Genomic DNA, 43899 nt, shown 5'->3' on the forward strand with positions numbered 1-43899 from the left:
GGCCAGGGCTTTGACCAGGGGAAACGCGGAAGTCTGACGGGATGTGCGGGCGTCCCGGCCGAGGCGCCGGCCGCGATAGAAAGCGATCTCCACCACTTTCCGGAACCGTTTCTGTTCGTAGCGTTGACACCCCGCACGCGCCCTCCTATTGTCGCGCCACCATTCCGACCACGTGACGATATTTCGAACGGCTGAAAGGCAAGTGCCCTGCGCGCCACCGAAATCAGTACATACGTGGCAGGCGCGCCCCGGCGCGGCCTGGCGTATGTACAGGTGCGCCCCGGTGCCGCGCGCACGAGAGCCGACGAGACCTGCTTACAGGGCCGTACCGTCGCACCGATCGACGATCCACCGGACACCGAGGCGCCCGAGCGCCGGCCCGAGCGACGCGCCGGGCGATCCGATCGTCAGTCAGTTCAGCGTGACCCTCCGCCTGTTCACCGCCCATGAACAGGCGCGCCGAGCCCCCGACGGCCTCGCGGCCGCCCGCCGATCCAGGAGATCGCCGAGCGGATCCGCGCCGCGGGGCGTACCGCTCCACCGGAACTCCGGTCGGTACACGGCGCCCCAGACCCACCCGCACGGCGCCCCCCTGAGGGGTCGGGACCCCGGCCCCGCACCGAGACCGTGCGGAAGCGGACACGGCGCGCCCCACCCCCGGATCGCCCGCCCCCGCCCGCCGGCTGCCCGGCCCGCCCACCGGTTCCCCACAGCCGAACGACATCCCCATCGCACCCCCATCGCACCCCCCATCGAAACCCCCCATCCTCTCAACGACGAGAAGAACGAGGAACGATCACCATGCGCAACCGAAGAGCCGCCCTCGCCGCCACCGCCGGAGCCGTCTCTGTCGCCCTCACCCTGTCCGGCTGCGGTCAGAGCATCGGCGACAGCTCCGAGGGAAGCTCAGGGGAGGGCACCATCGGCATCGCCATGCCGACCCAGGCCTCCGAGCGCTGGCTCACCGACGGCAAGAGCGTCGTCGACGACCTGAAGGCCGACGGCTACCAGACCAAGCTGGTGTACGGCAAGGACGACCCGAAGACGCAGGTCTCACAGATCGAGGCCCTGATCAAGCAGGGCGTCGACGCGCTGATCATCGCCGCCATCGACAACAAGTCGCTGAACGGCGTGCTGCAGCAGGCCGCCGACGCGGACATCCCGGTGATCTCCTACGACCGGCTCATCCTCGGCACCGAGAACGTCGACTACTACGTCTCCTTCGACAACGAGCAGGTCGGCCGGTTCCAGGCCCGCTACATCATCGACAAGCTCGGCCTCGAGGACGGCGCGGGCCCGTTCAACATCGAGTTGTTCGCCGGTTCCCCCGACGACAACAACACCAAGTTCTTCTTCGACGGCGCGATGCACCTCCTCCAGCCGTACCTGGACACCAAGCAGTTGGTGGTCCGGTCCGGCCAGACCGGACTGAAGGACGTGACCACCCTGCGCTGGGACGGCCCCACCGCGCAGAAGCGCCTGGACGGCATCCTCTCCGAGTCGTACGGGAGCAAGAAGGTCGACGCGGTCCTGTCGCCGTACGACGGCATCTCCATCGGCGTCCTGAACGCGCTGAAGGCGGACGGCTACGGCTCCGGCAACAAGCCCCTGCCGATCGTCACCGGGCAGGACGCCGAACTCGCCTCGGTGAAGTCGATCATCGCGGGTGAGCAGGCGCAGACCGTCTACAAGGACCTGCGTCAACTCGCCGGGGTCGCCGCGGAGATGGCCGACGACATACTCAACGGCAAGACGCCCAAGGTGAACAACAGAAGGGCCTACGACAACGGAGTCAAGGCCGTGCCCGCCTACTTGCTGCAGCCGACGACCGTCGACAAGAGCAACTACGAGTACGTCCTGGTCGCGGGCGGCTACTACACCGACGCCGAACTCAAGTAGCCACGGCCCGGTCCCGTCCCCGCCGGACCACGACCGACGCCGACCACGCCGACTGCGCGACCACGTCGACCGACGACGACCACGCCGACTGCGCCGACAGCCCCGACCACGTCGACTGCGCCGACCGCGAGTTCACCGTGGTCGGCGCGGTCGTGTGATCGTCGCGGGTCGTGCGGTCGGCGTGCGGTTGTCGTGCGGTCGCCGTGCTCGGCGCGGGCACTGCGGCTGTCGCGGTACGTCGGCCCGGCCGACTGGGCCCGGCCGAATCCCGGCTGGGGCCCCGCTAGATCCACGTGTCCAGCCACATCCGCGACCGCCAGTCGCCGACCGGGATCACCTGGCCGGTGTACACAGGCCAGAAATAGATGAAGTTCCAGGCGATGAGCAGCACGAGGCCGCCCGCGGCGACCGCGCCCAGTGTCCGGCGTCTGTCGCCCGCCCCCGGCGGACCCAGGAGCGCGCCCAGCATCATCGCGACGGCCAGACACAGGTACGGCACGAAGGCGACCGCGTAGAACGAGAAGATCGTGCGGTCCTGGTACAGGAACCAGGGCAGATAACCGGCCGCCACCGCGCACAGGACGGCGCCCGCCCGCCAGTCGCGGCGCAGCGCCCACCGGTAGAGCAGATAGACCAGCGCGCAGCACGCCGACCACCACAGCAGCGGCGTGCCGAGCGCGAGGACCGCCTGCGAGCAGCCGGCCGCGGCGTGGCACCCGTCCTGCCCGGCCTTCGGCGACTGGTAGTCGAACAGCACCGGGCGGCCGAGGACCAGCCAGCTCCACGGGTTGGACTCGTACCGGTGCCAGGTGTGGAGCCCCACGTTGAACCGGTAGACCCCGTACTCGTAGTGCCACAGGCTGCGGAGCGCGGCCGGTATCCACGACCAGGCGCCGCCGCGGCCGTCCGCCCAGTGCCGCCCGTAACCGTCGTCGGACCGGAACCAGCCGGTCCACGTCACCAGGTAGGTCACCACGGCGACCGGCACGACGGACAGCACCGACCGGCCGAGATCCTTGCGCAGCACCGCCCGGTACGGACGGCCCGCCCCGGCCACGCGGCGCGAGCCGACGTCCCACAGCAGGGTGAGGACCACGAAGAAGGCCAGGAAGTACAGGCCGTTCCACTTGGTCGAGGCCGCCAGCCCCAGGAAGACGCCGGCCGCGAGCCGCCACGGACGCGGTCCCGTCCCGGCGCGGTCGCCCGTGACCCGGTCCGGGCGCGCGCGGCCGTCCCCGTCCACCGGAAGGGCCGCCGCGAGCCGGGCCCGTGCCTGGTCCCGGTCGAGCAGCAGACAGCCGAACGCCGCCAGCACGAAGAACATGACGACGAGGTCCAGCAGCGCGGAACGGCTCATCACCACATGCAGACCGTCCAGCGCCATCAGCGCGCCGGCCAGACAGCCCAGCGCCGTCGACCGGAACAGACGGCGCCCGATGCGGCACAGCATCAGCACCGACAGCGTGCCCAGGACCGCGGTCATGAAGCGCCAGCCGAACGGTGTGAGGCCGAACATCCACTCCCCGAGAGCGATCACCCACTTGCCCGTCGGCGGGTGGGCGACGAACGCCCCGGTGTCGGAGAGCGGGATCACCTGAGGGTCCGCGAGGATCTGCGGGTCGGTGATCTTGCGGTCGGGCCAGGTGCCCTCGTAGCCGAGCCGCAGCAGCGCCCAGGCGTCCTTGGCGTAGTAGGTCTCGTCGAAGACGAGGCCCCGCGGCTGCCCGAGCCGCCGGAACCGGATCGCTCCGGCCAGCACGGCGACGAGCACCGGCCCCAGCCAGTCCATCACCCTCGCGACGCGGTACGCCCCGTCCGGACCGAGACGTATGAGCTCCGACCAGCGGGTCGACGGCTCCGGGAAGGGCGGTACCAGGCGTTCCCGGACATCGTCCCGGGGGCGCCCGGCGTACCCGAACAGGCGCAGCCGGCCCCGCCAGTCGCCGGGCGCCTTCGTCGGACGGCCGTCGTCGAGAACGGGGGAGCGCCGCACACTGCTACTCGTCACCGGACGACCCTAAACGCCGCCCTCCCCGAACAACCGCACACCTGTGCAACCGTCCGCCCGCGCAACCGCACGCCCTGCAACCGCCAGCCCGTGCTACCGCCCGCCCGTGCGCAGACGGGCGACGGCGGCACACACCGGAGCCCTCGCCCCGCCCACCGGGCACGCGGGCCCGTGCCTCGTGCGGGGACCTAGGCCCCCGTGTCTCGCGCGGGGACCTGGGCGGCATCCGCCTGATATGTCGTCATGAGCCGATGATGCCGGCGGCCACGCCGCACCGTTCTCATGTGCGGCGGGAGGGCCGGTAGCGGGACGAACCACCCCCGCGGACGTCGGAAGCCGGGCAGTGGCGGCAATTTCGACGGTGGCGAATCGATTGGCGGGGCACCCAGAAAGGCAAGGCTTCTCAGAAAGGAACGACCATGGCAACTCCCCTGACCGCAGCCAGGGTTCTAGCCGCCCTCAGAGCGGAGGGCGTCACCGTCGTCGAGGTCGGCGGCTGGCGCACCCACAACCGGGCAGGGCACGGCGCGTGGGGCCCGGTCGCGGGGGTGGTCGTGCACCACACCGTGACGTCCGGGACGGCCGCCTCCGTGGCGATCTGCCGGGACGGATACGCCGGTCTCCCCGGACCGCTGTGCCACGGCGTCATCGACAAGCGGGGCGTCGTGCACCTCGTCGGATGGGGCCGCGCCAACCACGCCGGCAGCGGCGACGGCGACGTGCTGAAAGCGGTCATCGCCGAGAAGCCGCTGCCCGCGCCGAACGAGAACGACACGGACGGCAACGCCCGCTTCTACGGCTTCGAGTGCGTCAACCTCGGCGACGGCAAGGACCCCTGGCCGGCGGTCCAGCTGGAAGCCATGGTCCGCGCCTCCGCCGCACTGTGCCGGGCGCACGGCTGGTCCGCCGCCTCCGTGATCGGCCACAAGGAGTGGACGAACACGAAGACGGACCCACGCGGCTTCACCATGGCCGACTTCCGCGCCAGGGTCGCGACCCGGCTGCGCAAGGCCCCCGGCGCCGACACCCCGATCCCCACCCCGACCACCCCGAGCCAGGAGGACACCGTGCCCAACCCTTCGATGCTGAACGAGTCGAACCCCACCGATGTCGAACTGCCCTCCGGCGAGTGGGTCGGCCTGGCGTTCACGGATCCGGTCGTCCACTCCGGGCCGCGCCTGCACAACACCCTGGTCCACGTCTCACTCGACGAGAAGGCTCCGGACGACGCGCTCGTCGAGGGCCGCTTCTACCTCACGGACACCACGGGCAAGCACCCTTCGGCCTTCCAGACCGTCACCCGCTACGGCGGCGGTGGTCACCAGTTCGCCGTGTCCGGCACCGTCCCGGCCGGAAAGCACTTGCGGTTCCAGCTCCGGGTGAGGACGGCCGACGCCACCCCGGTCACCCTCCTGCACCGCACCGCAACCGGCCCGTACTGGGCCACCGCCTGACCCACCGCACTCTTACCGGCCGGCCCCAGGCCCCACCCGGGCGACCAGGAGGACACCATGGGAACCACCGACACCACCAGCGAGACCGGCCTGCCCGGGCAGGCACCCGAGGGGCTTGAGCGGCGAACCCCCCTGGCCGCCGATCCGACCTGTCAGACCGATCCGACCTGTCAGACCAGTCCGACGTGTCAGACCAGTCCGACCTGGTCGACCTGTCCGACCAGGCCGAGACACGACACCGAAGCGGCCGGACGGGCGTTACGCGGCGCCGCTCATTCGGCAGCCAGGCGCTGAGACGGCCAAAGCGCCCCGCCCCGGCGCCTCCTGACGCCGGGGCGGTCCACCGTCGACTACCACCAAGGAGTGCAGCGGAAGGCGCCGCTCACCTGTACACATGCGCGGGCGACGAGATCCCGATCGTTGAACGTCCCGGTGTAGGCCGAAGTGGCGTTCCTCGACTGCCCCAGCGGGCCGACCCAACCCCGACCACCGTTGGAAGTGATGTCCAGATAGACCCGTGCCCTGCTGGCTCCGTTCCAGAGTCCCCACACACAGCGCGACGGACGGTTGTACCGGAGTTCCACCTTGTTCAGGTAGCGCTTCTTGATGAGGCCACCTCCGGGCGCGGACACCCATACCGAGGTGTACCAGGCGTTCGCGCCGCGGGTTTCGAACTGCCCGCTCGCAGCCCAGGACCGTGCCTCGTCGAGGTTGTTCTGACAGTGCTCGGTCGCAGACGCGTGTGTCGCGGACGCCCCGACAAGCGCTCCCGCCAGCAGAACAGACGCCCCCAGAATCCCCGTCACCGTGCTCCGCACCCTGGCCATAAGGCTCATCACCATCCCCCTCGCGTTTGGTGAGGTGCCGACACTATCGACGGCGACAGCGCCCGAAGAGAGCGTGCGGGGGCGCTCCACACGGGCGCCAAGGCGTGCACACCCGAACACCCAGAAGCGCGCACGCCGGGCCCACGCCCCCCAGGCCCCGCATGCACGAAGCTCGTCAGCCGTTGCCCTTGGTATTGCCCTCCGTGTTGCTCTCCATGGCGTCGACCTTGTCGTCGACGAACCGCGTCTCGAGAGCGTCGCCATAGCACGTGCTGTCTGGGGGAACCGCGTAACGGCAGTGGACCTCGGTGATCGTCAGCACCTCCAGCAAGGTGGTCGTCTGATCCCCCTCTTGGCCGTGGTGTTCCTCTCGGAAGTCGATCCCCGTCGCACGTACCTTGCCGACGACGCCGGCGTAGTCCTCCGGGTCCACCTCCAGCAGATTCCACGAGACCACGTCCCCCAGTGCGAAGGCTTCCCCGCAGCACTGGATCTGCCAGTCATCGACCCAAATCGTCAACGTCATGCCGCCATTGTCCGTCGGGACATCTGCTGTCTTACCAGGGTCTTCGTCAGTGATCCACGGACCTGAGCCTGATGAGCTGGACACGATTGCGGGCGTCCGGAATAGGGACGGCGCCCTGGCGTCTGAACGACGCGGAACGGCATGGACACGGGTACGGGCGGCAGAGCTCTTGGCCTACCGGCATTCATTGCTCGATGACCTCTTCGTCCCGAAGCGACTTGGGTGGGGCAGCCTTGGGCCGGCGTGGCCCTCACCTGGGCTGATGCTCCGCAGACGTCCGCGCTCGTCCGTCGTTGATCGTCGACGTTGTCACGCAGTTAGACACTCACGGTCTGCGGTATGTCACCCATGTGCTGCGCTACTTGGCCAGGGGTTTCCAGCTGAAACGTAGCTGAACCAGACGGAAACTGAGACGGTGCCAAGAGGGCCAGCTGGCGCCTCTGGGTGCTCATGGGGGAGGGCAACTATGGAGAGCGCAACCATGTCGGCTGTGATCGCGGCTGTTGCAGCGGTGGTCGGGGGCCTTTTGACCGCGTTCGCTACGAGGTCCGTGGAGCGGCTACGGCTCCGGGCCAGTCTGCTCGAGAAGGCTCAGGAGCGGCGTCTGGCCGGCATCGAGGGCTTCATGCTGGCGACGAGCCTGTGGATGGACTGGCTCACGTATATCCAGGAGACAGGCTGGACAGACAAGCAGGAGGAGCTGAACCGTCGCGTTCGAGCCCGCGACGAAGCGTATCGACGGTTGCTGCTGTTGGCTTCGGATGAGTTGTATCGGTGGTTGAAGGGCAGCTACCTGCCCGCGGAACACATGGTGCGGCAGACCTACGTGCGTCAACTGCGCAGCGGCATGCGGATCGACGAGGAAGCGCTGGCCGCTCGGCGGGCGTTCAACGCCCTGCTGAGGGACGACCTCGTGGACAAGGTGCGCCCGGAGATCCACAAGCTGCGTGAGCCCCTTGCGTGAGTCCTAGGCCGAAGAGTCTGGGCTCTGAGCTTGGGAAGCTCGGGTTCCTTGGCGGCAGTTGCTGTCCTGACCTGCGTCCGATCGGTGCCGAAGCCCGGGGCGCATCCGTGGCCAGGTCCCCGTTGTTACCCGTGGATCCCCGCACGACCTGGCACGCAGTTCAGCGTTTCAGCGGTGCTCTAGACGGTCTCCGCCCTCTTCCTTCTGTGGGAGTCGTGGAGGGGCTGAGAGGTGCTCAGTGGAGGCGAGGGTCGACGACGTCGGCGAATGGGATTGAGGCCTCGGCGTTCACGGTGAACAGGTCGTAGCGGCGATACTCCCGCTGGGTTTCTTCATCCTTGATGAGGCCTTTCCCCTTGAAGGTCGAAATGGAAGCACCCCATGCCGAGTCCTCCGAATCGAGAGTCCACCATGAGGTCACGTATCGGGGCTTTCGCGTCACGGTGATCACGTTGGTGCTGTATGCCACTTCGGCGTTGTACACGACGAATTCACCGCATTCCTTCGGGGGGCAGTAGAACCTCGACTTCTTGTCCCACGAAAACTGTGCGGTTCCGAAGGTGTCCAGGTCGATCGTTCCGCGGTCCTTCCTCATGACCAAGGCGCTGAGATCGGCTTCCAGCACGTCGTACTTTGCCGTTCTGGGCACCTCGATCATTTTCTGTACGGTGTATACCTCACCCGCATCGAACCAGTACCCGGGTCCGGTGAAAGGGCCGGTGCCGAGGACCGTCCACCCGACGGACTCGACGTGGCGGGCTACGTCCCCTTCCGCCTCCAGCGCCGCTCGGCGATCCCGCAGACCTGTGCTCTTCTCGACGTAGTTTCCCGTGCGCCCGTATGCTGTCCAGCCGGCGGCGAGGATTTGCAGGGGAACGGTCCCGCTGTTCTTCAGGTGAAGTGTCACGGGGAGGTGGACGACGGGCCGTTCGAGGTCCATGCGCGGGGTTCCGTACCGCACCTCCAGCACCAGGTTCGACGGTGCGGCCGTCGGCTGGTACAGGGAGGAATAGGCGAAGTTCACCCCGGCCAGGATCGCTGTGACCGCCACACCCGCCGCGATTCTCGTCGGGTGCGGAGTGCCACGCCAGATCTTCTCCCGGACGACCATCCACAGCGCCCACAGGGACCAGAGGAATTGCGGGAAGAACGCCAGCGTGTAAAGCGTGGCTTCGGCGTCCTGGAACCACAGGAAGACCAGCAGGGTGGTGACGGTCACCGCGATGAGGACGCCAAGGAGGACGATAGCTCCTGAAATATGCAGGCTTCGTTTGCCCCAGTAGTCGAAGGCCGCGATGGCTGCCGACCCTTCGGCCACACCTCCGAGGATGAACACGGAACCCGTCATCCGTCCCGCGAACGTCATCGCGTCCAAGGCGTCCGGAACGCCGATGACGATCAGCAGGGCCATGCACGCCACCAGCCCGAACGCCATGAATCCGATGGTCGTGCGTCTGCGCCACGCGTGATCGGGCCAGACGTCGCTGCCGCCGCCGGACCAGCACACCTTGGACTCGTCCTCTAAGTCCAAGTCCGGCGGGTAGCCGTGTCGGCGGAGAATGCCTCGCAGTTCTCGCACAGACCAGGCGCGGTCCACCGTTTCGGCACCGATGCGGACCTCGCGCAGCCCTCGGCCGTCCGGTGGACTTACCGTGACCTTAGTTCGGTGTTGCATGCCCCCAGACTCCCCGCCGTATGAGCGGCTGGCAGCCAGAGTTCCCCCGTTGGAGTGCCTACCCCCAACTGCCTCGGCGGCCCGGCACCACTAGTGGCGAACCGGTCAGTGAGGCTGAGTGCCGGCTCCGTCTCACTCGGGAACTCACTCACGATCAGTGACACGCAATAAGTTGATCGTGGAGTTGTCAACGGCGGCAGGAGGCCTTCACAGAGGCTTGATGCGCCAAGGGTCCGGAAAGAGAATTTCCTGCGTGGTGTTGTGAAGCGCCCAGAACCACCTACCTGGCCTGTAGAGCCAGGGTGAAGGGATACGCTTGCCCTTTGACCCTTCCACGATGATCCTCAAGCGACTGATCCGCCTGAGGGCTTCGTAGGTGCTCTTCTGCTTTGTCCGAGCAACCCATTGAATATGTCCGAAGGGAAGGATCTCTCGTTGGTCACCTCCTTCGATGACTTCAAGATCGAAGCACTTCCCCTTGGGATATTTGCGTCGCAAGGGTGAGAACTGCCGGTGACGTGCATGAAGCGTCACCCCTTCATCGATGATGCCTGTCGCCCCGCCCACGTTGTCGATTCGGACATGAAAGTAGGCGTCCCCGTCGCGCGAGTACAACTCGAAAGACACTGCCACTTTCGGCCTGGATCGCCGGTAGCTGGAGTACCCGACGAGTGCAGCGCACGCAGGGATTATGATCTTGAGCGCGGTTTCAGTCAGAGACATGGGGCCAGGATGGCCGACCCCGTCTCCCGCGCGGGTTGCATTTGAGCAACCTTTGCGGTTGGCCGTCAAGATCGAAGAAGTCGACATCAAGGCCGCGCAGGGCATGTAAACGCCTTTTGCTGATCCTGGGTCATGGGACGTGAGCAACGTGGGTTTGGGAACCGCCTTTGAGTTCGTAACGCGACAGGACGGTCGGCTCTTCGATTGCCGGTGCCGGCACCCGTGAGCTGATGACCCGTATGGGCCACAGCGGCTCGCGCGCCACGCTGATCTATCAGCACATGACCAGCGACCGTGACCGCGCCATCGCTGATCGCCTCGGGGCCATGATCAGCGAGGGTGAAGGAGAGACTCCTCGGCGAGGGGATGTGGACTCGTAGTGGACTAAGTGGCACGCGCGTGGCACGGCTTCGAACACGACGAAGGGCCAGCCTGGGAGGAAACCCTCCTGAGCTGGCCCTTTTGCTGTGCCCCCGGCAGGATTCGAACCTGCGACACCCGCTTTAGGAGAGCGGTGCTCTATCCCCTGAGCTACGAAGGCGGGGTGGTGGCCCTGTGGGTCACTGGCGTCAGCGTACCGGATTCGGGTTGGGGGGTGTGGGGGTCAGGTCAGCGGGACGTGGGTGAAGCGGGCGGCTGTGTGGAGGTCTGTCTCGATGTGGGAGGCGGTGGAGAGCAGGGCCGGGAGGATGTCGTGGACACACTCCTCGGCCGTGCGGCGGGCGACGTGGGTCGCGGCGTTCAGGGCGGCGATCACCTGGCCGTTCGAGTCGCGGATCGGGACGGCGATCGCCCGTACGCCCTGTTCCGGTTCCTCGTCGACCAGGGCGTAGGACTCCGCCCCCGAGGGGCCGGTCAAGAGGAGGCGGCCCATCGATGTGGAGGCGGCCGGGAGCCGGGTGCCCACGGCGATGTCCACGCTCATGACGTGGTTCGCGGTCGCCCGGGCCGTGTACTGGATCTCGTCGCCCCGTTCGGTCAGGACCGCCAGGGAGGTCGTCTCCTGGACGGCGTTTGTCAGCGTCGTCAGGTGGGGGGTCGCGATCCGGGGGAGGGACGTGCGGGAGAGGGGCGGGAAGCCGAGGGAGAGGACGCGGGGGGTGAGGGCGAACGTGCGGTGGGGGGTGGGGGTCACCAGGCCCAGGTGTTCGTAGGTGATCAGGGCCCGGCGGGCCGTCGCCCTCGCCAGGCCGGTCGCCTTCGCGACCTCCGTGAGGGTCAGCTCCGCCCGGCCCTCGTCGAACACGCCCAGGACGGTCAGGCCCCGGGCGAGGGACTCGATGAACTCCCGGCCCAGTTCCTGCTTCGACGCGCCCGTCCAGGTCGCCAGTCCCGCAGGGGGCCGGCCCGGCTCGGGGTGCGGTGCCCGGCGCAGGTCCTCCTCCATCGCCGCCACGGCCAGACGCAGCCGGGGGAGGAGCGTGTCGCGCAGGTCGGCCGACGTGTGCCGGCTCGTATGGCTGACGACGTTCGCCACGCACGCGATCCGGGCGGTGCGCGGATCCCGTACCGGGACGGAGACCGCCACCAGGCCCGGCTCGATCAACTGGTCGTCCAGGGCGCAGTTCTCCCGCGCCGCCCGCGCGGTCCTGCGGGTGAAGTCCTCGTCGATTCCCGTGCTCTGCGCGGGCGATGGCGGCACGGTCGGGAAGTCGCGGTTCTGCGGGTCCCTCGTCCTGCGGGCGCGCCAGGCCTGCCACTCCTCGTCGGTCCACTCGGTCGCGAACAGCTGGCCCGGCGCGGTGCGTTCGGCCGGGAGCAGGTCGCCGATGCGAAAGCTCAGGGACATCGCGCGGCGGCGGGTCGCCTGGTGGATGAAGCGGATGCCGTCGCGGTCGGCGACCGCCAACGACACGGACTCGTCCAGTTCGTCGGCCAGCCGGTCCGCGCGGGCGGACAGCAGCGCGGGCAGGCGCAGCGCCGCCAGGTAGGCGTTGCCCAGTTCCATGACGTGCGGGGTCAGGATCACGTCCCGGCCGTCGAGACGGACGTATCCCATGCGGGTGAGGGTGGCGGTGATGCGGTCGACCGTGGAGCGGGCGAGACCGGTGGCGCGTTCCAGTCCGCTCAGGCTCATCGTGCCGCCCGTCTCGGTCAGCTGCCGCAACACGGCGACCCCGCGGATCAGCGGCGAGACGGCCTCCGCGGGCGCCTGCCCTGCCTCCGGGGCCGGGCCCGGAGCCGGAGCGGGAGCCGGGTTTGGGGCCGGTCCCGGGGCGGATGCGGTCGTCTTCGCGGACATTGCGGCTCGGCTCTCCGATACGGCGGCGGAACTGACGGTGTGCGGTGACAGCGGTGACAGCGGCAACGGGCAGCGGTCGTGTGCGGTGACAGCGGCAGTGCGCAGCGGTCGTGTGCGGTGTCGGTATGTACCGGCCGCGCGTGTGTACGTACGTGCACACGCGTGCGCGTGCGTGCGTGGTCGTACGGTTTCGTGCGGCAGGCCTACGGTAGCCCCGGTCGGCCCGCGGACTGCACGTTCCCGTACGTCTACGTCCTCGTCCTCGTCTCTACGCCTACGCCCTCGTCTACGTCCACGTCCACGTCGGACCGTCCGCCCGCACGTCGTCCAGCCGTCCGTCCAGCCGTCCCACCCGTCCGTCCAGCCGTCGCACCCGCCCGTCCATGCCGGCAGTGGCGGCTACCCGCGGCTCACCCGTACGCGGTAGTCGCCCTTCAGGTCCGCCCCCACCACCGAGATGCGGATGCCCCTCTTGGGGTCCTTGAACGTCTCGCCCGGCGCGAAGGGGGCGTCGGAGAGTTCCGCGTGGACGTTGGGACTGCGGGTGCAGCCGCCGCTGTCGGTGTGGGAGTCGTAGACCGTGACCGGGCCCATGCCGGTGTCGACGTCCGCGTCCACCTTGTAGATGAGGACGCCCGAGCGGCACACGGTCTCGTCGTTGCCGCCGCGGGCGCGCAGTTCGACGGCGTAACCGGTGCGGTCGCTCATCGGGACGAAGATCAGCTTCGGGCCGGCCGTGCGGGAGAGGGGGGTCAGGGGGTATTCCGTCGTGCCCGGTGACGCCGCGCAGGCGATCTGGGTGGCGTCCAGCCAGCCCAGTTTCCACTTGTGCCAGCCGAGCAGATCGTTGTTGGCGCCCCAGTCCTCGCTCATGATGTCCCAGTGGCCGACCGCGCCTCCGCCCTCCTGGGTGTAGAGGTCGGGCAGGCCGAAGACATGGCCGTTCTCGTGGGGGAGGACGCGGTAGCCGGTGCGGTCGTAGGAGCCCGAGCCGTCGTCCTGGCGGGAGTAGACGAAGGACGCGTTCGCCACGGTCACCCCGTCGGCGACCGGCGCCTCCGCGTTCCCGGCGAACGTCACCGAAAGGACCGTGTCGAGGGCGGAGGGGCCCGCGTTCGGGGTGACCAGCACGTTCAGGAGGTCGTACGAGCGGAAGTCCACGGTCGGGTCGGCGGCGGCCACGATGTCCTGGACGAGTTCGCGGTAGCCGGGGTCGAAGGGCGCGCCGCGCTCTATCCCGTACTCGCGGAACGTCTTGGGCATGCGCAGCCAGCGCGGGATCGGAGTCTCGGCGCGGTAGTCGAGGCGGCCGTAGGACGCCGTGCGGAACCACTCCTCGGTCTGCGGGAAGAACTCGTGGTAGCGGTTCAGCGCGCTGCCCCGGCCGGGCGCGTCCGAGAAGTCGATCATCAGGGTGAGGGCGCGGACGGTGCCGGTGGAGCGGGAGTAGCCGCCCGGCGTGGGCAGGCCCTCGGACATCTGGACGGTGGCACGGCCGTTGATCATGCAGGGGGCGAGGGCGGAGGAGCGGGCCAGGGAGGCCGGACCCGCGCCGGCCGTCGTCGCACCGGGGGCCGGCGTGAGGTGTCCGGACCCGGCCGATGTGCTGACCGCGAGCGTCAGCACGGAGACGGAGGCGAGCGCGGCGATGCGGCGCGGGCGTATCCGACGGCGGAGCGGCTCGCCTGCGCGGGCCGGGGCGGTGCGCAGGGGCTGCGGCTGCATGCAGGGGCCTTTCGCTCCACGCAGCCACCGGTCACCGGCTGCATCCTTTCGATCACCCTCCGACGGGGTGCACGCGGGCGCGCGCTGGGAGAGACCGATCGTGGATTACCGGTCGGTACGGCTGTCGCCCGAGCCGTTCGGGCACTCGCGCCCCTGGTCGCGCCCCTGGTCGCACCCCTGGTCACGCCCTGGTCACACCCCTTCCCGGGCGTCCCGTCTCCGGTGGTGCCGTCCGCCCGTCGGTGGCCCGCCTTCGGCCTCATTCCTGATGTGACTCAGGTCACATCGAGAAACTTCCGGGTTTGGGAAATAACCGGGGACGCCATCCCCGTTTAGCCATGTGTCCGAGCGAAACGGGGAGTCGATCCCCGGATCGCCACCAGTCCCGAAAGGTTCTGGAACCTCTCGAACGTCAGAAGGAGTGCGCCGTGCAGACCGCGACCGCTACCCCCACCGTGCGTAAGGTGACCCGGCCCCGTGCCGACGCTCAGCGCAATCGGGAGCGGATCGTCATCGCCGCCCGCGAGATGTTCGTCGAGTTCGGTGCCGATGTGCCGCTCGACGAGATCGCCCGCCGGGCCGGCGTCGGCAATGCCACGGTGTACCGCAACTTCCCCGACCGGGACGCGCTGGTGCGTGAGGTCGTCTGCTCGGTGCTGGGCCGCATGGCCCAGGCCGGACAGACCGCCCTCGCCGAGAGCGACGCGTTCGGGGCGCTGGAGCGGTTCGTGCACGCCTCCGCCGAGGAGCGGCTCAGCGCGCTGTGCCCGATGATCTCCAGCACCTTCGACGAGCACCACCCCGACCTCGAAGCCGCGCGTGAACGGGTCGAGCGGATCATCGGGGAAGTCATGGACCGTGCGAAGGCGGCCGGGCAGCTCAGGCCCGACGTCGGCGTGGGGGACGTGATGATCGCGGTGGCCCAGCTCAGCCGGCCCCCGGCCGGTACCGGCTGCCTGAACGCCGACCGCTTCGTCCACCGCCACCTGCAACTGTTCCTGGACGGACTGCGGGCCCCGGCCCCTTCGGTCCTGCCGGGCTCGCCCGTGACCCTGGAGGATCTGCGCCAGGCCTGAACGATCGGTTCGTGGAACCGCGGCAGCAGCCGTCATCACCCTCACCGGTGGTCACCGGTCCTCGGTGATCCTGGTGGCCCTCAGTCGCCCTCACCCTGCCTCGGCGGCCGTCGGCGACTCGTGAGTCATCCCTCGTGAGTCATCCCTCATGCGTCATCACGACCCTCGTGAGTCATCACGACCTTGACGGGTCGTCACATCCACCGAACAACGGCACGTCAGCGTCGACGAGTCGCCCTTTACCTCACCTTTTTTCCGTCACGAAGTCCCGAAGCGGGTATCCCCATGTCTGAAACAGCCCTGAAGGCCCCCGGTAAGACGGGCGGTCCGGACGCCAACCGCTGGAAGGCGCTGGCCTTCATCGCCCTCGCCCAGCTGATGGTCGTCCTCGACGCCACCATCGTGAACATCGCGATGCCCTCCGCCCAGCAGGACCTGGGCATCTCCGACGGCAACCGGCAGTGGATCGTCACCGCCTATGCCCTCGCCTTCGGCGGTCTGCTGCTCTTCGGCGGCCGCATCGCCGACCTGTGGGGCCGCAAGCGCGCCTTCGTCGTCGGTCTCGGCGGCTTCGCCGTGGCCTCCGCGCTCGGTGGCGCGGCCGCCAACGAGGCGATGATGTTCGGTGCCCGTGCCCTGCAGGGCGCGTTCGGCGCCCTGCTCGCGCCCGCCGCGCTCTCCCTGCTCGCCGTGATGTTCACCGACGCGAAGGAGCGCGCCAAGGCCTTCGGCATCTACGGCGCGATCGCCGGTGGTGGCGGCGCCGTCGGCCTGATCCTCGGCGGCTTCCTCACCGAGTACCTGGACTGGCGCTGGACGTTCTTCGTGAACATCCCGTTCGCCATCGTCGCCGCGGCCGGCGCCTACTTCGTCATCCGTGAGCCCGAGGGCGGCCGCAACCGCTCCCCGCTCGACATCCCGGGCGTCATCCTCTCCACCCTCGGTCTGGTCTCCCTGGTCTACGGCTTCACCCGCGCCGAGTCCGAGGGCTGGAGCGACTCCCTGACCGTCGGCATGTTCGTCGCGTCCGCGGTCCTGCTGGCCACCTTCGTGATCGTCGAGTCGAAGGTCAAGGCCCCGCTGCTGCCGCTGCGTGTGATCACCGAGCGCAACCGCGGCGGTGTCTACCTCTCCCTCGGCCTCGCGATCATCGCGATGTTCGGCCTGTTCCTCTTCCTGACCTACTACCTGCAGATCGTGAAGGGCTACTCGCCGGTCAAGACCGGCTTCGCCTTCCTCCCGATGATCGCGGGCATGATCACCGGCTCCACCCAGATCGGCACCCGTCTGATGACCCGGGTCGCCCCGCGCCTGCTCATGGGCCCCGGCTTCCTGGTCGCCGCGCTCGGCATGCTGCTGCTGACCCAGCTGGAGATCGACACCTCGTACGCGGCCGTGCTGCTGCCGGGGATGCTGCTGCTCGGCCTCGGTATGGGTACGGCGTTCATGCCGGCCATGTCCATGGCCACGCTGGGCGTCGAGCCGCGGGACGCCGGTGTCGCCTCCGCGATGGTCAACACCTCGCAGCAGGTGGGCGGCGCGATCGGCACCGCCCTGCTGAACACGATCGCCGCGTCCGCGACGACGTCGTACATCAAGGACCACGTCGCCGGAGCCGCCTCCAAGCCCCAGCAGCAGCTGGTGCAGCTGGAGGGCATGGTGCACGGCTACACCAGCGCCATCTGGTTCGCCGTCGGCATCCTGGTCGCCGCCGCCACGATCGCCCTGACCCTCATCAACGCCGGCAAGCCCGACATGGGCGCGGTCGCGGGCTCGGGGGCGGAAGACGCCGAGGACGCGGTGCCGGTGATGGTCCACTGACCCGGCTCGGGATCTAGCGGAGCCAGGGCAGGTCCGCACCCGCTTCATCGGGCTGAAGTCCCTCGGCGACGATCTGCATGATCTCGCCGAGGGACTTCTGCTGTTCGGGGGTGAGCCGGTCGAACACCGCGTGGCGTACGACGGCGACATGGCCCGGCGCGGCGCGCTTCAGCACCTCCAGGCCCTGGTCGGTCAGTACGGCGAACTGGCCGCGCTTGTCGGAGTCGCACTCCTCGCGGCGCACCCAGCCGTTCTTCTCCAGCCGGGCGACGGCATGGGAGAGACGGGAGCGGGTGATCTTCGCGTACTTGGCCAGCTCGGTCATCCGCAGGCGCCGGTGGGTGGACTCGGCGAGCTTGACGAGGAGGCCGTAGTAGATGTGCGGCATACCCGCTTCACGCTGGAGCTGGCGGTCCATGTGATCTTCGAGGAGGGTCGTGGCGTGCACGTAGGAGCGCCAGATGCGCTGCTCCTCGGCGGTGAGCCACTGGGGCTCGTCAGCGGATGCGGGTGCCTTCGTCATGGACTCCACTGTAAACGTCTTCTCCTTGAAATTTAAACCAATCGGGAATATGCTGTGCGATGTTGACGTTTTAGATTTCAATCAAGCGTCACGAAGCATCCGGAGCCGGCAGCGCCCGGAACCGACAGCGTTCGAGGTCGACAGCGTTCGTGGTCGGCAGCGCTCGAAGTCGGCGGCGCTCGGAGCCGACGGTGTTCGGAGACAGAAGCATCCGAAGCCGGATGAGTCATGAGTCATGAGTCCTGAGTCAGGGGCCGAGGTCCCGGAAGGAGCAGCCGCCATGTCCGCCGCATCCCAGGAGCGTGCCCTCCCCCAGGAGCGCATGCCCGCGCTCTACCTCAGTCATGGCGCTCCGCCTCTCGCGGACGACCCGATCTGGCCCGGCGAACTCGCCGCCTGGTCCGCCGACCTGCCCCGCCCCAAGGCGATCCTGATGGTCTCCGCCCACTGGGAGGAAGCCCCCCTCGCCCTCGGCGCCGTCGACCCGGTCCCCCTCGTCTACGACTTCTGGGGCTTCCCCGAGCACTACTACCAGGTGAAGTACGGCGCCCCCGGCGCGCCCGAGCTCGCCGAGAGCGTACGAAAGCTGCTGCGCGCCCCCGGTACCCCCGTACAGGACATCCCCGACCGGGGCCTCGACCACGGCGCCTACGTGCCGCTCGTCGAGATGTTCCCGGCCGCCGACATCCCGGTCCTCCAGATCTCCATGCCGACCCTCGACCCCGTGAAGCTGATGGAGATCGGCCGCAAGCTCGCGCCGCTGCGCGACGAGGGCGTCCTGATCGTCGGCTCCGGCTTCTTCACCCACAACCTGGCCGCACTGCGGCACACCGGCGGGGGAGTGCCGACCTGGTCCTCGGAATTCGACGACTGGGGCCGGCACGCGCTGGAGACCCGCGACTGGGACGGCCTGCTGGACTTCCTCCACAAGGCCCCGGCCGGCCGGTACGCCCACCCGCGCACCGAGCACTTCGCCCCGCTCTTCGTGACCATGGGCGCGGCGGAGATGTCCGGCGAGCTGGACGCGCAGAAGTCCGTGATCGACGGGTTCTGGATGGGGATGGCGAAGCGGTCCGTCCAGTTCGGCTGACGTTCCCTCCGGGGTGAGGGCTCCCCCTGGGCTCGAAGCTCCCTGGCCCTCGGGCCGGGGCTCCCTCCGGGAACGGGTGACCACGGGGTCGGGGCTCGCTCCGGGGCTGGAGCTCCCTCTGGCGTCAGAGTTCCTTCTCGTACCAGGCCACGTCCCAGTAGCGGTCGAACTTGCGGCCCACCTCGCGGTACGTGCCGACGTGCCGGAAACCGAAGCGTTCGTGCAGCCGCGCGGACGCTTCGTTCGGTTGCGCGATGCCCGCGTAGGCGCGGTGCAGGTCCTCGCCCGCCAGCGCCTCGAAGAGCGCCTTGTACAGGAGCGTGCCGACGCCGCGCCGGCCGGCGTGCGGGGCGACGTAGACCGTCACCTCCACCGAGGTGGAGTAGGCCGCCTTCGGCCGGTAAGGGCTGGATGTGGCGTAACCCAGGATTTCCTGTGAGATCCGCCGGGTGCCCTGTGAGTCCGCTTCTGTGGCAACCATCAGGCGGTGCGGCCCGTCTTCAGGGTGGGAGAGCAGCCAAGGACGTCGCTCTTCCGGACTGAAGGCCACGGTGTCGAATGTGATGGGCGTCTCACGTACGTAGTGGTTGTAGAGGCTCGTGAGGGCTTCGAGGTCACCCTCGACTCCCGGCCTGACCTGCACCTCTGTACGTTCCGACAACATCGCGCCTCCTCGCGTGGTCGGACAGGGTACTGCAAGATCATAAAAATCGGGGTGCGGGTTGGGAATTCTGTCCTGATTCCAGTCGTTGTTTCCATCAGATGCAGGGCACCCGAGGAGAGTCCGAGTCCGAGGGCGCCTGGTGTCTGAAGGGCCACCCGCCGAACCTCCATCGCAAGGGAGCACGCATGGCAACCCGTGCCGTCGCCCGTCGCAAGTCCGCCAACGGCGAGACGACCGACGCGGCCCGCAGTGTTCGCGCCCATGGCGGCGAGATCGCCGACCGCGACCTGGTCGGCATGTACCTCGACGAAATCGCGCGCACACCTCTGCTCGACGCCGCCAAGGAAGTCGAGTTGTCACAGATCATCGAGGCGGGTGTGTTCGCGCAGCAGGTCCTCGACGGCGACGAGGAGTCCAGGGCGGACGCCTCGCGCGACGAACTCGAGGCCCTGGTCGCCGCGAGCGAGCGGGCCAAGGACGTCTTCATCCGCTCCAACCTCCGGCTGGTCGTCGCGGTGGCCCGCCGCTACCCGCGCAGCGGTCTCCCGCTCCTCGACCTCATCCAGGAGGGCAACGCCGGTCTGGTCCGCGCGGTCGAGAAGTTCGACTACCGCAAGGGCTTCAAGTTCTCGACGTACGCGACCTGGTGGATCCGTCAGGCCATCACCCGCTCGATAGCGGACCAGTCGCGCACGATCCGCCTGCCCGTCCACCTGGTGGAGGAGCTCGGCCGGATCCGTCGTGTGCAGCGCGAGTTCAACCGCGAGAACGGCCGCGACCCGGAGCCCGCCGAGATCGCGACCGAGCTCGGTTCGACGCCGGCGCGCGTCACGGACGTCCTGGACTGGGCCCGTGACCCGGTCTCGCTCAACATGGCGGTCGACGACCAGGGCGAGACCCAGTTCGGCGATCTGCTGGAGGACACGTCCGCGGTCTCGCCGGAGCAGTCCGTCATGACCCTCCTGCGCAGTGAGGAACTGGACGGCCTGATCGACCGCCTCGAGCCGCGCACGGCCTCCATCATCAAGATGCGGTACGGCATCGACGACGGCCGTGAGCGCACCCTCACCGAGGTCGGCAAGGAACACGGTCTGACGAGGGAACGCATCCGCCAGATCGAGAAGCACGCCCTGCTGGAACTGAAGAAGCTGGCCCGCGACACGGGCTTCGAGGCAGCGGCGTAAAGCCCTTCAACCTCCGCCGCCCGGCCGGAGCTTGACGCTCCGACGGGCGGCGTCGGTCGACGAACGGTCGGTCGATGAGTGGTCGGTCGATGAGTGGTCGGTCGATGAACGGTCCTTCGCCGGTCGGTCGTCGGTGGCCGTCCATGGCGGGGGCTGTGTCGGGGGTCATCAGGCCATCACCCCGTCGGAGGCCGCGTGTTGGCCGAGAGGCACGCCGTGCGAGTCGTTCGTCCGACTTACATGACGTGCGTGACGTGCAAGACATGCATGACGCGCCTCCGTGTCTCAAGTACCCGAGCGCGTGGGGTGCCTGGCGGCTGGAGCCGGGGTTTTCACCGCGTCGACGCAGGGGCCGCACGGAGTCGTACCGGGAAGCTCGCGGTCGAACGGGAGCCCGCGCCACGGCCGTAGCTGCGGCGAGCGGGCTTCAGGCGCCCTGCGGTGTCGGGTTCCCGCCCGCGTGCGCCGGGTGTGGAGTGCCGCGCAAACATGGCGGAGGAACGCCGCTTCAATGAGGAGGAGCGCGGGAACAAGACTTCTGGGCACGGGAGTCCGAGTCGGCACAGGAGTTCGGGCCGAGCCGACCCCGCAGCCCGTCCCGAGACCTCTGCCGCACATGAGCCAAGTCCCGACGCACATCCCCCCGGCGCCGGGACTTTCCCCGAGCCGGGCTTCGGTGCCTCTCCCCCCAGGCGCCGGGGCCCGGCTCCTCTTCGTACCCGGGTTTCTACCCGGGCGATGTGACTTCCGGTCCCCCGACGGGGGTTGCGGGCGCACACGGCCCGCCGGGCATATGACACGGCGGACGGGCACGCTGAGAGGGCGGGGCACCCCGTACCTGAACCACGGGGTGGCCCGCCCGAATGGCAGATTGTGCCACATGGGCATAGCCTGCCGACGTGATCAGCTCGACCTCCCACTCCGCCTCGGCTTCGCTGACCGAGCGGCGCAAAGCGGCGACCCGTACGGAGATCGCCCGTGCGGCGGCAGGCCTCTTCGTCAGCCGGGGCCTGAAGGCCACCCGTGCCGAGGACATCGCCCAGGCCGCGGGCATCGCCCCGCGCACCTTCTACCGCTACTTCGCGACCAAGGAAGAGGCCGTCGCCCCGCTCTACGCGGCGGGCGCGCAGCGCTGGGCGGAGGCGGTACGCGAGGCCCCGGCCGAACTGACCGTGCCGCAGGCCCTGGAACATGCGATACGGCACACCCTCGTCCCGGGCCGCGGAGTGTCGGCGGCGTCCTGGGAATGGGTCCGCACCCTGATCCGGCTGGCCGGAACCAGCCCCGCCCTCGGCAAGGTCTGGGCAGAGGTCTGCCACACCTCGGAGACGACGCTCACGGAGGTACTGGCGGAGCGGACGGCGGCACCGCCCCGTGGGCCTGTTTCCGAAACCGTCGCCACCGCCGGCTCCGACACTGTTTCCGACGCCGGCTCTGCAGCCGAGTCCAAGGCCGGTTCCGCAGCCGTCTCCGGCGCCGGTTCCGACGTCCCGTCCGCCCCAGAGGCACTCTCGGCTCCGGCTCCGGCTCCGGCTGCCGCTCCTGCTCCGACCCCGGCGCCCGACCCCGCTCCCGCGTTCGATCCCGCTCTCGACAACGTTGCCTCCCCCTATCAACGCTTCACGGCGGCGGTGGCCGGGGCCGCGGTGCGGGTCGCGGTCGAGAGCTGGGCGGCGACCGACTCCCCGCCCACCGGCCGACAGGGCCCGGCGGAGCTGGCGTTGCGCAACCTGCGAGCCCTGTACGGGTTCGCGTGGGAAGAGAGCCCGGAGGAGCAGGCCTGACCTGCCCCTCCCGCCCTCACCGCTCCTGCCCTCCCGCGCTCACCGCTCCCTGCTCGCCCCTCCCACGCTCGCCCCTGCCGGGCTAGCCTCGCCCGCGCTCGCCGCTCCCGGGGGCGCCCTCCGTGGCTGCCGCTCTGCTCAGGCGTCCGCCCAACTCCCTGACGCACTCCACCAGTTCCGGCGGTCCCTGGACCGTGAACTCGCAGCCCAGCGTCGCCAGCCGCATCGCCACCCACTCCACCGGGTTGCTGGTCGTCCCCCGTAGCCGGCACCCGCCCTCTCCCTCGCCGTCGCCGTCGGTGCCCGCCGTCGGGTTCGTGACCGGCGTGCCCAGCCACGTCGGCAGGCGTGCCGTCACGAACTCGGTCGGGGCCTCGAGCATGACGTCGAGTTCGTACTCGTAGGCGTCCGGGCGCAGTTGGATGGACCGCCGGAGGTATTCCGCCGCGCTCCCCGTCGGCAGCTCGCGCGCAGTGAAGCGGGCCCCGGTCGCGAACGGGTCCTGTACCCGGTCCACCCGGAAGGTTCGCCAGTCCTCGCGGTCGAGGTCGTACGCCACGAGGTACCACCGCCGGCCCGTGGACACGAGCCGGTAGGGCTCGGTCAGGCGGCGCGACTCGGTGCCGTCCTTCGCGCGGTAGGCGAACCGCAGCCGTTCCTGTCCGGCCACCGTCGAGGCGATGACGGTCAGCGTCTCGGGTGCGATGCTCGCGCCGTCCCCGCTGGTCAGCGGTGTGGTGGCGGCCTGCAGGGTGGAGACGCGGTGGCGCAGCCGGGCCGGCAGGACCTGCTCCAGCTTGGCCAAGGCCCGGACGGACGCCTCGTCGACGCCCTCCAGCGCGTGGCCGGCCCCCGCCCGCAGCCCGACGGCGATCGCCACCGCCTCCTCGTCGTCGAGCACCAGCGGTGGCATGGCCTTGCCCGCGACCAGCCGGTACCCGCCGTCCGAGCCCAGGGTCGCCTGCACGGGATATCCGAGCTCACGCAGCCGGTCGATGTCGCGCCGAACCGTGCGGCGGGAGACCCCGAGCCGGTCGGCGAGCTCGCCGCCGGGCCATTCGCGGGGTGTCTGGAGGAGCGAGAGGAGCTGGAGCAGCCGAGCCGGGGTGTCCGTCGTCATGTATCCGAGGATGCCGCAGAACTAGGACACGATCTGACCTAGTGCGGTCCTACTGTCACACCATGACCTCCACGGAGACCTCCCTCGGGACCTCGCCCGACCCTCGACCGGCCCAGGCGGCGCCTGCGGTGCCGGGTGACCGGCGCCGCTGGTTCGCGCTCGCCATCGTGATGACCGCGGCCTTCATGGACCTCGTCGACGTCACGATCGTCAACATCGCCATCCCCTCCATCCAGGAGGACGCGGGCGCCTCCTGGAGCCAGATCCAGTGGATCACCGCCGGTTACGCGCTCGCTTTCGCCGCCGGGCTCATCACCGGCGGCCGGCTCGGCGACATCCACGGCCGCAAGCGGCTGTTCCTCCTCGGCATCGGCGGCTTCACCCTCGCCTCCGCGCTGTGCGGCTTCGCCGCGAACCCGGAGATGCTGGTCGCCTCCCGCATCCTCCAGGGCGCCATGGCGGCGATGATGGTGCCGCAGGTGCTGTCGATCGTGCACGCCACCTTCCCGGCGCACGAGCGGGGGAAGGTCTTCGGGCTCTTCGGCGCGATCGTGGGGCTGGGCGCCGTCTCCGGGCCGCTGCTCGGCGCGCTGCTGACGGAGTGGAACCTGTTCGGTCTGGAGTGGCGGCCGATCTTCCTCATCAACCTGCCGGTCGGCATCGCGGGGCTGATCCTCGGCAGCCGCTTCATCACGGAGTCCAAGGCGCCGAAGGCGCTGAAGCTGGACATCGTCGGCGTCCTCCTGGTCACCCTCGGCCTGCTCATGCTGCTCTACCCGCTCACCCGCGGCCGTGAGCTGGACTGGCCGGTGTGGGGGTACGTGTCGATGGCCGGCTCGATCGGTGTCTTCGGGGCGCTGGTCGCGTACGAGCGGCGCAAGGGCGCGCGGGACGGCTCGCCGCTGATCGAGCTCTCCCTCTTCCGGGTGCGCAGCTTCGCGGCGGGCGTCGCCGTGCAGACCGTCTTCGGGATCGGTCTCGGCGTGTTCTTCCTGGTCTGGACGCTGTACATGCAGACCGGCCTGGGTTGGAGCCCGCTGCGGGCGGGGCTGACCGGGGTGCCGTTCTCGCTCGCGGTCTCGACGGCCGCCGGGCTGTCCGTGCAGAAGCTGGTCCCGCGCTTCGGGCGCAAGGTGCTGCAGACGGGCGCCCTGACCATGGCCATCGGCGTCCTGCTCTACATCTGGGAGTCCGCGCGGTACGGCCTCGGCATCGCCCCGTGGCAGATGGCGCTTCCGCTGGTCGTGATGGGCGTCGGCATGGGACTGATCGTCGCCCCGCTGACGGACGCGGTGCTGTCGGACGTGCCGCGTGAGCACGCTGGTTCGGCGTCCGGGCTGATCAACACCGTCCAGCAGATGGGCAACGCGCTCGGGCTCGGTCTGGTCGCGGTCGTCTTCTTCGGCCGGATCGGCGACCGGCTGACCCCGGCCGAGGTGGGCCCCGCCTTCGTGAACGCCTTCGAGCACGCCCTGGGCTGGGTGGCCCTGGTGATGTTCGCGATCTTCCTGCTGATGTTCGCCCTGCCGAAGCGGCCGGCGCAGCACCTGGAGGGCGGCGCCGAGGACGCCCCGGAGGCGGCCCCCTCCGGGGACCGGGGGCGCGAGCTCGTCGCCTGAGCCGGCGTTCCCGCGTGAGGGGCCCGTCACCTGACCGGTGACGGGCCCCTCACGTATGCCCTGGCGCGCAGGGGATGCACGTCGGACGCACGTCGGACGCACGTCGGACGCACGTGGGATGCACGTGGGATGCACGTGGACCGTAAGTCCGTTCATGCCCGGATCACGTCCGAACCTGTTTACTTTCCCGAAATCCGGGCGTAGCCTCCGAGGCGAAACCACAAGTTCGGGCATAAACCTGGTAACGGTCGGAGGAGAACGGACATGTACGCACCGGAGCGGCAGCAGGAGATCCTGCGGCTCGCCCGTGACGGCGGCCGGGTGGACGTCCTGTCGCTGGCCGAGGAGTTCCAGGTCACGGCAGAGACGATCCGCCGCGACCTGAAGGCCCTCGACCGGGCCGGGCTGGTGCGCCGCGTACACGGCGGTGCCATTCCGGCCGGACGCCTCGACTTCGAACCGGACCTCGCCGAACGCGAAGGCACCTCCGCCGACGAGAAGGACCGCATCGCCAAGGCGGCCCTCACGGAACTGCCCACCGAGGGCACGATGATCCTCGACGCCGGCACCACGGTCGCCCGCCTGGCCGCCGCACTCCCGCTCGAGGCCTCGCTCACCGTCGTCACGCACAGCCTGCCCATCGCGGCCCGCCTCGCGGACCACCCGGGCATGCAACTGCACCTCGTCGGGGGGCGCGTACGACACCGTACGCGCGCCGCCGTGGACGCGTGGGCGCTGCGCGCGTACGGCGAGATCCGCGCCGACGTCCTGTTCGTAGCCGCCAACGGGTTCTCCGCCGAGCACGGCCTCACCACCCCCGACCTCGCCGAGGCCGCGGTGAAGCGGGCGGCCGTCGCCGCCGCACGCCGCGTGGTGCTGCTCGCCGACTCCGCCAAGCACGGCCAGGAGCACTTCGCCCGCTTCGGCGACCTGAGCGACGTGGACCTGCTGATCACCGACAGCGGGCTGAGCCCCGACGACGCGGCCGCCATCGAGCGCGGCGGCACGGAAGTAGTACGCGCATGATCCTCACCGTCACCCCCAACCCCTCCCTGGACCGCACCTACGAGGTCCCGTCCCTCGACCGCGGCGAGGTCATCCGCGCCACCGGCGAGCGGATGGACCCGGGCGGCAAGGGCGTGAACGTCTCGCGCGCCGTCGCGGCAGCAGGACGGCGCACGGTCGCCGTCCTGCCCCTGGGGGGTGCGCCGGGCGCGCTCGTCGCCGAACTGCTCGACGCGCAGGGCATCGAGGTCGCGCCGGTCCCGGTCGCCGGCGCCACCCGCTCGAACATCGCGCTCGCGGAGTCGGACGGCGTCCTCACGAAGATCAACGCACCCGGCCCCGAGCTGTCCCCGCAGGAACAGGAACTGCTCCTGGAGACGGTCCGCGAACAGTCCCGCGACGCCGACTGGATCGCCTGCTGCGGAAGCCTGCCCCGAGGGCTCTCACCCTCCTGGTACGCCGAAGTGGTCGCGCGGGCGCACGCCGGAGGCGCACGTATCGCCCTGGACACCTCCGGGCGTGCGCTCCTGGAGGCGCTGCGGGAGCGGCCCGACGTGGTGAAGCCGAACGCCGAGGAGCTCGCGGAAGCCGTCGGGCGCCCCCTGGCCACCGTGGGCGACGCCGTGAAGGCGGCCGAGGAACTGCGCGGCATGGGCGCCCGTGCCGTGCTCGCGAGCCTGGGCGCCGACGGACAGTTGCTCGTGGAGGACACGGGTACCTGGTTCGCGAGCGCCCGCGTCGACGTCGTACGCAGCAACGTGGGAGCGGGCGACTCCTCCCTCGCCGGCTTCCTCGTCGCCGGGGGCAGCGGTCCCGCGGCGCTCGCCTCCGCCGTCGCGCACGGAGCGGCGGCCGTCCAGCTGCCCGGCAGCGTGATGCCGACCCCCGGCGACCTGGACCCGGCAGCGGTGACGGTCACGGCACAGGTACCGGTGGACCGCGAACTGAAGGAGCCGGTGTCATGACGACCATCCCCGCGATGTCCGCACGGACGACGGCCCCTGCCCGATCCGCGCCTACGACGGCCCCTGCGCAGTGCATGCCTACGACGGCCCCGGCGCAGTCCGCGCCTACGACGACCGCGGCGTGCCCCGTGCCGCCCGGCGAACCGGTCATCGAGCGGCGAACCGCCTCGTTACTCGCCGCACGACATGGTCGGCAGGGCCGCCCGAGCCGCCCCGCCGATCGGGGGAGGCAGGGTCCGAACCCGCCTGCCACCCCGCGGAGGCGGGGTTTCCCCGGCCCCGCCTCCGTCTCCCTCACCTCCCCCCAATGCACCGCCGTAGCAACCCCCGTCCCCGTCCCCACCCTCGCCCACCACCCCACGTCCCGGGCGACACGCGTGCGAAGGAGCCCGCGATGAGCGGCATGATCACCGCGGACCTGGTCGATCTCGACCTGTCCGTCGAAACAAAGGAAGCGGCGGCGCGGTCCCTCGCCGAGCGCATGGTGGCCCTGGGCCGGGTGACCGACCTGGAGGGCTTCCTCGCCGACGTGGCCGCCCGTGAGGCCCAGATGCCCACCGGCCTCGACGGCGGCATCGGCATCCCGCACTGTCGCAGCGCCCATGTCACCGAACCGACGCTCGCCTTCGGACGCAGCGCCGCCGGCATCGACTTCGGCGCCCCCGACGGCCCCGCCGACCTGATCTTCCTGATCGCCGCCCCCGCCGGCGCGGACGACGCCCATCTGACGATCCTTTCGTCGCTCGCCCGGCAGCTGATGAACGCTGAGTTCACCGACGCGCTGCGCTCGGCCGGCGACGCGACGGCCGCGGCCGCACTGATCCGCGGCGACGCGGCCCCGGCCTCCGAAGCCCCCGTCTCCGAAGCCTCGGCCGCCGAAGCCCCGGCCGCCCGAGCCCCGGGCGCCGTGACCGAGGGCACTTCCGCAGACTCCGTGTCGGCGTCGGCGGCGGCCTCCGCCGACGCCGACACGGCCACCGGCGACGACGACACGGACGCCGAGGCCGCGCGCCCCTTCCGGATCGTCGCCGTCACCTCCTGCCCGACCGGCATCGCCCACACCTACATGGCGGCCGAGTCCCTGGAGAACGCGGGCCGCGACGCGGGCGTCGAACTGGTCGTCGAGACGCAGGGCTCGGCCGGCTTCACCCGGCTCGACCCGGCCGCCATCGCCGCGGCGGACGGCGTGATCTTCGCCCACGACGTCCCCGTACGCGACAAGGACCGCTTCGCCGGCAAGCCCACCGTGGACGTCGGCGTGAAGGCGGGCATCAACCGGCCCGCCGCACTCATCACCGAGGTGCGCGGGAAGGCGGCGCGCGGGGAGGTGAGCGCCTCGGCCAAGGACGGGACGCCGGTCGAACGGACCGGCGAAGCCGGTGACAGCTACGGCACCAAGCTGCGCAAGTGGCTGATGACGGGCGTCAGCTACATGGTCCCGTTCGTCGCCGCGGGCGGTCTGCTGATCGCTCTCGGGTTCGCGATCGGCGGCTGGGAGATCAACAAGGCGCCCTCGGTCATGGAGCACTTCTCCTGGACCCAGGTCGACAGCTGGGGCGCCCTGCTGTTCCAGATCGGCGGGGTCGCCTTCGGCTTCCTCATCCCGGTCCTGGCCGGCTACATCGCGTACGGCATGGCGGACCGGCCCGGCCTCGTGCCCGGCTTCGTCGGCGGCATGATCGCCTCCAACATCGCGGCCGGCTTCCTCGGCGGCCTGGTCGCCGGTCTGCTGGCGGGCGGCATCGTCCTCGCGATCCAGCGGATCAAGATCCCGCCGGTGCTGCGCGGCATCATGCCGGTGGTGGTGATCCCGCTGATCTCCTCGCTGATCGTCGGCTTCCTGATGTTCGTCGTGATCGGCAAGCCGATCGCCGAGGCCCAGAAGGGCATGACGGACTGGCTGGCCGGTCTCTCCGGCACCAACGCCGTCCTGCTGGGCGTGCTGCTCGGCCTGATGATGTGCTTCGACCTCGGCGGCCCCGTCAACAAGGTCGCGTACGCCTTCGCCACGGCCGGCATCGCCGTCCAGGACCCCAGCGACTCCGCGATGAAGGTCATGGCCGCAGTGATGGCCGCGGGCATGGTCCCGCCGCTGGGCATGGCGCTCGCGACCACCGTCCGCAAGAAGCTCTTCACCCCGACCGAGCGCGAGAACGGCAAGGCCGCCTGGGTCCTGGGCGCCTCCTTCATCTCCGAAGGCGCCATCCCGTTCGCCGCGGCCGACCCGCTGCGCGTCATCCCGGCCTCGATGGCGGGCGGCGCGGTCACCGGCGCCCTGTCGATGGCCTTCGGCGCCACGCTCCGCGCCCCGCACGGAGGCATCTTCGTGGTCCTGCTGATCGGCAACCCGTTCCTGTACCTGATCGCCATCGCGGCGGGCGTGTGCGTGACGACGGCCCTGGTCATCGTCCTCAAGGGCCTGCGCAAGCCGGTTCCCGGCGCCGTCGAGCCCGGGACGGCGGAGCAGTCAGCTGCCACCGAGGCGACGGAGGCGAAGCAGCCGGTGGCCGCATAGCCTGCGACAGCCGCGGCCGGTTCCGGCCGCGGCTGTCTGCCGCAGGTTGTCGCTCCTGGTGGCCATCTGCGGTGATTCATGGATCTCCGCACCGAACAGCCTCATCGCACGATCCGAGCGATCTGAGCGGTCTGCGTGATCTGTACGGCCTGCGAGATACGTCACGGTCCGGGGCATAGGTCCCGGACCGTGGTGTCTACTGGGCGGTATGCCCGTGCATCTCACGTTCCCTCAGCTGGCTGCCCTGACGGTCCTCGCCGTGGCGTCCATCGCCTGGCTGATCTTCGTGTCCCGCATCCTGCGGCGCAGCCGCTCGGGCAGCGAATCCCACGCGGCGCTCCCCGCCCCGCCGGTGCTGCCCGCCCTTCCGCGCCAACGGCGGTCCGGCCCCGGCCGGGAAGCTGTCGAACTGACCCCGGCGGAGAGGGACGCCTTCGCCGGCCTCGTACGACAGCTCGGCGGAGGACGCTGACCCGCGGCTCCGACGGCTCCCACGGCTAGGCGGGGGCCGCCGACGGCTCAGGAGACCTGCGCCGCCCGGCGTTCCATCGCGTCCCGGGCCGCCGCCTCGGACACGTACACCTCGCACATGTGCCGCCCGTCGGGCGTCGCCGTGTGCTCGACCTCCCACAGGGAGATCTCCCGGCCGTCCCGCAGCAGGAACGCGTGCTCGTAGAGCGAGTAACCCAGTCCGATCCGGCCCGCGCGGCAGGGACGCCCGAAGGCCTGGGTGATCTGGTGCGCGAACGCCGACTTCAGCAGCGCGGCCGTGTCCGCGTCCGGCCGGTCGGGGTTCTCGGCGCGGCGCAGCAGTCTGCGCGCGTGGTCCGCCGAGTCGTCCGGCACGTACACGTGCCGGGGTCCGGGGACCGGCGACAGCTGTACCAGCACCGGCAGTTCGAAGTCCGGGGTGTCCGACGGCAGGGGCAGCCGGGCCGTGGCGGCGCGCAGCTCCTCCTCGTCGACGTACACCTCGTGCTGCGGCTCGCTGCCCGGCGCGGTGTTGTGCACGAGCTCCCACAGCGTGAGCGCGCAGCCGTCGGCCAGCAACCAGGTGTGCCGGTACGTCTCCCGGTGCAGGCCCGCGCTGTGGTGCGCGGAGTGCAGGGAGCTGTCGTGCGCGAGTGCGCAGTCGAGCCGCCGCAGGGCTTCGTCGGGCAACTCGAACGAGTTGAGGGCGCGACCGAGCAGTCGCGCGAGGTGCTCCTCCGGAGACTCGGGCGACTCGGCTGGTTCGTACGCTGTTGTCTCGTACGGAACGCTCAAGGTTTCTCCCGGCGTTGCTGCATGTCACCTTGTGGGTGCATACCGTAGCCCCTCGGTCGGACATCATGTCCGGGAACCGAGAAAACGTACGCCGTGAAAACGCCGGGGCCGCGCGAAAAATTCCCGCACGGCCCGACGGCACATCAGAAATCGCCGGTCAGAGGGCGTCTGCGGCGATCACGAGGTGCTCCCCGCGGTCCACTCGGCCCAGGACATGTTCCACCCGTTGAGCCCGTTGTCCGGCGACACCGTCTTGTCGGGGGAGTTCTTGACGACCACGACATCGCCGATCAGCGAGTTGTCGTAGAACCACTTCGCGGGCGTGTCACCCTGTGCGCCCTGCGCGTCAGCGAGCCCCACACAGCCGTGACTGGTGCCGGTGCGACCGAAGGGTGGATTGCCCCTGCTGTACCAGTAGTTGCCGTGGATGAAGGTGCCGGACTGCGTCAGGCGCATCGCGTGCGGCACGTCCGGGATGTCGTACTCGCCGCCCAGGCCCACCGTCTGGCTGTTCATGCGCGTCTGCGTGAACTTCTCGGAGATCACCATCTGCCCGTTGTACGTGGTGTGCTCCGGGCTGCCCGACGAGATCGGAACCGACTTCAGGGTCTGTCCGTCCCGCACCACCGTCATGGTCTGCGTGTTCACGTCGACCGTGGACACCTGCGACCGCCCGATGGTGAACGTGACCGTCTTCTTCTGGACACCGAAGACGCCGTTGGCGCCCTCGACCCCGTCCAGGTCGATCTTCATCGTCACCTTGGAGCCGGCCTTCCAGTACTCCTCGGGACGGAAGTCGAGCCGCTGTGCCCCGAACCAGTGCCCGACCACCTGCTGGCCGCTGCTGGAGCTGACCGTGATGTGCGACTGCACGGCCTTCGTGTCACTGATGGCCTTGTCGAAGGTGAACGACACCGGCATGCCGACGCCGACCGTGGTGCCGTTGTCCGGCGTGTAGGTCCCTATGAAGCTGTTGGCCGAAGAGACGGTGGTGAAGATGGAGTTGGCGGCGGCCGTCTTGCCGTTCGTGTCCTTCGCGGTCGCCGATATCTGGTACTTCGTCCCGCGCTCCAGCTGCTCCTTCGGCTTCCAGGTGCTGCCGTCGGCCGACAGGGAGCCCTCGACGGCCTGCCCCGACCCGGCCACCGTCATCTTCACCTCGGTGAGCCGGCCGTCGCTCACCTTCACGCCGGTCGCGTTGATCGACGCGCTCGTCGAGCCGTCCTTCGCCGAGATGACGATCTTCGCCGTGGACGTCTTGACGCCGCCCTTGGCGTCCCCGTCCTTGTCCTTGGCATTGGCGCTGCCCCCGCAGGCGGTCAGGGTCAGGGCACCGACCACCAGGACGGCACAGGCTCCGACCGCGCGCCGCACTGCTATGTCCGCCGTTGTCACGGGCTGCTCCAGCTTCGTGTGATGTGAGTGATCCGCTCCGCTACGTGGAGAAGGAGGGATCCGGCGGCCGGTGAGGTTCCCTCCGGTCGCCGTTGGCACCATCACGTGACGGAACCGGGACAATCGCCCATCCCGGCCCCGCGAGGTCACCGTGCCCCGTACAACTCCTCGTAGGACGGCCACGATCCGCCCGGCCCGGTCACCGACTCGGCGGCGCGCACGGCCCGGACGATCGCGCGCGTCACCACGTCCGCGCCCGCCGCGAGAACGTCGTTCAGGGCGAGCGGGTGGTCGGGGTCGAGCGGGCGGGCGCCCGTCGCCAGCGTGAAGACGGTGTCCCCGTCATTGAGCAGATGCACCGGACGCACGGCCCGCGCGATTCCGTCGTGCGCCGTGCCCGCCAGCTTCTGCGCCTGCGCCTTCGTCAGGTCCGCGTCGGTGGCCACGACCGCGAGCGTGGTGTTGAGCAGGGGAGGCGCGTTCTTCGCCGTGATCTCGGCGAGACGCCGGCGCGCGGTGTCGTGCACCCGAGCCTCCGGGTACGCCGTCCGCCCCTGGAACAACTCCCCGTACAGCACGCCCGTCTCCGGATCCGTCACCGAGCCCGCCGCGTTGGCCACCACCAGTGCGGCCACGGTGACCCCCGAGTCGAGAAGCACGCTCGCGCTGCCGACCCCGCCCTTCATCGGCCCGACGGCGGCGCCCGTCCCCGCGCCCACGCAGCCCTCCCACACCCGGGACCCCGGAGCGCTCGCCGCGGCGTCCTGCACGGCAGCCCGGCCGGTGGCGGCGTCCGGACGGGCCCGGAAGTCACCGCCCCGCGCCAGGTCGAAGACGCAGGCGGCGGGCACCACCGGCACGACGTGCGTCGGGTCCGTCCCGACGAGAATCCCGCGCCCCTGCTCCTCCAGCCACGCCATCACGCCGGACGCCGCGTCGAGCCCGTAAGCGCTGCCGCCGGTCAGCACGATCGCCTCGACCCGCTGCACCACATTGCGCGGGTCGAGGGCGTCGGTCTCCTTCGTGCCGGGACCACCACCGCGCACGTCCACGGCGGCCACGGCACCACCCTCCGGTGCGAGGACGACCGTGGTGCCGGTGAGCCAACCGTCGCCGGTCCGCGTGGCGTGTCCCACGCGTACCCCGGCGACGTCCGTCAGAGCGTCAACTGTCATGGGGGTCAGTCTCGCCCGGCCGGCGTCGTGCGGGGCGCTGTCACGCCCCGTCACATCACCGCGCTCGAAGCTCGCGCGGGGCTTTCCCGTGAGTCCCGCGCGACCCTGCGTGCCGTCAGGGTCGTCCCGGTCGCCACCGCCAGCGCCGACACCAGGCCGGCCGTGAGGACCGCCCACTCGCCGAGGAAGGTGCCGCAGATCACCAGCAGCGCGGCGACGGGCAGCACCAGCTGCTGGGCCAGGCCCACCTTGAAGTGGCGTGCGTGCAGGACCCAGACCGTCAGCAGGTACAGCGCCGTCGGCAGGGTGACGGCGGCCGACGCGGCGAGCGTCGAGATATGGGCCTCGCCGACCGCCTGCTCGACCGCCACCTCCAGACCCGCACCGATCGCGGCGGCCGAGGCGAAGACGACGTAGTGCCCGTAGCCCCACAGAAACGCCTGCCTGCTGGAGCGCAGATGTCCATGGATGGGCACCACGAAGTAGATCCACCAGGCGGCGAAGACGATCAGCAGCCCACCCACCGCGATCGGCAGCAGCTCGCCCAGCGCGTCGTTCTCGTCGATGCCGGACTTCACGGCGACCGTCGCCGCCGCGATCGTCTCGCCCAGCACGATGATCGTGAACAGGCCGTAGCGCTCGGCGATGTGGTGCGGATGCCAGGACGTCGGATGGTCCTTCTCCGCGTAGATCGGCACGCACATCTCCAGTGGCGCCATCACCAGGAACAGCCACGCCCTGCCGCCCTCGGGCAGGATCAGCAGCCCCAGCCAGCCGACCTGGCAGATCAGCACGCCCGCCGCGTACCGCAGCGCCATCCTCCGCTCCGCGCCCTCGGTGGACCACGCGACGCGCAGCCACTGCGAGCTCAACGCGAACCTCATGATCGCGTAGCCCAACCAGACGGCCACGAACTCGTGGTCCTCGAACGCCCGCGAGATGCCCGCCGCCAGCACCAGAACCCCGGCGATCTGCACCAGCGTGACGATCCGGTACAGGACGTCGTCGTTGTCGTACGCCGACGCGAACCAGGTGAAGTTCATCCAGGCCCACCAGATCGCGAAGAAGACCATCGCGTAGTTGAGGATTCCCTCGCCCGCGTGCGACTCGGCCACGGCGTGCACCAGTTGGATGCCCGCCTGGGCGATGGCCACGACGAAGCACAGGTCGAAGAAGAGCTCGAGCGGGGAGGCGACCCGGTGCGTCTCGCCCCGCCCGCGCGCGGTCAGACTGCGCAGCGGCTTCACGCGTGTGGGCGCCGGGGGGATGGGGGTCCCGGGGGGAGGGGGAGAGGCCGACGGGGGCGTACTGGACGTCATGGGTACCAGCACAGCAGACAACCGGCGGAAAATCTTGTGCGGGATCCGCAGGCCCGTGGGGTGCGCGGTCAGTGGTCCGCCCCTGACTCGAGCGGGCGCCAGAGCCGTACCCTTGAGGGATGAGTACCCCCTCCGCCTCCGAGCCGCGCGACCCGAAGGCCGCGCTGATCTTCGACGACCCGCTGGACCGGCAGTCCTCGGACGACACCGACCGCGACTGGGGCGAGCGGCCGTCACCCGAGGCCGACAGCGTCGCCGACCTCAAGCGCTTCCTCGACGAGAAGCCGCCCCACCACGTCTGAACCCGACGGGCCGGACCGGTCCGGCAGGCCCGGGAGCCCTGACGGAGCACCGCCCGCAGGGCTCCGTCGAGCGCCGCTACCGCTCGCTGTGCCCCGAGCCCCGCTGGGCGACCAACGCGTCGCGGATCTCCTTGAGCACTTCCAGCTCGGTCACCTCGATGATCTCCTGCGTGCCCTCCTTGGCCTTCCTGCGGGCCTCCACCTTCGCCAGGTACTTCGACATGGGCAGCACCATCAGGAAGTACACGACCGCAGCGGTGATCACGAAGGTGAGGGTCGCGCCGAGGACGGACCCCCACAGGATCCGGACGCCTGTCGCGCTGTCCCCCGTACCGGTGCAGGGGCCCTTCAGGCAGGAGCTGTAGCTGTCCAGGTTCTTGGTGCCGACCGCTCCGATCAGCGGGTTGATGATTCCCTTCACCACCGAGTTGACGATGTTCGTGAAGGCCGCGCCGATCACCACCGCGACTGCCAGATCGACGACGTTGCCACGCATCAGGAAGGCCTTGAAGCCCTGCAGGACGCTTGCCTTCTTTTCGCTCACCTCGGGGACACTCCTCGCATGTACAGGTTGTGGAACAAACAGCTCCGCAACCTACGTCAACGCCATGCGGGCGTGTCCAATTGGGGCCCTCGGACGAGGGACCTGACGTCACCACAGGGTCACCGCCAGCCGAGCCGTCGCACTGGCCCCCGCCAGGCGCGCGGCAGTGGACCGGGGCACCGACAGGACGACCAGCGCCCCCTCGTCGGCCGTGCCGGCAGCGGTGTCCAACGGCTCCGGCACCTTCGTCACCAGCGCCCCGCGCGCGACCACTTGGGCGTCGCCGCCCGCGCCGTTCACACCGGCTGGCGTCGTCGGCTCGGCGGCGATGACATCGACTCGGTCACCAGGGCGCAGCAGCCGGACCGTGGCCGCGTCGGCGATCCGTACCGGCGCCGTCACCTTCTCCCCGGCGCGAGGGCCGTGTCCGGGGGCGCGCAGTGACGCATGTGCGCGGGGGCGTGAGTCCCCGGGCGCGTCCGTGCGCGCAGTTCCGCCGGGATGTCCGTGGGACGGATCGCCGTCCCGGGGGCCGGACGCCACGAGCGCGGCGGCGGTGATGGCGAGGCCCAGGGCGAGGGCCCGTCGCCGGCTTCGTACGAGCCGTCCCAGCCGGTACCGCCCGCCGCGGACCCGCACGGGAGCGAAGGGCGGCACCTCGCAGGTGGCCGGAGCCTCCGTCCCGGGTGGGCGCGCCGCGAAGGGGAGAGGGGGCGGGGCGGGCGAAGGGAGCGGGGGAAGAGGAAGCGGACGGGGAGAAGAGGGCGATGCGGGAGAAGGGGGAGGGACCAGGGAGTCGGACACGGGATCACCACCTGCGAGGAGGAACGGGTTTGCGAAGCCACGATGAGCCTTCGCGCCGCCGCTCGCCGGAGCCGGTGGACAACCGCCGGGTTGTGGACAACTCCCTCACCCGAAGGAGGACTTCCGCGCCCGAAACCTGCTTTCCCGTCTCTCCCCCTGCACCCGCTACGGCAGCTCGAACCCCGGATCCAGGCCGCCCAGCGCGTTCGCGCACCGACAGTCCCGCTCCCCGTCGGGCGGCAGTGCGGCCACCGCGTCGAACAGCACGCCGCGTAGCCGGTCCACGTTCGCCGCGAACACCCGCAACACCTCCTCGTGCGACACGCCCTCACCGCTCTCGGCGCCCGCGTCCAGATCGGTGACCAGGTTCAACGACGTGTAGCAGAGCTCGAGCTCACGGGCGAGCGCGGCCTCCGGATGGCCCGTCATGCCCACCACCGACCAGCCCTGCGCCTGGTGCCACAACGATTCGGCACGGGTCGAGAACCGCGGCCCCTCGATCACGACCAGCGTCCCGCCGTCCACCGGCTCCCACTCCTGGCCGCGCGCCGCCTTCAGGGCCGCCGAGCGTCCAGCGGGGCAGTACGGGTCGGCCAGCGACACATGGACCACATTGGGCACCGCGCCGTCGGGCAGGGGCAGCCCGTCGAAGTACGTTCCGATCCGCGACTTCGTGCGGTCGACCAGCTGATCGGGCACGAGCAGCGTGCCGGGCCCGTACTCCGGGCGCAGACCGCCCACCGCGCACGGACCGAGGACCTGACGCGCCCCGACCGAACGCAGCGCCCACAGGTTGGCCCGGTAGTTGATCCGGTGGGGCGGCAGATGATGTCCGCGCCCGTGCCGGGGCAGGAACGCGACCCGCCGGCCGGCGATCTCGCCGAGGAAGAGGGAGTCGCTGGGCGGCCCGTAGGGGGTGTCGACCTGGAGCTCGGTCACGTGGTCGAGGAACGAGTAGAAGCCGGATCCGCCGATCACGCCGATCTCTGCGTTCGCCTTGTTCGCCATGCGTCGCACCCTAACCGTCCCGGGAAACGCCGAAGACCCCGTCGTCGTACGACGACAGGGTCCTGTGAGCGAGCCTTACGCGGCTGAGCTGCTGCCGGTCGAGGTGCCGGTGCTCGACGACTTCGACTTCGAGTCCGAGGACGACGACGTCGACGGCTTCGAGTCGGATCCGGACGTCGCCGACTTCGAGGACGACGCCGGCGAGCTGCTCGACGAGGAGCCGCGGCTGTCGTTGCGGTAGAAGCCGGAGCCCTTGAAGACGATACCGACGGCGGAGAACACCTTCTTGAGGCGGCCACCGCAGTTGGGGCACTCGGTCAGGGCATCGTCGGTGAACTTCTGCACCGCCTCGAGGCCCTCGCCGCACTCGGTGCACTGGTACTGGTAGGTCGGCACTGTCTTCCTCCTGGCACTCTCACTCAGTGAGTGCTAACGACGGTCTATCTTGACGTATTCCGGAGGATCAGTCCACTGTCACCGGCACGCGGTGACCGACGCCACGTGCGACGGTACGCGCGCGAGAGCGCGTCTCCAGCCGTGAACGCAGCGCCAGCAGGGTCACCAGGGCCAGCGCGGTGCCCCCCATGGGGACCAGGAAACCGGCGCCGCCCCAGAAGCGGTCCTCCAACTGTCCGGCGATCGTGACGGCGGCCGCCTGCCCGAGCGCGACCGCGCCCGTCAGCCAGGTGAACGCCTCGGTGCGGGCTCCGGCCGGGACCAGGTCCTCGACCAGCGTGTAGCCGGTGATCAGCGCGGGCGCGATGCACATGCCGACCAGGAGGCCCAGGCCCGCCAGGACGAGCACCGAGTGCGCCGCCCACAGTCCGGAGGCGACGAGCGCCAGCGCGGCGTAGGCGACGACCAGGCGCCGCTGCGGGGCAACCTTCCAGGCGATGGCGCCGCAGACCAGGCCGGAGAGCATGTTGCCCGCGGCGAAGGTGCCGTACAGGACGCCGTTCAGCCCGGGCTCGCCGATGGACTCGGTGAAAGCGGCCAGCGAGACCTGCATGCCGCCGAAGACGGTGCCGATGCCCAGGAAGGCCACGATCAGCACGCGCACACCGGGGACGCGCAGAGCCGAGGTGTGCTCCACGCGCGCGTGCCCGGCGACGGCGACCTGGGGCTGCGTGCTCTTGCGCGCGGCGAACAGCAGGCCGCCGAGCAGGGTCAGCGCGGCCTCGGTGACCAGGCCGGCGGCCGGATTCACGGCGGTGCACAGAGCGGTCGCCAGCAGCGGGCCGAAGACGAAGGTGAGCTCGTCGGTGACGGACTCGAAGGCCGCCGCGGTGGGCATCAGAGGCGAGCCCTTCAGCCGCGCGCCCCAGCGGGCCCGCACCATGGGCCCGATCTGCGGTACCGAGGCACCCGTGGGCACGGCCGCCGCGAACACCGTCCACAGGGGTGCGTGGGTCAGGGCGAGCACGGTGAGGGTGAGGCCCGACAGCGTGTGCAGGAGCACGCCGGGAATCAGCACCGCGCTCTGCCCGTAGCGGTCGGCGAGCCGCCCGCTGTAGGGCGCGCACAGCGCCATGGAGACACCGGTGACGGCCGCGGCGGCACCGGCCGCGCCGTACGAGCCGGTGGTGTGCTGCACGAGCAGCACGATGGAGATGGTGAGCATCGCGAACGGCTGGCGGGCCGCGAAGCCGGGCAGCAGGAACGTCCAGGCTCCGCGGGTGCGCAGCAGCTGCCCGTATCCCGGGCGGGAGGAAGCCGTCGAATCGTTCGACGGCTCGGTGGTGACCGTGGATGCCACGGCCCGTGCCTTTCTGCCGCCTGGTAGCGCGACCCCGTCCGGTGGGCGGGGGCGCCGAGAGCTGTCCTCTTGCGCGTGCTGCGGTAGATGCCGGTGCTCGCCGCACGAGGTGTCCCGGCCGCCATACGGTCGCGCCAGCTCTGCGTCAGGCAGAGTTGGTTCGATCAAGGTGTGCCTTCATCGTACAGGGATCAAGGAGCGTCATCCCTGTGAAAATGAGCACCGCAGGGTCGGCCGCCTCTGAATGAAGGGGGTGTGAACGGTGTGAAACATGCACTTAACGCGCACTGCCGCCCGTGCCCAGCCATCCCGCGAGCTTGCCGCCGTGCCCGACGGCCCGCAGTCGCCGTTCCGCCGCGTCGCGGACCGGGTCGGTGGCGACGACGAGGAGTTCGTCGCCGTGTCGCAGCACGGTCGTCGGCAGCGGCACGAACGACGTCCCCTCGCGCACGACGAGGGTGACGGCAGCCCCGGCCGGCAGCCGTAGCTCGTTGACCTCGACGCCGTGCATCTTCGACCCCTCGGGGATCGCGACCGACAGCAGGTGCCCGCGCAGCCGCTCCAGGGGCGCCGACTCGACGCCGAGGTCGGCGGCCTCGGGATCACCGCCCAGGCGTAGCTTGCGCGCCAGCCAGGGCAGCGTCGGGCCCTGGATCAGGGTGTAGACGACGACCAGGACGAAGACGATGTTGAAGATGCGGCGGCTGCCGTCGACGCCGTTCACCATGGGGATCGTCGCCAGGATGATGGGCACGGCGCCGCGCAGCCCGGCCCACGACATCAGCGTCTGCTCCTGCCAGGGCACCCGGAACGGCGTCAGGCACACCACGACGCTCAGCGGTCGGGCCACCATGGTCAGCACCAGGCCGATGACGAGCGCCGGCAGCACGTCGTCGCCCAGCTCGTGCGGGGTCACCAGGAGGCCGAGCAGCACGAACATGCCGATCTGGGCGATCCAGCCGAGGCCGTCGGCGAACCCGCGGGTGGCGGGCCAGTGCGGCAGTTTCGCGTTGCCCATGACCATCGAGGCGAGATAGACGCCCAGGAAGCCGCTGCCGTGCGCCAGGGAGCCCGCCGCGTACGCGGTGACCGCGATCGCCATGACGGCGATCGGATAGAGGCCGGAGGCGGGCAGCGCGACGTGCCTGAGGCCCCAGGAGCCCAGCCAGCCGACCGCGAGGCCGATGGCGGCGCCGATGGCCAGTTCCAGTGCTATCTCGCCCAGCAGTACGTACCAGTGCTCGACGGGGCCCGCCGTGGAGAAGGCGACCACCAGGATGACCACCGGGGCGTCGTTGAAGCCGGACTCGGCCTCCAGGGTGCCCGTCACGCGCGAGGGGAGGGGGATCTTGCGCAGGACGGAGAAGACCGCCGCCGCGTCGGTCGAGGACACCACCGCGCCGATGATCAGCGCCTGTCTCCACTCCAGCCCGGTCACGAAGTGCGCGGCCGTGGCGGTGACGCCGACGCTGACCGCGACGCCGGCCAGTGCCAGTGCCGTGGCGGACGGCAGGGCCGGTTCGATCTCCTTCCACTTCGTGCCGAGGCCGCCCTCGGCGAGGATCACGACCAGGGCGGCGTAGCCGATGACCTGGGTCATCTCGGCGTTGTCGAAGTGGATGTTGCCGATGCCGTCCTGGCCCATGAGGACGCCGATGCCCACGTAGACGAGCAGGCTCGGGAGCCCGCTGCGCGAGGAGATCCGGACCGCTGCGACGGCGACGAGCAGGACGAGCGAGCAGACGAGCAGGAGCTGGTTGAGGTGCTGGACAGTCAGCGGCGGTTCCCTTCACCGGCGCGCGCGGCTTGCGCGCGGGCGCACATGTGCTTCGGATACATCGGACACGAAGCCGTCGGCTTCGGGTCCAACTACTTCGTTACCTTACCTAACTCTTGACGATTTCTTGACGCTCGGCGGGGGAAGATCGAACATCCCTCCGTACCGGTACCCGACTCCGCGTCAAGTGGCTCAAGGCCCTGCGCCTATGGTTGCTCCAGCACTCCAGGACCGCCTGCCGCTCGCGTTAGGACAGCAAGGACAGCGATGCCCCCCAACACCACCGCCACATCGGGTGACAAGCCCGGCAAGTCCGGCAGGAAAAAGGGGCGCAAAGCCCGTTTGATCGTGCTTGTGCTGGTGCTGGCCATCATCGGAGGCATCGCTTACGGCGCCTACTGGTCCATCAGTACCGTCCGCGCGTCCTTCCCGCAGACCAAGGGTTCGATCACACTCGAGGGCCTGACCGGGCCCGTCGACGTGAAGCGGGACGGCTACGGCATCCCGCAGATCTACGCGGACTCCGACGAGGACCTGTTCATGGCGCAGGGCTTCGTCCAGGCCCAGGACCGGTTCTACGAGATGGACGTGCGCCGGCACATGACCTCCGGGCGACTGTCGGAGATGTTCGGCAAGAGCCAGGTCGACAACGACGAGTTCCTGCGCACCCTGGGCTGGGACCGTGTTGCCAAGGAGGAGTACGACAGCAAGCTGTCGGCCGACACGAAGAAGTACCTCCAGGCCTACGCCAAGGGGGTCAACGCCTACCTCAAGGGCAAGGACGGCGCCGACATCTCCCTGGAGTACGCGGCTCTGGGGTTCACCAACGACTACAAGCCCACCGAGTGGACCCCGGTCGACTCGGTCTCCTGGCTGAAGGCGATGGCCTGGGACCTGCGCGGCAACATGCAGGACGAGATCGACCGCGCCCTGATGACCAGCCGTCTCGGCCCGGCCCAGATCGCCGAGCTGTACCCGCAGTACCCGTACGACCGTAACCAGGCGATCGTCCAGGACGGCCAGTACGACGAGCTGACCAAGACGTTCGAGCAGAGTGACGACCAGAGCGACTCCGACGACAGCTCCACGGGCGACGGTACGGGCACGGGCACGTCCTCGGGGTCGTCCTCGAGCAGTACGGACGGCTCGGCCCTCCAGAGCCAGCTCTCGGGCCTCTACAACGTCCTGGACGACCTGCCCACGGCCGTAGGAGTGAACGGCAACGGCATCGGCTCGAACTCCTGGGTCGTCGGCGGCGACAACACGATCACCGGTAAGCCGCTGCTGGCCAACGATCCGCACCTGTCGGCCTCGCTGCCGTCCGTCTGGTACCAGATGGGCCTGCACTGCCGAGCCCTCTCCAGCAAGTGCCAGTACGACGTCTCCGGCTACACCTTCGCGGGCATGCCCGGTGTGATCATCGGCCACAACCAGACCATCTCCTGGGGCATGACCAATTCCGGTGTCGACGTCACCGACCTCTACCTGGAGAAGCTCTCCGGGGACGACGGCTACCAGTACGACGGCAAGGTGAAGCCGTTCGTCACGCGCGAGGAGACCATCAAGGTCGCCGGCGGCGAGTCCAAGAAGATCGTCGTCCGCCAGACCGAGGACGGCATGCCCCTGCTGTCCGACCGCGACGACGAACTCGTCGACGTCGGCAAGAAGGCCACCGTCGACACCGCGGCGCCCGACCGCGGTGACGGTTACGGCGTCGCCCTGAAGTGGACCGCCCTGCAAGCGGGCACCTCCATGGACGCCGTCTTCGGCATAGACAAGGCGAAGGACTGGGACAGCTTCCGCAAGGCGGCCGAGTCGTTCGACGTGCCCTCGCAGAACCTCGTCTACGCCGACACCTCGAACCACATCGGCTACCAGCTGCCCGGAAAGATCCCCACACGCGCGAAGGGCGTCGACGGCTCGATCCCGGCACCGGGCTGGCTCTCCAAGTACAAGTGGAAGGGCTACATCGACTTCGATGAGCTGCCCTTCGAGTACGACCCCGCGCGCGGCTACATCGTCACCGCCAACCAGGCCGTCGTCGACAAGGACAAGTACCCCTACACGCTCACCACGGACTGGGGCTACGGCGCGCGCAGCCAGCGGATCACCGACCTGATCAAGGGCAAGATCAAGGGCGGCGGCAAGATCTCCACCGACGACATGCGCCAGATGCAGCTGGACGACGACAGCGAGATCGCGAAGCTGCTCGTGCCCGTGCTGAAGAAGCTCAACCTCGACGACCCGGACGTCCGCGAGGCGCAAAAACTGCTGGAGAACTGGGACTTCACCCAGGACGCCGACTCGGCCGCGGCCGCCTACTTCAACGCGGTCTGGCGCAACATCCTCAAGCTGGCCTTCGGCAACAAGCTGCCCAAGGAGCTGCGCGTCGAGGACCAGTGCCTGTGGGTCGACCCGGTCAACACCACCGGCCCGGTCGACGACACCGAGAAGGTCCGCGAGTGCGGCCAGCGCGACGCCGACCAGGCGCAGCCGGACGGCGGCGACCGCTGGTTCGAGGTCGTGCGCAACCTCATGACGAAGACGGACAGCGACTGGTGGACGACGCCCGACTCGGGCACCCGCCCCGGCGCCGACCACAACCGCGACAAGCTGTTCGAGCGCGCCATGATCGACGCGCGCTGGGAGCTCACCGCCAAGCTCGGCAAGGACATCGACACCTGGAGCTGGGGCCGGCTGCACCGCCTGTTCCTGAAGAACCAGACCCTGGGCACCAGTGGCCCCGGTTTCCTCCAGTACATCCTCAACCGCGGCCCGTGGAAGCTCGGCGGCGGCGAGGCGACGGTCAACGCGACCGGCTGGAACGCGGCCGGCGGCTACGGCGTCGTATGGGTGCCGTCGATGCGGATGGTGGTCAACCTCGACGACCTCGACAAGTCGAAGTGGATCAACCTCACCGGAGCCTCGGGACACGCCTTCAGCGCTCACTACACCGACCAGACGAGCAAGTGGGCCAACGGTGAACTGCTCGACTGGTCCTTCTCGAAGAAGGCGGTCGACGACAGCACCAGCGACACCCTGGTGCTCAAACCCTGAGCTGTCGACCGTACGGAAGGGGCCCTCCACGCGCGCGTGGAGGGGCCCCACAGGGCGTTCGGCACCGAGGGATTGGTACAGGACGCG

34 protein-coding genes, 1 tRNA gene and 1 pseudogene are annotated in these 43899 nt (G+C 69.8%); 16 read left to right on the plus strand and 20 right to left on the minus strand.

What is annotated here, in order from left to right:
• The first annotated feature begins 801 nt into the window (after positions 1 to 801).
• Entirely contained in the window at positions 802 to 1899 is a 1098-nt protein-coding gene (gene chvE / locus ABT070_RS22320) for a multiple monosaccharide ABC transporter substrate-binding protein (RefSeq protein WP_351763293.1), read from the plus strand.
• 283 nt (positions 1900 to 2182) lie between these two features.
• Here the strand turns inward: chvE and ABT070_RS22325 are convergent, their stop codons facing one another.
• Entirely contained in the window at positions 2183 to 3892 is a 1710-nt protein-coding gene (locus ABT070_RS22325; protein WP_351763381.1) for a dolichyl-phosphate-mannose--protein mannosyltransferase, read from the minus strand.
• Positions 3893 to 4326: 434 nt separating this feature from the next.
• Between ABT070_RS22325 and ABT070_RS22330 the strand changes: the two genes are divergently transcribed.
• On the plus strand, positions 4327 to 5361 hold the full coding sequence (locus ABT070_RS22330; RefSeq protein WP_351763295.1) for an N-acetylmuramoyl-L-alanine amidase: 1035 nt from the start codon (positions 4327 to 4329) through the stop codon (positions 5359 to 5361).
• Positions 5362 to 6363: 1002 nt separating this feature from the next.
• Here the strand turns inward: ABT070_RS22330 and ABT070_RS22335 are convergent.
• On the minus strand, positions 6364 to 6714 hold the full coding sequence (locus tag ABT070_RS22335) for a DUF6578 domain-containing protein (protein WP_351763297.1): 351 nt from the start codon (positions 6712 to 6714) through the stop codon (positions 6364 to 6366).
• Positions 6715 to 7180: 466 nt separating this feature from the next.
• Between ABT070_RS22335 and ABT070_RS22340 the strand changes: the two genes are divergently transcribed.
• Positions 7181 to 7678, plus strand: coding sequence for a hypothetical protein (locus ABT070_RS22340; protein WP_351763299.1), 498 nt, complete (start codon positions 7181 to 7183; stop codon positions 7676 to 7678).
• A gap of 235 nt (positions 7679 to 7913) precedes the next feature.
• Here the strand turns inward: ABT070_RS22340 and ABT070_RS22345 are convergent, their stop codons facing one another.
• Positions 7914 to 9113 (minus strand): hypothetical protein, encoded by a 1200-nt coding sequence (locus ABT070_RS22345; RefSeq protein WP_351763301.1) that lies wholly within the window; start codon positions 9111 to 9113, stop codon positions 7914 to 7916.
• 447 nt (positions 9114 to 9560) lie between these two features.
• Entirely contained in the window at positions 9561 to 10076 is a 516-nt protein-coding gene (locus tag ABT070_RS22350; protein WP_351763303.1) for a hypothetical protein, read from the minus strand.
• Positions 10077 to 10273: 197 nt separating this feature from the next.
• Here ABT070_RS22350 and ABT070_RS46280 point away from each other — a divergent pair.
• A pseudogene (locus tag ABT070_RS46280) lies at positions 10274 to 10456 on the plus strand (site-specific integrase); the annotation flags it as partial.
• A gap of 88 nt (positions 10457 to 10544) precedes the next feature.
• Here the strand turns inward: ABT070_RS46280 and ABT070_RS22355 are convergent.
• From ABT070_RS22355 to ABT070_RS22365, 3 genes are all read right to left on the minus strand, one after another.
• A tRNA-Arg gene (locus ABT070_RS22355) sits at positions 10545 to 10617 on the minus strand.
• Positions 10618 to 10680: 63 nt separating this feature from the next.
• Positions 10681 to 12318, minus strand: a complete 1638-nt coding sequence (locus tag ABT070_RS22360; RefSeq protein ID WP_351763305.1) for an IclR family transcriptional regulator domain-containing protein — start codon at positions 12316 to 12318, stop codon at positions 10681 to 10683.
• A gap of 399 nt (positions 12319 to 12717) precedes the next feature.
• Entirely contained in the window at positions 12718 to 14043 is a 1326-nt protein-coding gene (locus ABT070_RS22365; RefSeq protein ID WP_351763307.1) for a M6 family metalloprotease domain-containing protein, read from the minus strand.
• Positions 14044 to 14471: 428 nt separating this feature from the next.
• On the opposite strand from ABT070_RS22365, the gene ABT070_RS22370 reads away from it, so the two are divergent.
• On the plus strand, positions 14472 to 15119 hold the full coding sequence (locus ABT070_RS22370) for a TetR/AcrR family transcriptional regulator (RefSeq protein WP_351763308.1): 648 nt from the start codon (positions 14472 to 14474) through the stop codon (positions 15117 to 15119).
• Positions 15120 to 15404: 285 nt separating this feature from the next.
• Entirely contained in the window at positions 15405 to 16940 is a 1536-nt protein-coding gene (locus tag ABT070_RS22375; protein ID WP_351763310.1) for an MFS transporter, read from the plus strand.
• A 13-nt stretch (positions 16941 to 16953) separates the two neighbouring features.
• Here the strand turns inward: ABT070_RS22375 and ABT070_RS22380 are convergent, their stop codons facing one another.
• The gene (locus tag ABT070_RS22380; RefSeq protein WP_351763312.1) at positions 16954 to 17463 is read right to left on the minus strand and encodes a MarR family winged helix-turn-helix transcriptional regulator; all 510 of its coding nucleotides are present in this window, start codon (positions 17461 to 17463) and stop codon (positions 16954 to 16956) included.
• Positions 17464 to 17743: 280 nt separating this feature from the next.
• Here ABT070_RS22380 and ABT070_RS22385 point away from each other — a divergent pair, with 280 nt between their 5' ends.
• On the plus strand, positions 17744 to 18553 hold the full coding sequence (locus ABT070_RS22385; RefSeq protein ID WP_351763314.1) for a dioxygenase family protein: 810 nt from the start codon (positions 17744 to 17746) through the stop codon (positions 18551 to 18553).
• Between the two features lie 124 nt (positions 18554 to 18677).
• On the opposite strand, the gene ABT070_RS22390 is transcribed toward ABT070_RS22385, so the two are convergent.
• On the minus strand, positions 18678 to 19217 hold the full coding sequence (locus tag ABT070_RS22390) for a GNAT family N-acetyltransferase (protein ID WP_351763316.1): 540 nt from the start codon (positions 19215 to 19217) through the stop codon (positions 18678 to 18680).
• A 185-nt stretch (positions 19218 to 19402) separates the two neighbouring features.
• On the opposite strand from ABT070_RS22390, the gene ABT070_RS22395 reads away from it, so the two are divergent.
• Positions 19403 to 20401, plus strand: a complete 999-nt coding sequence (locus ABT070_RS22395; RefSeq protein ID WP_351763318.1) for a sigma-70 family RNA polymerase sigma factor — start codon at positions 19403 to 19405, stop codon at positions 20399 to 20401.
• An 899-nt stretch (positions 20402 to 21300) separates the two neighbouring features.
• Positions 21301 to 22185, plus strand: a complete 885-nt coding sequence (locus ABT070_RS22400) for a TetR/AcrR family transcriptional regulator (RefSeq protein WP_351763320.1) — start codon at positions 21301 to 21303, stop codon at positions 22183 to 22185.
• Between the two features lie 82 nt (positions 22186 to 22267).
• On the opposite strand, the gene ABT070_RS22405 is transcribed toward ABT070_RS22400, so the two are convergent.
• The gene (locus tag ABT070_RS22405; protein ID WP_351763322.1) at positions 22268 to 23305 is read right to left on the minus strand and encodes a helix-turn-helix transcriptional regulator; all 1038 of its coding nucleotides are present in this window, start codon (positions 23303 to 23305) and stop codon (positions 22268 to 22270) included.
• Between the two features lie 62 nt (positions 23306 to 23367).
• Here ABT070_RS22405 and ABT070_RS22410 point away from each other — a divergent pair, with 62 nt between their 5' ends.
• The 5 genes from ABT070_RS22410 (at position 23368) to ABT070_RS22430 (ending at position 29881) form a co-directional block, all read left to right on the plus strand.
• Positions 23368 to 24924 (plus strand): MFS transporter, encoded by a 1557-nt coding sequence (locus ABT070_RS22410; protein WP_351763324.1) that lies wholly within the window; start codon positions 23368 to 23370, stop codon positions 24922 to 24924.
• A gap of 264 nt (positions 24925 to 25188) precedes the next feature.
• The gene (locus ABT070_RS22415) at positions 25189 to 25950 is read left to right on the plus strand and encodes a DeoR/GlpR family DNA-binding transcription regulator (RefSeq protein WP_351763326.1); all 762 of its coding nucleotides are present in this window, start codon (positions 25189 to 25191) and stop codon (positions 25948 to 25950) included.
• The gene (pfkB, locus tag ABT070_RS22420) at positions 25947 to 26894 is read left to right on the plus strand and encodes a 1-phosphofructokinase (RefSeq protein ID WP_351763328.1); all 948 of its coding nucleotides are present in this window, start codon (positions 25947 to 25949) and stop codon (positions 26892 to 26894) included. Before ABT070_RS22415 ends, pfkB begins: the two co-directional genes overlap by 4 nt.
• Positions 26895 to 27288: 394 nt before the next feature.
• Positions 27289 to 29409 (plus strand): PTS fructose transporter subunit IIABC, encoded by a 2121-nt coding sequence (locus ABT070_RS22425; RefSeq protein ID WP_351763330.1) that lies wholly within the window; start codon positions 27289 to 27291, stop codon positions 29407 to 29409.
• A gap of 208 nt (positions 29410 to 29617) precedes the next feature.
• A complete protein-coding gene (locus ABT070_RS22430; protein ID WP_351763332.1) occupies positions 29618 to 29881 on the plus strand; it encodes a hypothetical protein in 264 nt (87 codons plus the stop codon).
• 47 nt (positions 29882 to 29928) lie between these two features.
• Here ABT070_RS22430 and ABT070_RS22435 read toward each other — a convergent pair whose 3' ends face one another.
• The 4 genes from ABT070_RS22435 to ABT070_RS22450 form a co-directional block, all read right to left on the minus strand.
• Positions 29929 to 30675 carry a DUF6227 family protein gene (locus ABT070_RS22435; RefSeq protein WP_351763334.1) on the minus strand — a complete coding sequence of 249 codons (747 nt, stop codon included), beginning with the start codon at positions 30673 to 30675 and terminating at the stop codon, positions 29929 to 29931.
• Positions 30676 to 30852: 177 nt separating this feature from the next.
• Positions 30853 to 32070 (minus strand): L,D-transpeptidase, encoded by a 1218-nt coding sequence (locus ABT070_RS22440; protein WP_351763336.1) that lies wholly within the window; start codon positions 32068 to 32070, stop codon positions 30853 to 30855.
• Positions 32071 to 32216: 146 nt separating this feature from the next.
• On the minus strand, positions 32217 to 33245 hold the full coding sequence (locus tag ABT070_RS22445; RefSeq protein ID WP_351763338.1) for a P1 family peptidase: 1029 nt from the start codon (positions 33243 to 33245) through the stop codon (positions 32217 to 32219).
• A 50-nt stretch (positions 33246 to 33295) separates the two neighbouring features.
• Positions 33296 to 34564, minus strand: coding sequence for a low temperature requirement protein A (locus ABT070_RS22450; protein ID WP_351763340.1), 1269 nt, complete (start codon positions 34562 to 34564; stop codon positions 33296 to 33298).
• A gap of 119 nt (positions 34565 to 34683) precedes the next feature.
• On the opposite strand from ABT070_RS22450, the gene ABT070_RS22455 reads away from it, so the two are divergent.
• On the plus strand, positions 34684 to 34866 hold the full coding sequence (locus ABT070_RS22455; RefSeq protein ID WP_351763341.1) for a hypothetical protein: 183 nt from the start codon (positions 34684 to 34686) through the stop codon (positions 34864 to 34866).
• 76 nt (positions 34867 to 34942) lie between these two features.
• Here the strand turns inward: ABT070_RS22455 and mscL are convergent, their stop codons facing one another.
• The 6 genes from mscL to ABT070_RS22485 form a co-directional block, all read right to left on the minus strand.
• A complete protein-coding gene (gene mscL, locus ABT070_RS22460; protein ID WP_351763343.1) occupies positions 34943 to 35410 on the minus strand; it encodes a large conductance mechanosensitive channel protein MscL in 468 nt (155 codons plus the stop codon).
• A gap of 108 nt (positions 35411 to 35518) precedes the next feature.
• The gene (locus tag ABT070_RS22465) at positions 35519 to 36067 is read right to left on the minus strand and encodes an RcpC/CpaB family pilus assembly protein (protein WP_351763345.1); all 549 of its coding nucleotides are present in this window, start codon (positions 36065 to 36067) and stop codon (positions 35519 to 35521) included.
• Between the two features lie 312 nt (positions 36068 to 36379).
• Positions 36380 to 37222, minus strand: a complete 843-nt coding sequence (locus ABT070_RS22470) for an S-methyl-5'-thioadenosine phosphorylase (protein ID WP_351763347.1) — start codon at positions 37220 to 37222, stop codon at positions 36380 to 36382.
• A gap of 75 nt (positions 37223 to 37297) precedes the next feature.
• Complete coding sequence (locus ABT070_RS22475; protein WP_351763349.1) at positions 37298 to 37618, minus strand: FmdB family zinc ribbon protein; 321 nt, start codon at positions 37616 to 37618, stop codon at positions 37298 to 37300.
• A gap of 67 nt (positions 37619 to 37685) precedes the next feature.
• Positions 37686 to 38978: an MFS transporter gene (locus tag ABT070_RS22480; RefSeq protein ID WP_351763351.1), complete on the minus strand. Its 1293-nt coding sequence runs from the start codon at positions 38976 to 38978 to the stop codon at positions 37686 to 37688.
• A gap of 277 nt (positions 38979 to 39255) precedes the next feature.
• On the minus strand, positions 39256 to 40755 hold the full coding sequence (locus tag ABT070_RS22485; RefSeq protein WP_351763383.1) for a potassium/proton antiporter: 1500 nt from the start codon (positions 40753 to 40755) through the stop codon (positions 39256 to 39258).
• 267 nt (positions 40756 to 41022) lie between these two features.
• On the opposite strand from ABT070_RS22485, the gene ABT070_RS22490 reads away from it, so the two are divergent.
• Entirely contained in the window at positions 41023 to 43812 is a 2790-nt protein-coding gene (locus ABT070_RS22490; RefSeq protein ID WP_351763353.1) for a penicillin acylase family protein, read from the plus strand.
• Positions 43813 to 43899 lie beyond the last annotated feature (87 nt).

The organism is Streptomyces sp. NPDC002884 (assembly GCF_040295245.1).
Taxonomy (GTDB): Bacteria; Actinomycetota; Actinomycetes; order Streptomycetales; family Streptomycetaceae; genus Streptomyces.

Excerpts from the sequence above, each read along its gene's own strand:
- chvE (WP_351763293.1), top strand. The coding sequence starts at position 802 with ATGCGCAACCGAAGAGCCGCCCTCGCCGCCACCGCCGGAGCCGTCTCT.
- ABT070_RS22330 (WP_351763295.1), top strand. The coding sequence starts at position 4,327 with ATGGCAACTCCCCTGACCGCAGCCAGGGTTCTAGCCGCCCTCAGAGCG.
- ABT070_RS22335 (WP_351763297.1), bottom strand. The coding sequence starts at position 6,714 with ATGACGTTGACGATTTGGGTCGATGACTGGCAGATCCAGTGCTGCGGG.
- ABT070_RS22340 (WP_351763299.1), top strand. The coding sequence starts at position 7,181 with ATGGAGAGCGCAACCATGTCGGCTGTGATCGCGGCTGTTGCAGCGGTG.
- ABT070_RS22345 (WP_351763301.1), bottom strand. The coding sequence starts at position 9,113 with ATGGCGTTCGGGCTGGTGGCGTGCATGGCCCTGCTGATCGTCATCGGC.
- ABT070_RS22350 (WP_351763303.1), bottom strand. The coding sequence starts at position 10,076 with ATGTCTCTGACTGAAACCGCGCTCAAGATCATAATCCCTGCGTGCGCT.
- ABT070_RS22360 (WP_351763305.1), bottom strand. The coding sequence starts at position 12,318 with ATGTCCGCGAAGACGACCGCATCCGCCCCGGGACCGGCCCCAAACCCG.
- ABT070_RS22365 (WP_351763307.1), bottom strand. The coding sequence starts at position 14,043 with ATGCAGCCGCAGCCCCTGCGCACCGCCCCGGCCCGCGCAGGCGAGCCG.
- ABT070_RS22375 (WP_351763310.1), top strand. The coding sequence starts at position 15,405 with ATGTCTGAAACAGCCCTGAAGGCCCCCGGTAAGACGGGCGGTCCGGAC.
- ABT070_RS22380 (WP_351763312.1), bottom strand. The coding sequence starts at position 17,463 with ATGACGAAGGCACCCGCATCCGCTGACGAGCCCCAGTGGCTCACCGCC.
- ABT070_RS22385 (WP_351763314.1), top strand. The coding sequence starts at position 17,744 with ATGTCCGCCGCATCCCAGGAGCGTGCCCTCCCCCAGGAGCGCATGCCC.
- ABT070_RS22390 (WP_351763316.1), bottom strand. The coding sequence starts at position 19,217 with ATGTTGTCGGAACGTACAGAGGTGCAGGTCAGGCCGGGAGTCGAGGGT.
- ABT070_RS22395 (WP_351763318.1), top strand. The coding sequence starts at position 19,403 with ATGGCAACCCGTGCCGTCGCCCGTCGCAAGTCCGCCAACGGCGAGACG.
- ABT070_RS22405 (WP_351763322.1), bottom strand. The coding sequence starts at position 23,305 with ATGACGACGGACACCCCGGCTCGGCTGCTCCAGCTCCTCTCGCTCCTC.
- ABT070_RS22410 (WP_351763324.1), top strand. The coding sequence starts at position 23,368 with ATGACCTCCACGGAGACCTCCCTCGGGACCTCGCCCGACCCTCGACCG.
- ABT070_RS22415 (WP_351763326.1), top strand. The coding sequence starts at position 25,189 with ATGTACGCACCGGAGCGGCAGCAGGAGATCCTGCGGCTCGCCCGTGAC.
- pfkB (WP_351763328.1), top strand. The coding sequence starts at position 25,947 with ATGATCCTCACCGTCACCCCCAACCCCTCCCTGGACCGCACCTACGAG.
- ABT070_RS22425 (WP_351763330.1), top strand. The coding sequence starts at position 27,289 with ATGAGCGGCATGATCACCGCGGACCTGGTCGATCTCGACCTGTCCGTC.
- ABT070_RS22430 (WP_351763332.1), top strand. The coding sequence starts at position 29,618 with ATGCCCGTGCATCTCACGTTCCCTCAGCTGGCTGCCCTGACGGTCCTC.
- ABT070_RS22445 (WP_351763338.1), bottom strand. The coding sequence starts at position 33,245 with ATGACAGTTGACGCTCTGACGGACGTCGCCGGGGTACGCGTGGGACAC.
- ABT070_RS22450 (WP_351763340.1), bottom strand. The coding sequence starts at position 34,564 with ATGACGTCCAGTACGCCCCCGTCGGCCTCTCCCCCTCCCCCCGGGACC.
- ABT070_RS22455 (WP_351763341.1), top strand. The coding sequence starts at position 34,684 with ATGAGTACCCCCTCCGCCTCCGAGCCGCGCGACCCGAAGGCCGCGCTG.
- ABT070_RS22470 (WP_351763347.1), bottom strand. The coding sequence starts at position 37,222 with ATGGCGAACAAGGCGAACGCAGAGATCGGCGTGATCGGCGGATCCGGC.
- ABT070_RS22490 (WP_351763353.1), top strand. The coding sequence starts at position 41,023 with ATGCCCCCCAACACCACCGCCACATCGGGTGACAAGCCCGGCAAGTCC.